Source organism: Variovorax sp. PCZ-1, from assembly GCF_018413605.1.
GTDB lineage: Bacteria > Pseudomonadota > Gammaproteobacteria > Burkholderiales > Burkholderiaceae_C > JANMDU01.
Genome location: NZ_JAHCDN010000002.1, coordinates 171,548 through 228,594 on the forward strand (window position 1 = coordinate 171,548; position 57,047 = coordinate 228,594).

Genomic DNA, 57,047 nt, shown 5'->3' on the forward strand with positions numbered 1-57,047 from the left:
AGTGCCGCAGTTTGCCCCCAGGGCAGTCGCTCATCAGGGGCAATCACGCCACCTGAGGCTAAGGTATCGGAAGATCTTTCTGTCCAGTCAAACATGCCCATGTGAAGACTCCTGTGCTTGTATGGCAAACCGCCTTTGTTGTGTGTCCAAACGCATCCTAGTTGATGCGGGCATGGCTGTAAATACCGATTGCCGTGCGCTGATGTGTGGTTTACAAACCGTATCAAGTTTTGTTCAGGAATTGCCATGAAGCTCATCCCACGCCGTCTCCCCCTCAAAATGCTTGCCATGGGTGCATTGCTTGCTCAGCCAGCAGCTCAATTGGCCTGGGCACAGGCCAAGCCATCGGCTGTACGCCGCATTGTTTTGGGGCAATCTGTACCGCTCACGGGCGCTGCCGATCAGATTGGTGCGGCTTACAGCAATGGCGCCAAGCTGTTTTTCAGCAGTTTCAATGAGCGGAAAAACAATCCAGGCTACACCTTCGAGCAAAAAATCTTGGACGATAGCTACGATGCTGCCAAAGCCGCCGCCAACACCAAGCAGCTGATGACCGACAAAGTCGATGCCTTGTTTGGTTATGTGGGCACAGCAAGCAGTGATGCGGCTGCAGCAGCGGCCAAAGCCAGTGAAACAGTATTTTTTGCGCCATATGCAGGCTCGGATGCTTTGCGCGCCAAAGAGCAAACACATGTGTTTCATGTGCGTCCCAGTTTGTCCGATGAAGCTTTTCGTATCGTGCGGCATTGCCAAACGCTTTCGCAAACACGAATCGCTGTGTTGTCAGAAGACGATGCCATGGGGCGCGCCGGCTTGGCAGCAGTCACACAGGCTTTGGCAGAAGCAAAAATGCAGCCACTGGTCGCTTCGGCCTCGGTGCCAGTCAATAGCGACAAGGTGCAGGCTGCAGTGGCCAGCATCATGAAGGCGCAGCCGCAAGTGGTGATCCAGGTGGCCTTGTTCAACACCACGGCCGCTTTCATTCGCCAGATGCGTAAGGCCGGGTATGCAGGCGCGTTCATGAATTTTTCAGTGGTCGGGCTGGATCCACTGTTTGCTGCCCTGGGCAAAGAAATTGGGGGCGTGGTGATCTCGCAAGTCGTGCCATCACCGCGCAGCGTCACGATACCGATCGTCAAGGAATATCTGGCAGCGATAGAAACCTCTGACCAAACCGCTTCGTATGAAAGCTTGGAAGGCTTCATCGCAGCGAAGACTTTTGCGGAGGCCGTGCGCCGCGCTGGTAAGGGCTTTGACTCTGCCAGTCTGCAGAAAACGCTGGCGGGTATGACGGATTACGACGTCGGCGGCTTTCGTGTGAACCTGCGCGCGGGTGTGCGTGATGCTGCGCGCACGATTGATCTGGTCACCGTCACTTCGGATGGGCGCGTGTTGCGCTAGTGGAGTAATTGCGCCACAGCATTTGCCTGCTGGGTTGCAGCGCCCTGCGAAGCTGATAACCATTTGGCGCCGGCCAGTTGAAGCGTTTGGCGTTGGCTTGTGTCTGCCAAGAGTTCAGCCGCTTTTAGTAAGCCAGACGCCATATCGGGCACGCGCACTGCGGCGCCCGCCATCTCAGCTGTATCGCTGGCTTCTTGAAAATTGTAGGTGTGTGGCCCCATGATCACAGGGCAACCTGCAGCAATAGCTTCGATCAGGTTTTGCCCACCCAAGGGCTCGAAGCTGCCGCCGAGCAAGGCAACATCTGCCAAGCTGTAATACATCGCCATTTCGCCCAAACTATCGCCCAGCCAAATATCGGCAGGCTCAGTGCGGTCCTGCCATTGGCTGCGGCGTGAAACGCGCAGGCCTGCTTGCTCGCACAGCTGCTGCACTTCAGAAAAACGCTGCGGATGGCGCGGTACGATCATGTATTGGATGGGTACTGACATTTTGTTTGCTACTAATTCAGTAGCACTTTGCGCAGTCTGTAAGCCGGCAAACCCACGAATTGCCTCTAAAAATTGAGCTTCTTCCCCCTCTCGGCTGCTGGCTAGCATCAGCACTAAGGGGGGGGAGTTTTGCTTGAATTTCTGCCCTGTGCTTTGCAAGCTGAGATCCAGGCTGATATCAAATTTCAAATTGCCCATCACCAACACATCCTTTGCGCCAGCTAGCAGCAGACGATCCGCGTCGTCTTGCGTTTGCGCGAGCACGCGATGGAAGCTGGCGTAGGCAGGTCGAGACAAAGCGCTTAGACGCAGCGCTTTACGCAGAGAGCGAGCATTGAGCCTTGCATTGGCTAACACCATGGGCACGCCAGCTGATTGAGCGGCAGCGCAGAGATTGGGCCACACCTCAGTCTCCATCACGATACCGATGCGCGGCTTGAAATGCGCGATGAAACGCTGCGCGGCTTCTTTGCTGTCCCAAGGCTGCCAGACTTGTAAATCTCCGGTCTGCAGAAGCTTGAGACCTTCTTCGCGCCCTGTGGCCGTGCCATGTGTGAGCAACAGTTTCATGCCAGGAAGCTGCGCTCGCAGCTCGCGCAGCAAAATCGCCGCAGCGCGCGTCTCGCCCAAAGAAACGGCATGAATCCACACCCAGCCTGAAGAGCGCGGTTGTGCATACTCGCCAAATCGCTCCTCGATCCATTGGCCATAGAGCGGCTCTTTTGCTGCGCGGCGCGCAAGGCGCAGGTGAATCAGCGGCTGCAAAGCCCAAGTGAGCAGGCGATAAACGGAAAGCGCGAATGCCTGCATGGAAATAGCAATGGATCAGTGCGCTGAGGCCTGCACCTTAGCATCGGGCTTGGCTGTTTTGAGCAGAGCCATCATGTCATGCTCAATGCGATGCAAGGCTGCCTCGGTATGGCCTTCAAAACGTAGCACCAGCACCGGCGTGGTGTTGGAGGCGCGGATCAGGCCAAAGCCATCTGGCCAATCCACGCGCAGACCATCGATGTCGTTGATTTTTGCAGGCGCTGCAAACTTGGCCTGAGATTGAAGCTGCGCAACGACTCGGTGCGGCTCACCTTCTTGGCAGGCCACATTGAGCTCGGGCGTAGAAAAACTTGTGGGCAGACCATTGAGCACTTTGCTGGCATCAGCGGATGCACTCAGAATTTCTAGTAAACGACAGCCAGCATACGTACCATCGTCAAAGCCAAACCAACGCTCTTTGAAGAAAATATGTCCGCTCATCTCACCGCCCAGGGGCGAGCCGTTTTGCTTCATGCGGGCTTTGATGAGGGAGTGGCCGGTTTTATACATCTCAGCCACGCCGCCTGCTGCTTCAATCGCTGGAGCGAGTCTTTGAGAGCATTTCACATCAAACATGATCGTGCTGCCGGGCACGCGCGAGAGCACGTCTTGAGCGAAGAGCATCATTTGACGATCAGGGTAGATCACCTGCCCGTCTTTGGTGACGACACCCAAACGATCGCCATCGCCATCGAAAGCGAAGCCTAGCTCCGCATCAGTGGTTTGCAAAGTACGAATCAGGTCTTGGAGATTCTCGGGTTTGCTCGGGTCTGGGTGATGGTTGGGGAAATTGCCATCGACTTCGCTGAACAGCTCGATCACTTCACAGCCGAGTTTGCGGAAAATCTCTGGAGCTGTTGCACCTGCAATCCCGTTACCAGAATCCACCACGATTTTCATCGGGCGCTTTAAGTGAATATCGCTTGCAATGCGATCACGATATGGCGCTTCCACATTCACATTGCGCACAGAGCCACCGGCTTGCAATGTCCAGCTTTCGCTCTCCATCATCTGGCGCAGCGCTTGAATCTCGTCACCATAAATCGCACGGCCACCCATCACCATTTTGAAGCCGTTGTAATCTTTCGGGTTGTGGCTGCCAGTGACTTGGATGCCGCTCTCGCACAGCGTATTCGCCGCGAAGTAAAGCAAAGGCGTAGTCACCAAGCCCACATCGATCACTTGCACACCAGCTTCTTGCAATCCGCGGACAAGCGCAGAAGATAAAGCCGGGCCGCTCAAGCGCCCATCTCTTCCAACAGCCACAGCCTTCTGCCCCTCACGCAACGCCATCGTGCCAAAGGCGCGGCCGAGGCCCAATGCGAATTCTTCATTCAGTGCGCTGGGTACGATGCCGCGAATATCGTAGGCTTTGAAGCTGGAGGCGGTGATTTTCATGAATTTTCCCCTGAATTGAAAACGAAAGTTTACATGCTTCTCAGCAGACGCATCTCATTAGCGCCTTGCTCTGCGCCGCTACCGGGCACGCTGCTCCCTGTGCGATCCGTGACCTGCGCAAGCGATGCCGCCAACTGCTCAGGCACGCTATCGCCCAGCCCCAAATGAATACCTTGCGTTAGCGTGATATGCGCCGCTTCAAAGCCTCCAGCGCCCGCGCAGAGGATCGTGCGCGTGGGGGCGCTCTCGTGTGCGAGTACGAGCATGGCTGGCACCACAGCTTCCGGTTTGAACGCCTCGCGCACATCTTCCGGAAACAAAGCCTCCGTCATGCGGGTCGTCGCTGTTGGCGCAAGCGCATTCACATGAATGCCATGCTTGCCGCCCTCAATCGCCAGCGTCTGCATCAAGCCCACTTGCGCCAGCTTTGCCGCGCCATAGTTCGCCTGCCCAAAATTGCCATAGAGCCCGGTGCTGGAAGTCGTCATCACGATGCGGCCATATTTTTGCGCCATCATCTGCGTCCACACCGCCTTGCTGCAATGCGCCGCGCCCATCAGATGCACATCCACCACAAAGCGGAAATCATCCATCTCCATCTTCGCAAACGATTTATCGCGGAGCACGCCCGCGTTGTTCACCAAAATATCCACGCGCCCCCAAGTATTCACGGCTTGCGCCACCATCGCTTCAACGGCGGCAAAATCCGTGACCGATGCGCCATTGGCCAGAGCCTGGCCGCCAGCAGCCACGATCTCATCCACCACCTTTTGAGCAGCAGCAGGCGAACCGCCCGTGCCATCGAGCATGCCGCCCAAATCATTCACCAGCACCTTCGCGCCACGCTTAGCCAGCGCCAGCGCATGCAAGCGCCCCAAGCCGCCGCCCGCGCCCGTAACGATAGCCACGCGGCCGGTGAAATCTAGCGTGTTGGTAATGTTGGGCTCTTGCGTCATTGTTGTTCTTTCTGAGAAGATCGGTTGAAATACAGTTTCTAGCTTGTATTTTATTGCTATTAATTTGATAGCATTCTGCGCAGATTCTATGCCGGCGAATACTCGATTTTCTTTATAAAAATGATCCTTAACGCTTCTCAAACTGCTACTCTTCTGCCCTACGCTGCACTCGCTGAAGAAATAACGCGGATGCTTCAAGAAGGCAGCGCCCAAGTGCCCGAGCGCATCGTGCAAAGCTTACCTGGTGGTGCATCACTTTTTGTGATGCCAGCGACAGACGGGCGCATCGCTATCACCAAGCTCATCAGCTTCACGCCAGCCAATGCAGCGCAAGGCCGTGCCACGATTCAAGGTGATGTGATCGTGTTTGACGTGAAAATCGGCGAGCGCATCGCCATCCTCGATGGTCCCACGATCACTGCTCGCCGCACTGCAGCAGTTTCTTTACTGGCAGCGCAACGCCTAGCCGTCAACACACAAGGCCCGCTGCTGATCGTCGGCGCAGGCGTGCAAGGCCAAGCGCACCTTGAGGCGTTTGCGCAAGGCTTGGGCATCCAAGAAGTCATCATCGCCTCGCGCACACCCGAGAGCAGCGAGCGTCTGGCTGCCTACGCCCGCACGCTCGGCCTGCAAGCCAGCATCACGCAAGAGCCTAATGCCGCGCTCGCACAATGCCCTTTGGTCGTCACCTGCACGCCCGCCAGCGGCATTGTGCTTTCGGCTCAACCGCGAGCCGATGCCTTCATCGCCGCAGTAGGCGCTTTCAAGCCCAACATGATCGAACTTGCGCCTTCGCTTTGCCAATACATTGCCACTGAAGGTCAAATCGTGGTGGACACGAAAGACGCAGCCCACGAAGCCGGCGATTTGATCCAAGCCGGTTTAGATATCGCTCAATTTCCCACGCTAGCGCAAATCGTGCGTAGCGAGGCGAAAGCAAAACGCACAGGCTCAGTCCTCTTCAAAAGCTGCGGCTGGGCAGCCTGGGATTTGGCGGCGGCGAGGCTAGCAGTTGCTGCAAAATAAGCCTTTGCATTACAATTGCAATGCAATCAAAAGGAGCCCAGCATGAGCGCTGCCACATTCCCCGTCGTCCGCACCACAGCCGAAGACCGCGCTTTCGTCGAGTCCGTGCTGCGCCCCAATGAAACGCTTTCCAGCTTCATTCAAGAGAGCATCATGGAGCGTGCAAGAGCTCGCAAAGAAGATGAAGCGTTTTACGCGAGAGCGATGGAAGCATCTAGGCGAATTGATGCTGGCGGTAAAACTTACACCATTGATGAAGTCATGACTTCTCTGCGCGCCATGACGGAGAAGAAAAAACAAGAGCTTGCAGCAAAGGCCGCGTGTGAGAAGAAAGCTGCTTGATGCAGTCTTACACCGTCGCCATTGAGCAAACCGCACTGGAAGACCTAGAACGCCTCTATGCTTTTTTGCTGGATGCTGCGCCAGAGTATGCAGACCAAGCCATGGAGCGCATCTACAAAAGCCTCAAGCTTTTAGAAGTCATACCGCACAGTTGCCGCAAGGCCAGTTTTCAGGACGGCGTGCAACTTCGTGAACTGATCATTGATCAAGGCAGCTCAGGGTACATCGCTTTATTTGAAATCCGGCCAGAGGGCGTTGTGTCAGTTTTGGCGATCAAGCATCAGCGTGAGAGTGACTATCACTAAGTCGTAGTAATAAAATTGGCTGGGTGTATGGTGCAATTTACTAGCTTGCGCTAGTAATTACATTTGATCAGCACGTTTAAGCTCGGCTAAGTGAGCGGTATATCCATCCCGGAATCTTGTGAAGCTATGCCCCCAGCCATACGGATTCTTCAGCCACCGCGGTGCATTCCAGCCCGCCTCGATAAAGTCTGACGCAGTGAAAATAAACTCAAGAGCATCTGTCAAGAATGGCGTGTGCGCTTCAAATTTTGAAAAATCAAAAGTTGCCGATGTTCCATGCACATAGAAATTACGACACTTCACGGCTAGACTGCCTACATATTGGAGTTCAGGAAATTTCTCACCTATTTGAAGCTCCACAATAGCAGCACGATGGGCAACTTTTTTCGGCAAAGATGGTTTACCAAGTCTGCCCAATGTAGAAAGTACGCTATCGCGCTCAGCACTTTTAGGTAGTCGCCGAAAAATATCGCGGCATGCATCATGGGCTTGGACAATATCTTCAGTCAGCGAGTTTGCTGTCGGCACGGCCTCTGGTGGAAGGATATCGAAAGCGTTTGCAGCAGCAACTAATCGGTCAGAATCATAAGTATTGGATTTAGTCAAGCAGTTGAGCATCTGTCCGCGTGCTCGCCTCCAGCCTCCGGAGCGAGCAATCCAAGCGATTAAGACTGTGTTGAATTCCTGACTACATCGAATTGGATCTAAAGGAATATCACCAGGATGCGGAGCAAGTAATTTGTCCTCAATTCCGTTGCCCCATCTGTAACTAGGCACAATTTCTAAGGAAGTCTCAATGTCGTCTAGCACTTCGGTTGTTGTGACAACTATCTCATCGATGCTCTGGCGACGGCCTGCAAAAAATGAAAGAAAACATGCAACTACGTACACTGAGTCGATAGCAGCATCAATTGTGGTGGACACTTTGGGTTCAATAGATACGCGAATTTGATTTTGGATATGTACCCCGGATGTGCCTCCCGAGCTGTACTGCGGATAGTGTTTTACTAGTATTCGACCGACTTCGGTATCTGCTGAAGCAATGAGATTTTTGCCTGTAAAGTATCCGATGATTGGCCAGTCACCAGAGGAAACTGGGCGTAGCTTCCGACGTTCTTGCAGAATAGTATCAATCACAGGCTCTGCGTCAATTAGCGTACCGAAAGCATCAAAATCATAGAAAAGTGTATGCAAATCAGTAGTGCTGAAATGAATCGCTTTCACTGAGTTACCGATCGGCTCAATGTGGCATCGTCCAATGGCTGTGAAGTGTGGAAACACACTAGTTCGATACCTTCTATCCGTGTCGCTGAAACTTATAGTTCCATTACCAGCGCTAAGACAGTTCAGCAAAGTGAGATGCTCCCCGCTAAAGGCTCGCCCTCTAACTACCGAACCTTGGTCTATGTGAGGCAGCCACTTATCTGAGTTCAGATCTAAGCTTGTCTGAGTCCCGTCCAACTTTAATTCTCCGACAACCTGATGATCGTCAGCCATAGCAAATAGGCCTAAATACCGCCTTGGATTTTCCTTGGAGTCATTGTCTATTTTCATGCCAAAAAAGACTTGTGGATAACCGTGAATCCTTACGTATGTGAGACGCTGTTCAAGCTTTCGGCAACGTCACCCCATGCTGTCCTTGGTATTTGCCGCCGCGATCTTTGTAGCTGGTTTCGCAGACTTCATCGCTTTCGAAGAAGAGCACTTGGGCGCAGCCTTCGCCGGCGTAGATTTTGGCGGGGAGGGGCGTGGTGTTGCTGAACTCTAGGGTCACGTAGCCTTCCCATTCGGGCTCGAAGGGGGTGACGTTGACGATGATGCCGCATCTTGCATACGTGCTTTTGCCCAAGCAGATGGTGAGCACGTTGCGGGGGATGCGGAAGTATTCGACCGTGCGCGCTAGGGCGAAGCTGTTGGGGGGGATGATGCAGCTGTCGCCGTGGAAATCGACGAAGCTTTTTTCATCGAAGTTTTTCGGGTCAACGACGGTACTGTGGATGTTGGTGAAGACTTTGAATTCGGGGGCGCAGCGGATGTCGTAGCCGTAGCTGCTGGTGCCGTAGCTGATGAGTTTTTGGCTCACGCCATTGACCTCGCGTGCGCGCACTTGGCCGGGTTCGAAGGGCTCGATCATGCCGTGTTGCTCGGCCATGCGGCGGATCCATTTGTCTGATTTGATGCTCATGATGGGATTCTAGGGGGAGTTTAAAGGCGCTTGATAGAAAGGCTTCGACAAGCTCAGCCCGAACGGAAACTTAAATCACATAGCTGATCAGGGAAAACAGCAGGCTGAGCACGATGGTGGAGCCTAGCGGGATGTTGATATCCCTGCCGCGCATTTTGAAATTGAAATCGCCGGGAAGCCTGCCGAAGCCGAAGCGGCGCAGGAAGGGGGCGAGCCAGCTGAGCAGGAAGAGGGCGAGAACGGTGATGAGGAGCCAGCGCATGGGTTCACACAATCACTATTGAAAGAATAGCACTCTGCGCAGTATCTATGCCGGCGAATGGCCACTTTTGGCATAAAAGTGACTCGATAAGGGGCTCATACTCTGCCGAAGTCATCCGCCAAGCGGGTGATGTCATCCTCACCCAAATAGCTGCCAAGCTGCACTTCCACGATCTCCACGGGCTCTTCGGTGCGGTTGGCCAAGCGGTGAATTTGGCCGAGGGCAATGTCGCAATGCTGGCCAACTTCCAGCTTAATTTCGCGCATGCTGCCATCCGCTTGCCCAAGGGTGACAACGGCCTTACCGCGAACGACAAGCCAATGCTCGGCGCGCTGGGCATGCTTTTGTAGGCTGATTTGTTTGCCAGGATGCACACCGATGCGTTTGACTTTGAGACCAGGTGCTTCGTCGATGGATTCATACCAGCCCCAGGGGCGCTCGGTGCGTTCGACAGTGTGGTTGCGATAAGTCGTGGTGCTCATGGTTGCAGAAAACAAAGTAAAAATTACAGGGTATGGCTGCGATCGCCTTGTGTGAAGCCGATCAGCTCCAAGTCTAAACCCTTGCCAAGTGCCAAAACCTTGAACAGCTCACCCATTTCGTGTTCATTGATCAATTTGGCCATTTGCACGCTTGGAATCTGCGCGAGCAGCTCTGCTTTTGATAGCAATCCGCAGTTGAGTAAGAAACGGCCTTGTGTTGCATAGCCCATCACATCCAGCCCTGCATCTTGCGCGGCGAGGGCTAGAGAAGTGAAGTTCACATGGGCGGTGATGTCTTTCATGCCGACATCGCTGAGCGGATCGGTGCCACTCCTGTGCTGCTGATGCGTCATCACCGTACCCATGTGGCGCTGGGGGTGGTAATACTCGGCTTCAGGAAAGCCGTAATCGATGAAGAAAGCCGCGCCTATTCTCAAATGCTCCGCCAACGTTTTCATCCAGGCTTCTTGCTGGGGGTGAATCTCCGTGAGGTAATCATGGTTTCCAGCAGGCTCAAGAGGCGGGCGCAGGGTGGTGGGGTGGTCTTGCCAGACGAATTGGCCAGATTCTAGGGCGACACCTCGCTCGTGCCATTGCCCTTGGATCCGCGCCAAGAGCTTCACCGGCATCGCATCAAGCACTTCATTGCCAATCACCACGCCTTGCATCTGGGCAGGCAAAGCATCTAGCCATTGCACCTTATCGCCGAGGTGCGTCAAGCGCGCCTGCTGCCGTGCGCGCAGCTCAGATGAAATTTCAATGATGAAATAGTGTTCTAGCCCGCAAGAGATCTGCGCAAGATGCTCGCATATTTGTAGCGCAAGGATGCCGCTGCCTGCACCGAATTCGTAGATGCTGCGCGTTCCTGTAGCTTGTAAAACTTGCGCCGCTTGGGCAGCGATGCATTGGCCAAAAAGGGGCGAGAGCTCGGGCGCGGTGACGAAATCGCTCCCAGCTTCGCTCCCGAGTTTGGGCAAACCGTTGGTGTAATAACCCAAGCCAGGCGTGTAAAGCGCCGCTTGCATGAAATCATCAAAGGGCAGCCAGCCGCCGCGTTGAGCGATAAGCTGGGCGATGTGGGCACTGAGAGCCTCAGATACACTGGAAGATGTTGAGTTCACACCTGAGATTGTCCTGCATCTATGCGTATTTCTTCTGATTCCCGGGTCGTTCTGGTTACCGGCGCGGCCAAGCGCTTAGGCCGCGAGATCGCGCTCGCATGCGCTAAGGCGGGCTGGCGTGTCGCTGTGCATTACCGTGGCTCGGAGGTGGATGCTATTGAAACAGTAGCGCTTTGCGCAGATTCTATGCCGGCCACAACGTTAAATGAAAGCCAGTTTCATTATAAATTCCAAGCAGATTTAAGCGACGAGGCCGCTACACGCGGCCTAGCCGCCCAGGTGATCGCGCACATGGGGCGGCTCGATGCTGTGGTCAACAGCGCAGCACTTTTTGAGCATGATGCCCCCGAGACCTTCAGCTATGCCGCCATGCAAAAGCATTTGGCGAGCAACACAGGGGCGGCCATCTTGCTCGCGCAGGCCTTGCATGCGCATGTGAAAGCGCGTGGTGACAACGGCGTTGTGGTGAATATGCTTGATCAGAAGCTTTGGAACCAAAACCCAGATTTTTTAAGCTACACGCTTTCCAAAGCTGCTTTGGAATCTGCCAACACCATGCTCGCCATGGGCTTGGCGCCGCAAGTGCGCGTGGTGGGCGTGGCGCCTGGCCTCACGCTCACGTCTCATATGCTCGAAGACGATAAATTCCAAGCACTGCACAAACTCTCGCCTCTGGGCCGAAGCTCCACGCCTGAAGATGTGTGCGCTGCCGTGCTGTTTGCGCTCACCAATTCGTCCATCACCGGAACGACGCTGCTGGTCGATGGTGGCCAACACCTGATGAAATTCGACCGCGATTTTTCTTTGATGTAACTATGCCTCATACCAACAGCCCACGCGGCACGCAAATCCTCCAGCTCACCGGCCTGCGCTTCGATGCGAACTTAGGCATTTTGGAGAGCGAAAAAACCAAGCCACAACCCATCCAAGTCGATACCGAGCTCAATCTCGGCACGCAACCACTCACCCCGCAAGACGATGAGATCAACCATGTGCTGGATTACCGCAAAGTGCGCCAAATCATCATTGACGAATGCACCGAGCGGCATATCAATTTGCTGGAAAGCCTGATCGGTAAAGTGGCCAGCCGCTTGATGCAATTGCCCGGCGTGGTGGGTGTGCGTGTGAAGATCGCCAAGCTGGAGATCTTTGATGATTGCGAAGTGGCTATCGCCGTGGAGACGGGACAGTGGTGATGGAGTCCAGCGACAAGTTGGAGATCTCATCACCCAAGATTTGATCCCAATGCTGCGCAAGCACTTCGGTGCTTGCAAACTTGGGGCCACTGACCCAACTGCTTCCACCCTCAAGATAGCGAATGGGCTTGCTGCCCCAGCCCTCGCTATCCGCAATCAAGGCGCGTAAATCCTGATCCAACAGCTCAGGCAGCTGGGCATAGCGTTTGCGTGTGGTGGCGGCGATGCGAAATTTCAGCACCTCAACGCCGGGCTCGCTGGATTCGGGCATCAGGCCGAGGGCGACGATGCGCGCGAGGCGCTGGTTCAGCTCATCGCCCATTTGCACATCATGCATCAAGAGAGCCAACATTTTTCCATCCAGTCGCGCCACCACATCGCTAGCTCTTGTGGCCGCGCGAAGCACACGCACACTGCGCTTGAGCAACTGTTCTAAATGCCGACGGCTATTTTCTGGTGTTTGTATTTCGATGTACGCCACGGCCACATCTTGATGTTGTGAAGATGATTCCGACCAATCGCGTTGAAAGCGATCCTTGAAAGCTTGTGCTGTCGCAAATCCAGTCAGAGGATCGGTGGTGGCTAAGGCGTTACTGCGCTCTATTTGACCGTGACGATGGTGGCCAAACCAGAGCAAACATATCGATAACAAACCCAATTCCAAAGCAAAAGCATACAAAGGCGCGTTGTAGCCAAATTCCGGCAAACCGATGATGCCTAGGGCATTGGCCATGAGGAAAATCACCGAGACGAACAAAGGTAAAAAGGTCAGCGCTGACATCATGGCAAATTTGTTACCGCGCCAGGATGCCATGGCAATCAGACTGCAAGAGAGGAAGGCGCACACGATGATCACAGCTTGAGACAGCAAAATCGCATGTATCCAAAATTCGCGTCCAACACTGGCTAATACCAGTGCGACAAAAACAGCAGAACCGCCAAGCCATTCGCAAAGCCTCGTCAACCATACTTTAGAGGCCGAAGGCATAAACATCAGCTTGCAAAACTGTAGCTGGGCTGCAAAGCCGATCAGTGCGAAACACGTTGCCGCGCTGCTAGGCCACTCACCACCCCAGGGCCAAAGATACTGGAAAGCGAGCCCCGAGTGGCTCAGGCAGGCGAATAAGGAGAAAAAGGCGTAGACAGCGTACCAAACAAACAAGATGTCGCGATGAAAAGCAAACAGCGCCATCGAAAGCACGACTGCAAGAAGCATGAAGCCAAAAGTGAGACCAAGCAAAACATAGTCGCGCTGCAAGTCTTCCACAAGGCCTGCTGCGGACAAAACTCTCATATCAAAGCTTGCCGCGATGCGGTGTGGCACATGCAAATACACCACCATTTGGCCGCCGGGTGAATTTTGCAAATCGCTGATGCTGGGGAGCGAAAAACGCGGAAACTGGCCTGGCAGAGACCACTGCTGAATTGCCAGAGAATCGCCAGAGCGCTGCACTTGCCAGCCTTCCCCTGGTTGTCCGATCGGGGTGTATAGAGCGAGTTGATCGAGGTAGGGCTTTTGGATCTCAAGAACAGAGATAGCAGAAGGCTGTTGCTTGGCCACAGGCTCAGGCGCTCGCAAGCTGATTTTGAGCCAAAGCGATCGGTTCCGAGAAGTGTCTGTGATACGTAACTGGCCGGGCGGCAATTCAACAAACGATTCAGGTGGAAGGGCTTGTATTTGCTCTAGGCGAAGCGAATTGTCCGCATTGCTCAATACGGCGATGCCAGCGATTTGCGCACTTGGATAGGCATCCACCATGCGGTATAGCTTGTCTTGTGACGCAGAGGGCTGAGAAAAGGCCTGTGGCATCAAAAATGCAAAGGCTAGAAGAATCCATGCTCTGATCACGTACCTCGTCGGTTGGGCATAGCGACGCAACAAACTCATAAGCGAAACGTAAAAATGACTGGGTGCACGAAATGAGACAATAGCACAATGCTACTTACAGACTCCTTGCTAACCAAAGGCCAACTCAGCGAAAACGACGCGCTGCGTGACAAATCGCCACGCCAATCGCTTGAAAACAACAAGCTTGAAAAGCGCCTGTGCCGCGAGGTGGGCAAAGCGATTGTGGAATACAACATGATCGAGCAGGGTGACCGCGTGATGGTCTGTCTCTCCGGCGGCAAAGACAGCTACACCATGCTGGATATTTTGCTCAAACTCCAGGCGCGTGCGCCGATTGATTTTGAGATCATTGCGGTGAATCTGGATCAGAAGCAGCCTGGCTTTCCGGAAGATGTGTTGCCGGCCTATCTCAAAGCCAAGGGCGTTGAGTTTCATATCGAAGAGCAGGATACCTATTCCATCGTGATGGACAAAATACCTGAAGGCAAGACGCTGTGCTCACTTTGCAGCCGCCTTCGCCGGGGTATTTTGTATCGCGTGGCCGATGAATTGAAATGCACGAAGATCGCGCTGGGGCATCATCGCGATGACATGTTGCAAACGCTGTTTTTGAACATGTTTTTTGGCGGCAAACTGAAGGGCATGCCACCCAAGCTGCAAAGCGACGATGGCAAACACATCGTGATCCGCCCACTCGCTTATGTGGATGAGCGCGATATCGTGCGCTATTCCGAATGGCAGCAATTTCCAATCATCCCTTGCAACCTCTGCGGCAGCCAAGAAAATCTGCAACGCAAGCAGGTGGGCAATATGCTCAAGGATTGGCAGCGCAAATTCCCAGGGCGACTGGACAACATGCTGCATGCCTTGCAAAACGTTGTGCCATCGCATTTGATGGATGCGAAACTTCATGACTTCAAGAGCCTCAAAGCCAATGGCATCGCCAGCCAAGATGGCGACAAGGGGTTTGACCATGAATCATTTGATGGCAGTGACAACAGCGGCGATGAGGCTTGCGCCAGCCCCGCGATGGATGACGCGGCCGGTCAAGTTATACGCTTCGTTTGAAGGCGGCTTTTTTAAGCCTTTTAGCCACTTTGCCGGCGTATATTCTGCGCGGAGTGCTCTTAATTTGATAGTGATCCTGGCGAGTGTTTTGCTCGCAGGATGCTCTGGTCTGCGCATTGTGGACAGCCAGGTGGCCGCCTACTCCAAGCTTGAAGCCAGGCCTGCGCAAGCCAGTTGGCGTTTCGAGCGCTTGCCTTCGCAGCAGAATTTGCAAGAGCCGCAGGCGATGCGGCAAATCAAGCTGGAGGCCATGGCTGCGCAAGAGTTAGGCAAGTGGGGTTTCAAACCACAGGCCGAGAGCGCAAATGCGGCGGCGAATTTCAGCGTGCAGCTGTCCGCCCGAATTCAACGTTTGGAACGTGGCCCGTTTGACGATCCTTGGCAAGCGCATCCCTTCGGCTGGGGCTTGCCCGGCCGCGACTATGTGGTGACCGGCTCGGGAAGAGTGATCTACACACCCTTCTTACCGCCCATACCGCAGCCTTGGTATGTGCGCGAAGTCAGTCTGATCATTCGCGATACATCAGACAACCGCGTGGTCTATGAAACCAAAGCGCAGCATGAGGGGCGCTGGGCGGATGATGAGGCTGTGCTGCCTGCCATGTTGGCAGCCGCGCTTCAAGGCTTTCCCAAGCCACCCGAAGGCAAGCGCATGGTGAATATTGAGATCCCACGCTGAGCGGTGTTGAGTTTTCCGGCTAGCCCGGATATTTCACCATGACAGCGTCCGACGCGCCCAAAATCGGGATGACTGGTTGCGCGATGCGACAAGCAGAGGGCGCGTGCCCTCTGGGCGAAGCAGCGTGCAGCCAGACGCCCGAGTTTGGGATGCGGCGGATGCTGAGCCATTTTGCAGGGTACACATTGGATTTGAGCAAAAGATTTTGTTTATCGAGATAAAAGCTTCGCAAAATGGCGCTCATGATGAAATATCCGGGCTAAAGTCAGTGCATGACTGAAGCCGTACCTGCCATCACCCGCATCACCGCTATTCGCCATGGCGAAACTGCTTGGAATGTGGACACCCGCATTCAAGGCCAGCTGGATATCAGCTTAAACGACACCGGCTATTGGCAGGCTGAACAAGCGGGCAAGGCGATGGCTTCTGAGAGTGTGGATGCCATCATCAGCAGTGATCTCGCGCGAGCCTACGAGACCGCGCTGGCGATTGCCAAACATCACGGCCTCACAGTGCAGATCGACAACGGCCTGCGTGAGCGTGAATTCGGCAGCTTCCAAGGCAAGACCTTTGCCGAGATTGAGGCGCAGATGCCCGAAGAGGCGCTGCTGTGGCGCAAACGTGTGCCAGATTTTTCACCGGGCGGTGGTGAATCCTTGCTTGCATTTAGAGAGCGTGTGACGCAATGCTTGCGGCGGCTCGTGGCTCAATATGCTGAAAAACACATTGTTGTGGTGAGCCATGGCGGCGTGATGGACATCATTTATCGCGAAGCCACAGGCCTTGAGCTGCAAGCGCCGCGCACTTGGCAACTCGGCAACGCCTCCATTAACCGTGTGCTCTTCAATGGCGAGCATTTCAGCTTAGTGGGATGGAGCGATACGAGTCATTTGAATTCTGGCTTGGATGAGCAGCATGCTTGATTTGGCAAGCTGGGTTGGCCAAAGCGTGAAGGCCATTGACACGCCTGCTCTGGTGATTGATCTGGATGCGATGGAGCGCAATCTCTCGCGCATGCAAGCCTACGCGAACGCGCAAGGCGTAAAGCTGCGCCCACATGCCAAGATGCATAAATCAGCTGAGCTTTCTCAGCTGCAAATGCAAGCGGGCGCGGTGGGCGTGTGTGTGCAAAAAGTATCCGAAGCGGCGGCGCTGGCTGAGCAGGGCGTGGATGATATCTACATCAGCAATGTCGTTACATCACTATCAAAATGTGAGCATCTCGCGCAGATTCTACGACGGCGAGAGGGTCAAAATGCTTTAAAAATGAGGCTTGCAGTGGCTGCGGACAGCTTGCAAGGCATTCGCACATTGGCGCAGGCGCTTACGCGCATCGCGCCCGGCGAGGCGGTGAATGTGTTTGTTGAAATTGATGTTGGCCAAGCGCGCTGCGGCATCGAGCCAGGCGTGGCAGCTGTGCCTTTGGTGCAAGAAATTTCTCGGCATTCAAGTCTGCGCTTTGCCGGTTTGCAGGCTTATCACGGCAGAGCGCAGCATCTGCGCAGCGCAGTTGAAAGACGCGAGGCGATTGCGCAGGTGATTGGGAAAGTGCTGGCTACGAAATCTGCGCTACAGGGTGCAGGCTTTGATGTGCCCCTTGTCACAGGCGCGGGCACAGGCAGCTTCATTCATGAGGCCACAAGCGGCGTGTATGGCGAGCTGCAAGCGGGTTCGTATCTCTTCATGGATGCGGATTACGCCTCGAACGAGCAAGATGCAAGCATGCCACGCTTTGAGCATGCGCTCTTTGTGAAATCGCAAGTGATCAGTCGCCACACCACCTCAAGCGATGATCGCTCCATCGTCGATGCTGGCCACAAAAGCCATGCGATTGATTCTGGCTTGCCCAAAATCTGGGCGGGACACAAGGCCGATTGGCAATTCTTCAATGGTGGTGATGAGCATGGCATTTTGCGTGGCTCTGCTTTGCCTTCTATTGGGGATGTAGTCTGGTTGATTCCCGGCCATTGTGATCCGACGGTGAATTTGCATGATGTGATGGTGGGTGTGCGCGGCGGTTTGCTTTCTGGGCATGTTGAGCGAATCATTGAGGTGACTTCTCGGGGATGCCTGGCCTAAGTCGGCTTGGTTGGCTTGCTTGGGTCTGCGCTTGGGCTATCCCCCTTCGCGACTGTCCTCCGCCGGCTTCGCCGTCTCCCCCTTTATGTCGCTGCGGGAGATAGCCCAATCACAGTCGGCAAGCGCAGACCAGTTTTGTAAAACGCCAATAAACGAAATGCGTAGTTATCTTGAATAGCCAAAAGGCCAAGAGTCTGAGGCGCAGCGCCTCAGACTCGCTGCCGTTCCATCCAAACAAAAATCTTCCGAAAACCAAAACCCCAAGGAAAACACTGCTGCACGCATCAGCACATCTCAAGATAATGCACACATGAGCAAAGTCATCGTCCTAGCCACTCCGGTCTTCTTCCTACTGATCGCCATCGAATATTTTTGGGGCATCGCCAAAGGCCGCAACACCTATCGCTTGCAAGATGCCATCAGCAGTATCGGTTTGGGCATGATGAGCCAATTCACCGCCGTCTTCACGCGCCTGCTGCGTGTGGGCGTGTACACCGCTGTGTATGCGAGCCTCTCACTCGTGCCGCTCGATGCCGCAAAAGAGTTTTGGAACACTTGGTATGGCTGGGTTCTCGCGCTGATTTTTTATGATTTTTGCTACTACTGGCTGCACCGCATGGGGCATGAGAGCGCGATTCTTTGGGCAGCGCATGTGGTGCATCACCAAAGCCAAGATTACAACCTCTCTACTGCGCTGCGGCAGACTTCTAGCGGCGCACTGCTCGGCTGGATTTTCTACATCCCCATGGCGCTCGCTGGCGTGCCGCCTGCGGTGTTTGGCATCGTCGCTCTCATTGATTTGCTCTATCAATTTTGGGTGCACACCGAGCATGTGCCCAAGCTGGGTTGGTTTGACCGCTGGTTTTGCTCGCCCTCGAATCATCGCGTGCATCATGCCGTGAATGATCGTTATGTGGATCGCAACTATGGCGGCATCCTCGTGGTGTGGGATCGCATGTTTGGCAGCTTCAAAGAGGAAGACGAAAAATGCGTTTACGGCACGCGCAGCCCTTTGAAAAGCTGGGATCCACTGTGGGCGAATGCGGAGGTCTATACAGGTTTGTTAAAAGACGCTTGGCATACGCGAAGCTGGGCGGATAAAGTGCGCGTTTTCCTCAAGCCACCGGGTTGGCGGCCTGCGGATGTGGCGGCGAGATTTCCTAAGCCTGCTTTCGATATTGAAAGTGTGCGCAGCAAATACTATGAGCCCACAAGCCGCGCGGCGAATTGGTTTGGTGCTGTCAGCTTCAATCTTCTGCTCGGCGGCGTGGCGGCTTTCCTCTGGGTGGCCGATGGCATGGGCCAGGGCTTGCAGCTCGTCAGCGTAGCTACGCTCTGCGCCATGCTCTGGCTCACCAATGCTGTGCTTCAAGCGCGCTTGCATCCCTGGCTAGGCGTAGCAGGTTGGGCGGCGGCGATTGCCACGGCATCCGCTTGTTTTGCGCAAGCTTCGGGTGGCTCAGCAGCAGACGCTTGGCTTGTCACGCATCGCATCTTCAAACCACTCGGCGTCGGATTTGCTCTTATTTATATAGCGCTCTGCACAGATTTTATGCCGGCGATTGGCCAAAAACGCTCAAAAAATCTTCTTATAGCTGCTCTGGCCTTCTCAATCGCAGGTGACGCATGGCTCATGTTCCCCGGCTTCTTCATCCAAGGCTTGGCGAGTTTCCTCATCGCTCATCTCTTCTACATCGCTCTCTTCAAACAAGGTGTGAGTTGGTTCCCCAGCAAACCCGTGCTCGCCGCATGCTTGGCCTACGGCGTGGCGATGTATGCCTACTTGCTACCCAACTTAAGCACCGGCCTGCAAATCCCCGTCGCTGTTTATGTCTTCATCATCGCCCTCATGGGCGCGCAAGCGGTCGGGCGAGCTATTGAGCTGAAAACAACTTCTTCCAAATGGGTCGCGGTCGGTAGTCTGCTCTTTATGGCTTCCGACTCACTGCTGGCGATCAACAAATTCGTATCGCCGATTCCGCTCAGCCCGTTGTGGATTTTGGGGACTTATTTCGCTGCGCAAATAATCATCGCGCGCCATGCTCTAGGTTCTAGGGCAGATTAAACAAATCGGTCGCAGACTTCGGCGGCACAACGCCCAGATGCCGATAAGCAGCAAGAGTCGCCACGCGCCCGCGCGGGCTGCGTTGTAAGTAGCCTTGTTGAATGAGATAGGGCTCGATCACATCTTCAATTGTGTCTCGCTCTTCGCCGATGCTGGCGGCGATATTGTCTAGGCCTACTGGGCCGCCGTCGAAGCGGTGGATCAGGGCTTCGAGGAGTTTGCGATCCATCACGTCGAAGCCTTGGGGGTCAACGTCGAGCATGGCAAGCGCTTTTGAAGCGATGTCTTGCGTGATCGTGCCGTCGCCTTTCACGTCGGCATAGTCGCGTACGCGGCGCAGGAGGCGGTTGGCGATGCGGGGGGTGCCGCGTGAGCGGCGGGCGATTTCTAGGCCGCCGTCGCCTTGCAGGGGCGCGCCGAGCAGGCTCGCGCTGCGGGTGACGATCTTTGTCAACTCTTCCGTGGTGTAAAACTCCAGACGCGCCACGATGCCGAAGCGATCGCGCAGCGGATTGGTGAGCATGCCTGCGCGCGTGGTCGCGCCCACAAGGGTGAAGGGCTGCAACTCAAGCTTGATCGAGCGCGCGGCTGGGCCTTCGCCGATCATGATGTCGATTTTGTAGTCTTCCAGCGCGGGGTAGAGAATTTCTTCAACCACGGGGCTTAAGCGGTGAATCTCGTCAATGAAGAGCACATCATTTTTCTCAAGATTGGTGAGGAGCGCAGCCAAGTCTTTCGGCTTTTCAAGCACGGGCCCCGAAGTCTGCCGCAGATTCACGCCCAGCTCATGCGCCACGATGTGCGAAAGCGTCGTCTTGCCCAAGCCGGGCGGGCCGAACAGCAACACATGATCCAGCGCCTCGCCGCGCTTCTTCGCCGCACCAATAAAAATCTCCAACTGCTCGCGCACTTTAGCTTGGCCGACATATTCATCCAGCAGTTTGGGGCGCAAGGCGCGCTCAATCGCTTCTTCTTGCGGCGAAGCAGGAGATGCGGAGATGACACGCGGAGGCGGGGCGAAGTTGTCAGTTTGGATCGTCACTTTTTGCGCTCCCTCACGAATGCTATTAGACTTTTTCCAACAGCGCAGCTGATTGCGAATACCACGATAGCTGGGAGAGCTAACATCAAGCCAATGCCAAAAAGGAAGCTCATTGTTTCGTTTTTGACGTAGCCAGAGAGCAAAAGCCCAGCAAGGAGCACAGCAAAAATGCTGATTGCCACAACTATTTCGATACGATTTCTGCGGCGATTTTGCTGTTCTGTGCTTTGAATCCCTGCTATCAGGCATCCATAAGCTATGCCTAGCAAGATGACAGGAAGCCAAAACAGGAGTTTTTCCATTTCAAATTCAGCCTTAAATTACTTTGCTAATGCTTTCAAAGCCAACTTGATTCCCTCACTCACCCCCACATCCTTGGGCAAGGCCTTCAAAGCAAGCGTCGCTTCCTTATCGCTATAGCCTAGTGCAATGAGCGCCTGCAAGATATCACTTTGCGCATCGTTTTGAATCGCAGCGCCTGCGCCAATGTCTGCGCCGAGCTTGCCTTTGAGTTCGAGCAGCAAGCGCTCGGCGGTTTTCTTGCCGATGCCGGGGACTTTGGTGAGGCGCGTGGCTTCTTGCAGGGTGACGGCTTGGGCGAGGTCGGCGACGCTCATGCCGCTCAAGATGCTAAGCGCCGTACGCGGGCCGACGCCGGAGATTTTGACGAGCTGGCGGAAGGTTTCGCGCTCTTGCGCTGTGGCAAAACCGAAGAGGATCTGTGCATCTTCGCGCACGACGAAATGCGTGAGCAGGGCGACTTTTTCGCCGAGGGCGGGCAGGTTGTAGAAGGTGCTCATGGGCACATCGAGCTGGTAGCCCACACCGCTGCAGTCCACCAAAATTTGCGGGGGATTCTTTTCGAGCAAATTGCCTGCGATGCGACCGATCATTCGGCGGGTCTCCTAAAAGCCATAGTGTATTTCTAAACAGTACGTCAATCCTAACACCGATGGCTAGACGCGCCCCATTGCACCACTGGTAAGCCCTGTGGGGGCGTTGCTCTTCCTTGCGCTGCGTCCTCGCGCCTACCCACAGCGCCCGCCAGCGGCACACTGAGGCGCGGCCAACCGTCGGTGTTAGGATCACACGGTGATTCTTCGACATACTTTCACCCCAATCAATAACAAACGCTTGAGCCATTTGTGTGGCCCGAACGACGAGCATCTGCGCCGCTTGGAAGAGGCGCTGAATGTGAACATCGCGCATCGGCATGAAGATTTTCGTGTGAATGGCGCGAAGAAGGATGCTGAGCGCGTGATCGAGCTGCTGCAGGCGGCATATGAGATTGCGAGCAAACCTATTTCGCCCGAGGTGTGGGAGCTGATGGTCTCAGGCAAAGAGCCTAGCTTGGATGGCGAAAGCCCGCTGCTTAATACGCGGCGCGCTGATCTGCGTGCGCGTTCGCCGAATCAAACGCAGTATTTGGCCAACATCGCGGCGCACGATATCAGCTTCGGCATTGGCCCAGCGGGTACGGGAAAGACATATCTTGCCGTGGCCTGCGCGGTGGATGCGCTGGAGCGCAGCGCCGTGCAGCGCATCGTGCTCACGCGGCCTGCGGTGGAGGCGGGGGAGAAGCTGGGCTATCTGCCGGGTGATTTAGCGCAGAAGATTGATCCCTATTTGCGACCCTTGTATGACGCTCTTTACGATTTGATGGGATTTGAGCGGGTGCAAAAAGCTTTTGAACGCCAGCAGCTGGAGATTGCACCGCTGGCCTTCATGCGCGGGCGCACGCTGAACCACAGCTTTGTGATTTTGGATGAGGCGCAAAACACCACGCCTGAGCAGATGAAGATGTTTCTCACGCGCTTGGGTTTCAGCAGCAAAGCCGTGATCACAGGCGATGTGAGCCAGATTGATTTGCCGCAAGGCCAGCTCAGCGGTTTGGTGGATGCGGAGCGCGTGCTCAAAGGCGTGAAAGGCATTGCGATGACGCGCATGACGAGTGCCGATGTGGTGCGGCATCCGCTGGTGGCGCGGATTGTGGATGCGTATGACGCGAAATCAACGCGGAGTAAAGCGTAAGTGTCAGCGTGAAATACTATTAATTCAATAGCACTCTGCGCAGTATCTACGCCGGTAATCGATTGATTTTCTATAAAAAATGCTTGATTTACAGTTTTCAAATGATTTAGGCAGTGCAGCCGAGCGCATGGCTCTCAAACGCCTACTCTCGCGTACGCGTGTGCAGCGCTGGGTGGCGCATGCGCTGGTGAGCGCTCACGAGGCTGATCAAATCACGCTGCGAGTCGTGGGCGATGTGGAAGGCCGTGAGCTCAACCGAAGCTATCGCGGCAAGGCGAAAGACTACGCGACGAATGTGCTGACTTTTGATTACCAGCGCGAGCCGTTTTTGGCGGCTGATATCGTGCTCTGTGCGCCTGTGATTGCGCGCGAGGCAGCGCAGCAAAACAAATCCTTGGAAGAGCATTGGGCGCATTTGATTGTTCACGGCATCTTGCATGCGCAAGGCTATGAGCATGAGACGAATGAGCGAGATGCGCTGGAGATGGAGGCGCTGGAGGTGTTGCTTATGCAATCTCTTGGCTACGCCAACCCATACTAAAGCACAAGCACATGGCACGCCCTAAATCTGCTGATCATCATTTGAAGCGCGACGAGATTCTCGATGCGGCGGCAGCTTGCTTTGCAGAGCTGAGCTATCCTGCTGCGAGCATGCAAGAAGTAGCTGCGCGGCTGGGCACGAGCAAGGCGCGGATTTATCATTACTACGAGAGCAAAGAGGCGCTGCTGTTTGATTTGCTGGATCGCTACACGCAGCGCTTGCTAGCGATCATCGGCGAGACAGAAGCGCAGGCGCAGCGCCGAAAATTGGATGATCGTGCAGCTTTGCATGCGCTGATTGAAGCTTTCTTGATCGAGTATGAAAACTCGGCAGCCAAGCATGTGGCACTGCTGAATGACACGAAGTTTTTGAACGATGCAGTTCATCCCTCGCAGCGCAAGATCATCGTGCAGCGCCAGCGGGATATCGTGAGCGCCTTCACACGCTTCTTGCGCCGTGCCTATCCGCAGCGCTTGAATGATGCGAACCAAACCGCGCTCACCATGATGCTGATGGGCATGATCAATTGGACATTTACTTGGCTTCGCCCCGGCGGCCCGATCAGCTATGCGGATTTTGCGAAGCAAGTGATACAGACGCTGGAGCGCGGATTTCAGGGCTGAGTGGATCGGTTTGAGTAGGCTCTGATACATCTGGGTAGTTTGTATTTTCACATTGCAAATCGCTTCTAAATGATTGAAAACAATCAGTTTTTTTCTTAAATACTGATTAAAATTTCATTCTCAAGAAGTGGCGTAAGCACTTGATTTCATTGAAGTTTTTTTACATCGGGAGATGTGCAAATGCTTTGAATGCTGATACAGTGGTGAAAAGTGCATAAAAGTGGTTTTCAGAGGTATTTTGTCTCTGAGCTTTTTTGTTTTTCATCACTCCATCGGCCTAGAGACATGTTTACCGGCGCTTCAGCACTCAGTTTGGATGCCAAGGGGCGGCTTGCCGTGCCCACGCGGCATCGCGAAGCGCTGCTGGCCGCCTGCGAAGGCAAGCTCATCGTCACGCGCAATCACGAAGGTGGTTTGATGATGTTTCCTTTGAAATCCTGGGAAACCTTCAGCGCAAAAATCGCGCATGTGCCCATGCATTTGCAGTGGATCAAGCGCCTGTACATCGGCCATGCTCAGCCTTGCGAGATGGATGCCACAGGCCGTGTGTTGATCGCCCCTGAATTACGCGCTGCCGCTGAATTGAGCAACGAGGCAGTGATGCTCGGCATGGTGGATTATTTTGAGATTTGGGATCCGGCCAAGCATGCCGCCAAGGAGGCGCTGGATCTGGCTCGCGCGGGCTCATCAGCCAGCGCCGAAGCTTTTAAAGACTTTGTATTTTGACGAGGCATCAGGTGGACACATGGCAACACACCACCGTCTTGTTAAGCGAAGCAGTCGAATCTCTCCTCACTTCACAAGATGGTCACTATGTAGACGCAACCTTCGGGCGCGGTGGCCACACACGCTTATTGCTCTCGCGCCTGAGTGCGCAAGGCAAGGTGACGGCCTTCGACAAAGATCCAGAAGCGATTGCCACCGCGCAAGGCATGCAAGCTCAAGATGCGCGCTTGGCGATTTGCCACGAGAGTTTCACTGGCTTGGCGAATTTGCCAAGCGGCAGTGCGCAAGGGATCTTAATGGATCTAGGCATCAGCAGCCCGCAGATCGACGATCCAGCGCGCGGCTTTTCTTTTCGCAACGACGGCCCACTCGACATGCGTATGGACAGCACGCGCGGCCAAACCGTGGCGCAATGGCTGGAAACGGCTTCGGAAAAAGAGATCGAGGAAGTGATCAAAGGCTATGGTGAAGAACGCTTTGCCCGCCAGATCGCTAAAGCCATTGTGGCCAAGGTTGCTGCAGGCCAAGCGCCGCAGCGCACTTTGCAATTGGCCGAGCTCATCGCCGGCGTGGTGCGCACGCGCGAAGGCGGCCAGCATCCAGCCACGCGCAGCTTCCAAGCCCTACGGATTTTCATCAACCGTGAACTCGATGATTTGCAAATCGCCTTGCAGGAAAGCCTGCGTGTGCTCACACCCGGAGGGCGGCTCGTGGTGATCGCTTTTCACAGCTTGGAAGACCGCATCGTGAAGCAGTTCATTGCGCTGCATTCGAAAGAAGTGGTCGCAAGAGATGATCTGAATTGGATGATCGCCGGCAAGAATACTGCGCAGAGTGCTATGAAATTAGAAGCATTGGGGCGCATCAAGCCGAGTGACGAAGAGGTGGCAGAGAACCCACGCTCGCGTAGCGCGATCATGCGTGTTGCACAAAGGACAAACGCACCATGATGCGATTAAACCTTGTGCTGCTCGTAGCGGTGATTGCCAGTGCGATGTATCTCGTGCAGATACAGTATCAATCGCGCCGTTTGTTTGTCGAAGTGGAAAAAGCGCAGAGCCTCTCACGCAAGTTGGAAACCGAGCGTGAGCGCTTGGAAGTCGACAAGCGCTCACAAGCCACGCCACTGCGCGTTGAGAGACTCGCCAAAGAGCAATTGCAAATGCGCACGGCCACGCCCGCTGTGACGCAATACGTCAAGCTGCCTAAGCTTGATGCCGTCGAAGGAACTAAGCCATGAGCTGGCGCGCCAATCCTTTGAATACGAAGAGCGTGGCTTACTCTGGCAGCGCCAGCCCACTGCTTGCCAGCAAAACGCCGGTATGGCGCAGCAAATTCATTGTGGCCTGCATGGCATTGTCTTTTGTAGGCTTGGCTGGGCGCGCTGCTTATGTGCAGGTCGTGAACAATGATTTCTACATCCGCCAAGGCGAAGTGCGCTTCTCGCGCACGCTGGAGCTGCCTGCGAACCGTGGTCGTATTCTGGATCGCAATGGTTTGATCCTCGCTTCCAGCGTGCCATCGCCCAGCATTTGGGCGATTCCCGAAGACGTGGAGCAAGACAAGGTCAAGCTCGCGCAACTGGCTAAGCTGCTGGAGATGCCGCTTGCTGATTTGAAGGCAAAGCTTGCAGAAGACACCAATTTCGTTTGGCTCAAGCGCCAGATTGATGAAGGTGTCGCGCAGCAAGTGGCCACACTCGGCATCAAGGGCATCTACACTCGCAAAGAATACCGCCGCCAATATCCAGAAGGCGAAGCAGCGGCACATGTGGTGGGCTTCACGAATACCGATGACAAAGGCCAAGAAGGCGTAGAGCTCGCTTTCAACAGCCAGCTGGCCGGCAAGAACGGCACACGCCGCGTGATCAAAGATCGCTTGGGTCGCGTGGTGGAAGATGTGGGCGACACCGTTTCGCCCACAGATGGCAAAGATATTCAGCTCTCCGTGGATAGCAAGGTACAGTTTTTTGCCTACCAAAAATTGCGAGATGCTGTAACGCAACACAAAGCCAAAGCAGGCAGCGTGGTGGTGCTGGATGTGCAAACCGGCGAGGTGCTCGCTCTGGCGAATTACCCGAGCTATGTGCCTGGCAAACGCAGCAATCTCACACCTGCGCAAATGCGCAATCGCGCTGTGACAGATACCTTCGAGCCCGGCTCCACCATGAAGCCCTTCATTGCCGCCCTGGCACTGGAGAAAAAATGGGTGACGCCTGAGACGCAGATTCAAACCGCCCCCGGCAAGATCACGATTGCCGGAGCCACGATCACCGATGCGCATCCCCATGGCGTGCTCACGGTGAACGAAATCATCCAAAAATCGAGCAACGTGGGCACGGTGAAGATGGCCATGCGTGCTGAACCGAAAGAAATGTGGGAGTTTTATTCGCAGGCAGGCTTCGGGCAAAAGCCACAGCTGCCTTTCCCCGGTGTGGTGAGCGGCAAGCTGCGTGCCTACAAAACCTGGCGGCCGATTGAGCAGGCCACGATGAGCTATGGCTATGGCCTCTCCGCTTCGCTCTTTCAGCTCGCACGCTCGTACAGTGTGTTTGCACGCGACGGCGAGCTGATTCCTGTGACGCTGACCAAGACCGATGAAGCCATTGGCGGCGTGCGCATCATGAGCGAGAAAAATGCGCAGGCTGTGCGCAAGATGCTGCAAATGGCCACAGCGCAAGGCGGCACAGCACCACAAGCGCAGACGATTGGTTACTCCGTGGGCGGCAAGACGGGCACAGCGCGCAAGCAAGAAGGCAAAGGCTATGCGGATAAAAAGTATCGCGCATGGTTCGTTGGCCTCGCACCGATTGACAAGCCACGCATCGTGGTGGCGGTGATGGTGGATGAGCCGAGCAATGGCAAGTTTTATGGTGGTGAAGTCGCGGCTCCCGTGTTCTCTGAAACCGTAGCGCAAACTTTGCGCATGCTGGGTGTGCAACCCGATATGGCCATCAAGCCACAAATCGTGATTGCTGCGGAAGAGGAGTCGTTTTGATGATGCGACTCGAAACGGTGGATCAGGCGGCGCAGTGGCTTAAAAGTCATGTGGGCGCTGGCGCGCTGCACACAGATAGCCGCTGCATCAAGCCGGGCGATGCCTTCATCGCATGGCCGGGCGCGGCGACGGATGGTCGCCAGTATGTGGTTACTTCACTTGAGGCAGGAGCATCTTGCTGTTTAGTGGAGTCTGATGGTGTGCAGGCTTATGGTTTTGAAGATGCTCGTATTGCACAAGTGAGTGGATTGAAAGCAGCCAGCGGCTTGATCGCTGCGGCTTATTACGAGCAACCGAGCAAAGCGTTGGATGTGCTCGCGGTCACTGGCACGAACGGCAAAACATCCAGCGCTTGGTGGATCGCACAGTCGCTGAATACACTACGAAAAAATGAGCGCTCAGCGCAGTATTCTTGCGGTCTGATTGGCACTTTGGGTATTGGCACACCGGGAAACATGGTTTCTACGGGTTTGACGACGCCCGATCCTGTGATGCTCCAAGCTGAGCTGGCACGCTTGCGTGATGCAGGTGCGAGCGCTTGCGCGATGGAAGCTTCGAGCATCGGCATCGCCGAGCATCGCATGGCTGGCGTGCAGGTGAAAGTGGCTGCTTTCACGAATTTCACCCAAGACCATTTGGACTATCACGGCAACATGGAAGACTACTGGCTCGCCAAGCGCGCGCTGTTTGATATGCCCGGTTTGGAAACTGCTGTGATCAATGTGGATGATCCAAAAGGCGATGAACTGATGGCTTATTGCAAATCGCGCGGCCTGAATGTGATCAGTACCTCGCAGATCCGCACGGATGCAACGCTTTGCGGCAGCACCCCAGAGCATCGAGCCACAGGCATGGCCTTTGACGTGATGCACTTAGGGCAAAAGCAAAGCGTGAGTTGCCCGGTTGTGGGTGATTTCAATGCAGCGAATATGCTGGGCGTGATTGGCGCTTTGCTTAGCTTAGGCGTTGGCCTCACCGCAGCTTGCCATGCTGTCTCGCGTTGCACGGCCGTGCCGGGGCGCATGGAGCTGATCGTGCTAGATGATCAGCCCTTGATGGTGGTGGATTACGCGCACACACCTGATGCGCTTGCCAAAGCGCTATCTGCCTTGCGTGCGACGGCGCAAGCGCGCGGCGGTAAGCTCTGGTGTGTATTTGGCTGTGGGGGTAATCGTGATCCGCTCAAGCGTCCTTTGATGGCACAAGCTGTACAAAATGGTGCAGATCAAATCATCGTGACGAGTGATAACCCGCGCAAAGAGTCAGCGCAAAGCATTGCAAGCCAAGTGATGGCTGGTTTTTCAGGCGCGTCTTCAAAGATTCAGCAGGAGTTGGATCGCCGGCAAGCCATTCGCTGGGCAGCTAGCCAAGCTCAACAAGAAGATGTGATTTTGATCGCTGGCAAAGGCCATGAAGACTATCAAGAGATTGCTGGCATCAAGCATCCGTTTTCAGACACACAAGAAGCGCGAACTGCACTAGAGCTGCGCACACGAGGAGAAGCTGCATGAGCATGATGAGTTTGCGCCAAGCCGCTGATTTCCTGATCAGCCGTCATATCGCTTGTGCACTGGTGGGAGATGAGAGCGTACAGATCAGCCGTGTGCACACTGATACGCGCACCTTGGCTGCTGGTGATTTGTTTGTTGCTTTGCGTGGCGAGCGTTTTGACGCACATGAGTTTTTACCGCAAGCACGCGCAGCGGGCGCAGCGGCAGCGATTGCCGAGCGTGGCTTGGAAGAATCTGGCTTGCCTGGCTTGATCGTGCCAGATGCGAAGCGCGCTTTGGGCGAATTAGCCGCTGCTTGGCGTGCGCAATTTGATTTGCCATTGATCGCAGTGACGGGCAGCAACGGCAAAACGACAGTCACGCAAATGATTGCAAGTATCTTGAAAGCACTGAGCAAAGAGCACAGTTTCGCAACACAAGGTAATCTGAACAATGACATCGGTGTGCCGCTCACGCTGTTACGCCTGCGAGCAAACCATCAAATTGCCGTGATCGAGCTGGGTATGAATCATCCCGGCGAGATTGCGTATCTCTCGAGTTTGGCTCAGCCCACGGTGGCAGTGGTGAACAACGCGCAGCGCGAGCATCAAGAGTTCATGCACACCGTCGAAGCTGTGGCGGAGGAAAACGGTAGCGTGATCAGTGCTTTGCCTGCCGATGGCGTCGCTGTGTTTCCATCCGATGATGCTTATTCAGCGTTATGGCGCGGCTTGGCCGGTGAGCGCGAGCAAATTTGTTTTTCCAGTGGTGCGATCCCAGCAGATGTCACAGGCCAAGCTGAATGGCTAGAGGCCTCTTGGCGTGTGCGATTGGCTACACCGCTGGGCTCGGCAAGTTGCCAACTGCGTATTGCCGGGCGGCACAACGTGAAGAATGCTTTGGCGGCGAGCGCCGCAGCTTTGGGCGCGGGCGTGCCACTGGCCACCATCGTCGAAGGCTTGGAAACCTTTGAAGCGGTGAAAGGTCGCTCGCGTGCCTTGCGAGTGACTTTGAGCAATAAAACCTACAACCTGATTGACGATACCTACAACGCCAACCCCGACTCTGTACGCGCTGCGATCGATATCTTGGCGGAGCTACCAGCGCCGCATCTTCTGGTGCTGGGCGATATGGGCGAAGTCGGTGATCAAGGGCCGGAGTTTCATGCAGAGATTGGTGAATATGCCGCAGAGCGAGGCATTGAGACGCTGCTGTGCATGGGTGAGTTGATGCGCTATGGTGCAGCGGTTTTTCCAGGCGCACGACATTTTGCTGGGATCGAATCCTTATCAAGCGCGGTGCTGACTGACCTATCACACTACCGCAGCGTACTCGTCAAGGGCTCGCGTTTCATGAAGATGGAGCGCATCGTGCAGGCCATAGAGGCTGCGGCATTCGAACAAAACAGTGATCAACATAACAACAAGGAGACAGCACATGCTGCTTAGTTTGGCTGGCTGGTTGCAAGGCCTATCGCCTGAATTTGGTTTCTTTCGGGTCTTTCAGTATTTGACCTTTCGCGCTGTGATGGCTGCGATGACGGCGCTGCTGATTGGCCTGTTTGCTGGGCCATGGGTCATTCGTTACTTGGCTTCACTCAAGATCGGGCAGCCGATTCGTGAATATGCGATGCAAACGCATTTGGCCAAGAGCGGTACACCCACCATGGGCGGTGTGTTGATTCTGATTTCGATTGCAATTTCAACTTTACTTTGGTTTGATTGGTCCAACCGATTTGTTTGGATTGTGATGATCGTCACCTTGGGCTTTGGTGCCATCGGTTGGGTTGATGACTGGCGAAAAGTGGTGAACAAAGATCCAGAGGGCATGCGCAGCCGAGAAAAATATCTTTGGCAGTCTGTGATTGGTTTGGTAGCAGCGCTGTATCTTGTGTTCAGCATTTCTGAGAGCAATAACTTGCGTGTACTGCAGTTGTTTGTCTCTTGGGTGCAATCCGGTTTTGATGTGAACCTTCCACCTAAGGCTGGCCTGATGGTGCCATTCTTTAAGGAGATCAGCTACCCGCTGGGCGTGTTTGGTTTTGTGATCATGACGTATCTGGTGATTGTCGGATCAAGCAATGCTGTGAATTTGACGGATGGCTTGGATGGTTTGGCCATCATGCCAGTGGTGATGGTGGGTTCGGCGCTGGGTGTGTTTGCCTATGTGACGGGCAGCGCGGTGTATTCCAAATACCTGTTCTTCCCGCATATCCCAGGTGCAGGTGAATTGCTGATTTTCTGCGCAGCGATGGCGGGCGCAGGCTTGGCCTTTTTGTGGTTTAACACACATCCCGCACAGGTGTTCATGGGCGATGTAGGCGCTCTCGCGCTTGGCGGGGCATTGGGCACGATTGCAGTGATCGTGCGCCAAGAAATCGTGTTGGCCATTATGGGTGGTATTTTTGTGGTGGAAGCTCTCTCGGTGATGCTGCAAGTGACTTACTTCAAATACACCAAGAAAAAATACGGCGAAGGTCGTCGCATATTGAAGATGGCGCCACTGCATCATCACTTTGAAAAGTCAGGCTGGAAAGAGACGCAAGTTGTGGTGCGCTTTTGGATCATCACCATGCTACTTTGTCTCGTGGGCTTGTCCACCTTGAAGTTGCGCTAGGAAGTCAAGTGGAGCTACTCAAAGATTTATCCGTATTGATTTTGGGCTTAGGCAGCTCAGGCTTGGCCATGGCGCGTTGGTGTGCTCGGTATGGTGCGCAGGTGCAGGTGGTGGATACGCGTGAGCAGCCGCCTGGGTTAGCCGAGCTGCAAGCGCAATGCCCTCAGGTGCAGTTTCAGGCGGTCTCAAGCTTTTCTGTCGATTTGATAGAAGGCAAAGAGATTCGTGCTGTGTGTCGCAGCCCAGGTTTATCTCCTGCGCAAATTGCTCCTGTTTTGGGAGCTGCTCGCGCAGTAGGTTTGCCGGTGTGGGGCGAGTTGGATCTGTTTTGGATGGGCTTGCAATGTCTCAAAGTTGCATCTCAAGCTGAACCAGAACCGACGGCTGAGGTTCAAGAAACAGAAGTAGAGACAGATGCTGAGGCAGAACCAATTGAGCCACAACAATCATCCTACGAGCCGAAGATATTGGCAATCACAGGTACGAACGGCAAGACAACGGTGACTTCGCTCACCGGACAGCTGGTGGCGCGTTCAGGTAAGACGGTTGCTGTGGCAGGCAATATCGGCCCCACACTGCTCGATACCTTGACGCAGCATATGGATGCGCAGACCTTGCCACAAGTGTGGGTGTTGGAACTTTCCAGCTTCCAGTTGGACGGCGTAACTGGTTTCATGCCAACGATGGGCGTGGTGCTCAACCTCACGCAAGACCATCTCGATTGGCATGGCGATATGGCTGCTTATGGTGCAGCCAAGGCTCGCATCTTCGGTGCACACAGCATCGATGCGCCGCCCATGCTGCTCAATCGTGATGACACGGCTGTTGTAGCTATGCGGCCAGCGCTCATCAAAAACAAACCACAACGCACGGATATCAGCTTTGGCTCTGATTTGCCTCAGCGCCCCGGCGACTACGGCATTGAAACTGTAGGTGGTATGACGTGGCTGGTGAAAGCACTGGAAGCGGATGAGACACAGAAACGCCGCAAAGGCGATGAAGTGGAAATTCATCTGCAACGATTTATGCCAGCAGATGCTCTGCGTATTCGCGGGCGACACAATGCACTCAATGCGCTGGTTGCTTTGGCTTTAGCAAGTGCTGCAGGTTGCAGCCTGTCAGCCATGCTGTATGGCTTACGTGAATATCGCGGTGAGCCGCATCGTGTCGAGCCGGTTTGCATTGTGCGCGATGTGGAGTATTTTGATGACAGCAAAGGTACGAATGTCGGCGCAACTGCTGCCGCATTGAACGGTTTAGGCGCAGAGCGCAAGATCGTGGTGATTCTCGGCGGCGAAGGCAAAGGGCAGGATTTTTCTCCTTTAGTACAGCCCGTTTCCCTGTATGCGCGGGCTGTGATTCTGATTGGCCGAGATGCGCCCTTGATCGAACAAGCCTTGGCCGGTTCTGGCGTACGCATACAAGGTGCAGGCAGTATGGAAGAAGCTGTGAGCCTAGCGGCGCAAATAGCGCATGCAGGCGATGCCGTATTGCTTTCGCCAGCCTGCGCTAGCTTCGACATGTTCAAAGATTACAAGCATCGTGCGGAAGTGTATGTAGATGCCGTGAAGAAACTGGCTGACGATGCTGGTGTGTCGATCCTGGAGGGCGCATGAGCGAAGCAGCGGCTCTTGGCTGGCTCCAACGTCTCAAGCGTGGCTTGGGTGGCTTGGGCTCGGCAGCATCCGATGTATTACCTGTACGTACCAGCATTGGCGGCACACCACGCAGTGCGGCGAGTGTGATGGGCGTGGATAAGCCTTTGGTTTGGGTGATCGTGAGTTTGTTGATTTGGGGCTTGATCATGGTGTATTCCGCCTCGATTGCTTTGCCTGATAACCCGCGTTTTGCAAAGTATTCGCACGCACATTTTTTAATGCGACATGTGTTCTCGCTTGTGATTGCAGTCAGCGTGGCTTTACTTGCGTTTCAGATTCCCGTGCAGACGTGGGAAAAAGTTGCGCCCTGGTTGTTTGTGGCGTCTTTGCTGCTTTTGATCGCTGTGTTGATTCCGGGTATTGGCAAGGTGATCAATGGCGCGCGCCGTTGGATTTCTTTGGGCTTCATGAATTTCCAGCCGTCTGAGTTGGCGAAGTTTGCCGTGTTGCTTTATGCGGCGGATTACATGGTGCGCAAGATGGAAGTGAAAGAGCGTTTCTTCCGCGCAGTGTTGCCCATGGCAGTTGCTATTGGTGTGGTGGGTTTGCTGCTTTTGGCTGAGCCAGACATGGGGGCATTCATGGTGATCGCCGTGATCGCTATGGGGATTTTGTTTCTTGGTGGTGTGAACGCACGCATGTTCTTTCTGATTGCTGCCGTGGTGGTGCTCGCTTTCGTGATGATGGTGTGGTTTTCCGATTGGCGGCGTGAGCGGATTTTTGCGTACCTCAATCCCTGGGATGAAAAACATGCACTGGGTAAAGGCTACCAACTCTCCCACGCGCTGATTGCGATTGGGCGCGGTGAGATCTTTGGTGTAGGTTTGGGTGGCAGCGTAGAGAAGCTGCATTGGCTGCCTGAGGCCCACACAGATTTCTTGCTAGCGGTGATCGGCGAGGAATTCGGTCTGATCGGTGTCGTTGCCATCATTGGTCTGTTCTTCTGGTTGACACGCCGCATCATGCATATTGGCCGACAGGCGATCGCATTGGATCGTGTGTTCGCAGGTCTTGTTGCGCAAGGCGTGGGCATTTGGATTGGCTTCCAAGCGTTTATCAACATGGGTGTGAACCTGGGCGCTCTGCCGACCAAAGGTTTGACGCTACCCCTCATGAGTTATGGCGGATCGGCGATTTTGATGAATTTGATTGCTCTGGCTGTTGTGTTAAGAATCGATTACGAGAACAAAGAACTGATGCGTGGAGGTCGCGCATGAAGACGGCTCTCGTGATGGCAGGCGGTACAGGTGGACACATCTTTCCAGGCTTGGCAGTCGCTGAAGCTTTGCGTGAGAAAGGCTGGAAGGTGCATTGGCTGGGCGGGCCAGACAGCATGGAATCTCGCCTTGTGCCGCCGCGTGGCTTTAGCTTTGAGCAGATTGATTTTTCTGGTGTGCGCGGCAAAGGTTTGGTGACCTTGGCCTTGCTGCCTCTGCGTTTGCTCAAGGCGTTTTGGCAAAGTATTGGCGTGGTGCGCCGAGTGAAACCGGATGTGGTGGTGGGCTTGGGTGGCTACATCACTTTTCCGGCGGGCATGATGGCTGTGTTGTTGGGCAAGCCTTTGATCTTGCACGAGCAAAATTCTGTAGCGGGTATGGCCAATAAGGTGCTCGCTGAAGTGGCGGATCGTGTGTTCACGACTTTCCCTGGCGTGTTCAAGAAGGGCGAGTGGATCGGTAATCCTTTGCGCAAAGAATTTCTGGAGCAAGCGCCACCAGAGCAACGCTTTGCAAACAGGATGGGGCCGATGAAGTTGCTCGTTGTGGGTGGCAGTTTGGGCGCGAAGGCTTTGAATGAAGTGATCCCTCAAGCTTTGGCCAAGATTCCTGAGTCCGAGCGCCCACAGGTGATTCACCAAGGTGGTGAAAAGCAGATTGATGCGCTGCGCACCAATTACGCTACCGCTGGCGTGCAAGCTGAGCTCATGCCTTTTATTGTGGATACGGCTCAGGCTTTTGCAGATGCAGATTTAGTGATTTGTCGTGCTGGCGCATCCACGGTGAGCGAAATCGCTGCAGTTGGCGCAGCAGCAGTGTTTGTGCCTTTCCCCTTTGCTGTGGACGATCACCAAACCACGAATGCCAAATTTTTGAGCGATCAAGGTGCAGCAGTTCTCGTACCGCAGCCTGAGTTGACGGTAGATCGCATCGTGCAATTACTATCAAAAGATGAGCATTCCGCGCAGGTTCTGTACCGCCAAAAGGCCTATTCTTTACGAAAAATCGATGCCACAGAGAAGGTGGTGCAGGCTTGTGAAGCTTTAGGAAAAAAATAATATGAAACACGCAATTCGACACATCCACTTTGTAGGTATTGGTGGTGCGGGCATGAGCGGCATTGCCGAAGTCCTACAAAATCTCGGCTACAAAATCTCTGGCTCGGATTTGAGTGATGGCGCAGTATTGCAGCGGTTGAAGGCTTTGGGCATTCACACTGCAGTTGGCCATACCGCTGCCAATATTGCAGATGCGGATTGCATCGTCACATCCACAGCTGTCAAAGAAGACAACCCGGAAGTGATTGCTGCACGCGAGAAGCGCATTCCCATCGTGCCGCGTGCCGTGATGCTGGCTGAGCTGATGCGTATGAAGCAAGGTATTGCGATTGCTGGCACGCATGGCAAGACGACGACGACTTCTCTGGTGGCCAGCGTACTGGCAGAAGCCGGGCTGGACCCCACCTTTGTGATCGGCGGCAGGCTCAACAGTGCAGGCGCAAACGCCAAGCTCGGCTCTGGTCAATTCATCGTGGTGGAAGCCGATGAATCGGATGCTTCGTTTTTGAATCTGCTGCCCGTGATGGCAACCATCACCAATATCGATGCCGATCACATGGACACTTACGGCCAGAGCCTGGATAAGCTCAAAGCCGCATTCGTGGATTTCCTGCATCGCATGCCGTTTTATGGCGCAGCAGTTTTGTGCTCAGACGATCCCGGTGTGCAAAGTATTTTGAGCCAAGTGGCTCGCCCGATCACGACCTATGGACTCAACGAAGGTGCTCAAGTACGAGCGATCAATGTGCAGCCAGCCCATGGGCAAATGCAATTTACAGTACAGCGCCGCAATGGCGTGACGATGCCTGATCTGGCGATCACGCTCAATCTGCCCGGCGATCACAATGTGCGCAATGCCTTGGCTGCGATCGCGATTGCCACCGAGTTAGATGTCCCTGACGCAGCGATTCAGAAGGCTCTTGCAGACTTTAAAGGTGTGGGGCGGCGCTTTCAGAGCTATGGCGATGTGGCGGTGAAGCCCGAAAACGGCGGTGGTAGCTTCAGGGTGATCGACGATTACGGCCACCACCCTGTGGAGATGGCTGCTACGTTGGCTGCAGCGCGTGGCGCATTCCCAGGTCAGCGCATCTTGCTGGCTTTCCAGCCGCATCGCTACAGCCGCACGCGCGATTGCTTTGAAGATTTTGTGAAAGTGCTTGGGGATGCCGATTTGGTGTTGCTCAGCGAAGTGTATGCCGCCGGCGAGGCACCGATTGTTGCTGCGGATGGGCGAGCCTTGGCGCGCGCATTGCGTGTAGCGGGCAAGGTGGAACCAGTATTTGTCGACGATATTGAGGCGATGCCACAGGCTGTGTGGGATGCCGCACGACATGGCGATGTTGTGATTTGTATGGGCGCTGGGTCAATTGGCGCAGTACCCGGCAAACTGGCTGCTACGTAAATAATAGCAAAAACACCACAGAAATACCCATGAAAATGCAAAATGCTACGAAATTAGGAGCAAATTGCGTAATAATCGTCGTGAATGGCACTTTAAAAAGATGAGCAAATTCGGAAAAGTCGCAGTGTTGTTCGGGGGCTCCTCCTCAGAGAGAGAAGTCTCGCTCATGTCCGGCAAGGGCGTGTTGGCGGCTTTGACTTCGCGCGGTATCGACGCGCATGCTTTCGATCCTGCTGAGCGGGATCTCGCTGAGCTCAAAAAAGAAGGTTTCGCGCGCTGTTTTATCGCTTTGCATGGCCGTCATGGTGAAGATGGCACAGTGCAGGGTGCTCTTGAATTGCTGGGCATTCCCTACACCGGCTCAGGCGTGATGGCCTCCAGCGTAGCGATTGACAAAATCATGACCAAGCGCATTTGGCGCTTTGAAGGTTTGCCTACGCCGGATTGGCGCATGGTGCGCAGCGGCTCTGAAACTGCTCAGGCACTCAAAGAGCTGGGCAGTCCCATGATCGTGAAGCCTGCGCGTGAGGGATCGACCATCGGTTTGGCAAAAGTGACTGAAATGAGCCAGTGCGATGCAGCTTATGCATTGGCTGCCAAGCATGATGATTTGGTGTTGTGTGAGCAGTTTATTTCGGGCGATGAAGTGACTTGCCCAGTGCTTGGCACGGGTACTGAAGCGCGTGCTCTCCCGGTGATCCGCATTGTTGCGCCTGATGGCAATTACGACTATCACAACAAGTACTTTGGTGAAGAGACAAAATATCTTGTGCCTTGCGGATTGCCCAAAGGCGAGGAAGAGGTGATACAGGCGCTTGTGCTCAAGGCCTATCGCAGCTTAGGCTGCCGAGGCTGGGCGCGCGCTGATGTGATGATTGATGCCAAAACGCGTAAGCCTTATTTGCTGGAAATCAACACGTCTCCGGGCATGACGAGTCATTCGCTGGTGCCAATGTCTGCACGTGCTGCAGGTATCAGTTATGAGCAGCTTTGCGAAGATGTGCTTTCCACGGCCACGCTGGATGGGGCGCGCACATGAGTATGGCCACAAACATGTCATCCAACTGGTCATCCATGAGCGCACCTGAAATCGCTGCGCCGATGGATGTGCGCCTGATGAACATCGCCGCTCTCATGCTGGGTGCCGCAGCCTGTGTAGTGAGTTTGGGGCTTGCGGTGCGCTGGGCGCTGGCGCAGCCGATGTTTGCGATTTCGAAAATTGTGGTGGAAGGCGATACCTCACATCACAACGCGATCACGCTCAAAGCGAATGTGGGTGGTCGTATCAGCGGCAATTTCTTCACGCTGGATTTGGCGCAGGCGCGCGGTGTGTTTGAGGCAGTGCCTTGGGTGCGCAAGGCTACGGTACGCCGCGAGTTTCCCAATCGTTTACGGGTGACTCTGGAAGAGCATCGCAGCAGTGGCTTTTGGGGTGCTGACAGTGAATCGCGCATGGTTAATCACTTGGGAGAAGTGTTTGAAGCCAATGCAGGTGATACAGAGGCCGAGGAGCTGCCGCGCTTTGTGGGTGCAGAGGGCGCTTCCAAGGAAGTGTTGACCATGTATCAGCAGCTGTCCAAGTCGTTTCAACCGATGGACGCTGTGATTGAGCAGCTGGAGCTCACTGGACGTAACGGCTGGCGTTTGCAATTGGACAGCGGTACGCAAATGGAGCTAGGACGTGGCAGCCCAGCGGAAGTGATGGCGCGTGTGGATAAGTTTTTGGCAACGCACAAGCAAGTGCTGGCCTCGTATCAGCGCTCTGGCTTGGATCGCGTGGAATCGGTGGATTTGCGCAACGGCGAAGGCTATGCCATCCGCTTGAGTGGTGTCTCCACATTGGCTGCAGCGGCAGTCGAGAAGAAATAAGAGGCAAAGATGGCAAAAGAATACAAAGATCTCGTTGTGGGTTTGGATATCGGTACATCCAAGGTGATGGCCGTGGTGGCTGAGGTGTTGGCTGGCGGTGAGTTAAAACTTGCTGGCTTGGGTGTTGCGCCTGGGAATGGTTTGAAGCGTGGTGTGGTGGTGAATATCGATGCCACGGTGCAAAGCATTCAGCAGGCGCTCAAAGAAGCCGAGTTGATGGCCGATTGCAAGATCAGCCGCGTGTACACCGGTATCACAGGCAGCCACATTCGCGGCATCAATTCGAGCGGCATGGTGGCGGTGAAAGACCGTGAAGTGTCTTCTGCCGATGTGGCGCGCGTAGTGGAGACGGCCAAGGCCATCAACATCTCCACCGATCAGCGCTTGCTCTTGGTTGAGCCGCAAGAATTTGTGATTGATGGGCAAGACGTGCGCGAACCCATTGGCATGAGCGGCATTCGTTTAGAAGCCAAAATTCACTTGGTGACGGGTGCTCAGAGTGCTGCTGAAAACATCATCAAATGCGTGCGTCGCTGCGGTTTGGAAGTTGAGCAACTGATGCTCAACCCACATGCTTCAAGTAAAGCTGTTCTCACCGAAGATGAAAAAGATCTGGGTGTGGCCATGGTCGATATCGGTGCAGGTACGACCGATGTGGCGATCTTCACAGGTGGCGCGATTCGTCACACTGCCGTGATTCCGATTGCAGGCGATTTGATCACGAGCGACATCGCGATGGCATTGCGTACACCAACGAAAGACGCTGAAGAGATCAAGGTCGAAAGTGGCTGCGCCAAGCAATTGCTGGCTGATCCCCAGGCTCAGGTGGAAGTGCCTGGCTTGGGTGATCGTGGACCGCGTATGCTGGGCAAGCAAGCACTCGCTGGCGTGATTGAGCCGCGTGTGGAAGAGATTTATCAGCTCGTGCTGCAGGTGATTCGTGAATCGGGCTATGAAGAAGTCTTGTCTTCAGGCATCGTGATTACCGGCGGTAGCTCGGTCATGCCTGGGATGCTGGAGCTGGGTGAAGATATTTTCTTGAAGCCTGTGCGCCGGGGTCTGCCGCAATACAGCGCGGCCTTGGCAGATATGGTGTCACAGCCGCGCGCAGCTACGGTGATGGGCTTGCTTGAAGAAGCGCGGATGGCTCGCATGCGAGGCTACAAGGTAGCGCAAAAAAGCGGCTCGGTATCTACCGCCTTCTCTCGCTTTAAAGATTTTGTGGTGGGGAATTTTTAAAGATGTTCCGCAAACTTTATCTCAAGGGCGCCAGCCCACCACGCCTGCCTGGTGCAGGCCCCGGCTGGGTCGCCTGCACCAAACCAACACATATATTGATTAACACAGCACTGAAGGAGATTGAACATGGGCATTGAAATGATTGAAGTCGAAGAATTCAACCAAGGTACACAGATCAAAGTGATCGGCGTCGGTGGTGGTGGCGGTAATGCCGTGGAACACATGATCTCTTGCGGCGTGCAGGGCGTGGAGTTTGTTGCGGCTAACACTGATGCGCAAGCTCTGGCTCGCAGCGCGGCGCACAAGACGATTCAGCTCGGAACATCTGGCCTAGGCGCTGGCAGTAAGCCAGACAAAGGCCGCGATTGTGCTCACAGCGCAGAAGATGAAATCCGTAGTGCAATTGATGGCGCGCACATGCTCTTCATCACAGCTGGCATGGGCGGCGGCACAGGTACAGGCGCTGCACCTGTGATCGCCAAGGTCGCGCGTGAGATGGGTATTCTCACCGTGGGTGTGGTCACCAAACCTTTTGAGTTTGAAGGCGCGCGTCGCATGACCAATGCGGATGCAGGTTTGTCTGAACTCGAAGCCAATGTCGATTCACTCATCGTGGTACTCAACGAGAAATTGCTCGAGGTGCTGGGCGATGATGTGTCGCAAGACGAGGCGTTTGCTCATGCCAATGATGTGCTCAAGAATGCCGTGGGCGGCATTGCTGAGATCATCAATGTGCCTGGCCATGTGAACGTGGACTTTGAAGATGTGCGCACCGTGATGGGTGAGCCCGGTAAAGCCATGATGGGCACGGCCGCAGCCAATGGCCCAGATCGTGCACGTATCGCTGCAGAGCAAGCTGTGGCTTGTCCATTGCTCGAAGGCATCGATCTTTCCGGTGCAAAAGGTGTGTTGGTGTTGATCACGGCTGCAAAGGGCTCGTTGAAACTTTCTGAATCCAAGCTGGCAATGAACACGATTCGCGCTTACGCATCGCCCGATGCGCATGTGATCTACGGCACCGCCTATGACGACAACTTGGGTGACAACATCCGTGTGACCGTGGTTGCAACGGGCTTGTCGCGCCAAGGTGCTCGCCGCACTGCGCCTCCGATGCAAGTGGTGCGCACGGGCACAGACGATGCTTTCGGCGCGCCCATGATTCCGACGGTGAATCATGTGGTCGGGCAAACCCCTGTGGCTGGCGCTGGCATAGGCGCTGCTCAGCCGAGTGGTTATGGTGGTGTGGATATCCCCAGTGTTTGGCGCACCAATCGCACGCAAGCCACGGCTAAGGTGGATGCTTTGTCTGCAGGCGGCATGGACGATTTGGAGATTCCAGCCTTTCTTCGCAAGCAAGCTGACTGATTCGCCGCTGTAAAGTGCACAGGGCGCGGAGGGGAAACCCTTCGCGCCTTAGTGCTTTTTGTCTAATAGAATTGACTCGTGTTGTTACAAAGAACCATTAAATCTCTCGTAAAAGCCACTGGTGTGGGTGTGCATGGCGGGCAGCGTGTTGAGTTGAGCCTGCGGCCTGCAGAGGCGGATACGGGAATCGTGTTCCGCCGAGTGGACTTGCCTGAGCCTGTCGATATCCCAGTCAGCAGCATGTCGGTCACGGACACGCGTATGGCTACCAGCATCAGTGCACCCGCCCAACCTCAGGCACGCGTCCAAACCATTGAACATTTGCTATCTGCCTGCTCTGGATTGGGCATCGATAACCTATATATAGACATCACAGCAGAAGAAGTGCCGATTTTGGATGGCTCATCTGCATCATTCGTTTTTCTATTGCAAAGCGCGGGTGTGGTGACGCAGCAGTTGCCCAAAAGATTTGTGCGTGTGCTGAAAGAGGTGGAAGTCAGGCAAGGCGAAGGCGAGAATACCAAGTGGGCGCGCTTGTCGCCGTTTGAAGGCTTCAAGCTAAGCTTTGAAATCGAGTTTGGCCATCCAGCGGTGGATGCTACTGGCCAAGCTGTTGAGTTCGATCTTTCAATCGGCAACTATGCTAGAGATATTGCTCGTGCGCGCACGTTCGGCTTCACCAAAGATGTGGAAACACTGCGCGCCAAAGGCCTTGGTTTAGGCGGTGGCCTAGATAACGCCATCGTGATGGACGACTACAAGGTACTCAACGCCGGCGGCCTGCGCTATGACGATGAATTCGTCAAGCACAAAATCCTAGATGCGATGGGCGATTTATATTGCCTTGGAAAACCACTGCTTGCGGCTTATTCTGCGTTTCGTTCCGGGCATGCGATGAATAACTTGCTCTTGCGAGAATTACTTTCTCAGCCTGATGCCTATGAAATCGTCAGCTTTGATGATGAACGCCGCGCTCCTCTTGGCTTTTCGCAGATGCTTCCCGCATGGTAGGGCAATCAGTGTCTCAGCCTCCTAAGACGACACAGCCCAAGCCTGCCGCAGTGCCAGTCTCGGCTGCATCTGCGCCGCAAGCTCGCTTGATTCTGCAAGACCCTTTAGCTTTTGAGCAAGCGACCCAGCCCAGTTTGCGCAGCAGTTCGGAGCTGAGTATCGAGCCCGGCTCAGCTGGTATGGAGCGTGAAAAAGCGCGTGATTTGTGGGAGAGCCTCAGCCTTGATCCCGAGGTGGCGCAGGAAAGGCAATCTGAACGCAAGCGTTTGTTGCTTCGCGCCGATAACTTGGCTCGCGAGTCAGCAGCAGCTAAAGCACAAGCGATTGAACTGCAGGCGCAACTTGCCAAGGCCCACGATGAGCGCTTGAACCATCCTTTGGTTTATGCTGGCGCTGCAGGCTTGATAGGCATGGGCGCACTATGGTTTCTGGAGCGTCGTAAGCGCATGGCTCTGCAAGAGCGAGAGCTTGAGATGTTGGCGCAGCAAAGTCCAGATTTGACGAGCGATGTGCCTGCTGATTTGGCGGTGGGTCGCTCTATCGATGACGCGCATACTTATTTACCGCAGCAGGGCTCGACGTTTTCCTTAGAAGATTCACCGGATCTCGCCGATGATTTTGCTACCGACCTGGCTGGCCTGCCCGAATCCAAGGCACCTTCTGTTTCCAAGGCTACAGAGCCATCGATTGCACCTGTGCCTACGCTGAAAACAGAGGTGCAAATACAGCCGGCATCTCGAGCGCAATTGCCTCAGCAGGCGCCTGGTGCCGAACCACTCGTACATCAAAAAGCTCCTGCAGCTTCAACACCTGACTGGGCACAACCCAAAAGCGATGCGGTATATGCTGAGGATGGCTTGCAAGACATGTCTTGGCAAAAGCCAGAGCGTAGCTTGCTCTCGATGTCAAAACAAGTCTTGGGCAATATGCTGCGCCGTCGATCACAGCGCGATGTCTTGGTCAGCGGGTCGTCGTCACATATACCTACTGAGATCCAAAGCTCCACAAGCTACAGCACGGGAACGCCTTCCACGGTGATTCATGAGCGCATAGACGATGCGACTCAGATGCTCTACGACGAGCAGGCGCAAGAAGCCTTTGAACAAGAATTACTGGCTCAGCAACTCAGCGCTGGATTGAATGCGGGATACAACCCGGATCAAGCCAATATCGATCTGCTTTCGCAAACACGCGTGACACCGCAGCGCGGCGAAAGCGCCATGGAGCATTTGCTGGAGCTGCGTACGGCGGTCAATGGTCTGTGCGCGCTGAACAGACCCGAAGGTGCGGCTAAGCTGCTAGAAGAGTATGTGGCCACAGATCCTGCGACCTGTGCTTGGGCATATCTTGAGTACATGCAGATCTGCGAGCAGATTGGCTGGCGCGAAGAATTCGAGTTAATGCGTAAACGCTATCGCCAGCAGTTCAATCGCATGGCACCTTATTGGCATGAACCCAACAGTAACGTACTTGGATTAGATGGCTATGCGAGAGCGGCCGGAGAGCTGTGCACAGCGTGGTCTCAGGGTGTTTCCCATTCACAACAAACTCTTGCCTCTTGGCTTGTGGGGCCATTGTTGGGGCGTAAGCTTGTGCAGCTTCCTGCCTATCACGATCTCTTTGATCTTTATGAAATGCTGGAGTTCGTGGCGCTGATGACTGAACAGCCTTCCGATGGCGTTTTGTCTGATGAGTTACCGCTTGCGGCCAAAGTGATGAATGGAGATCTGGATGCGAATGCTGTCGTTACCAGAGAAGCACAAGTGGTAGATATTGAACAAGACTTTGTGCCTACGGTGAGCTTGCTTGATTTGGATTATGAATTCTCAAGTGATGTCACACTGGAAGAAAGCGAAGTGCGGCAGGCTGAAAAAGCTGTCACGATTGTGAAGACGGGTAATTTTTCTGTGGATTTCAATGTGGCAGGCACACAACTCGGTGCGCTGTCCTCTCTGCCGGCTGAGCTGGCGAAAAAGTAGGCTGCATGTACGTTTTGTTTGAAGAGGGTGGCAAATTTCTCGCCGCTCGAGTTTTGTCGCAAGCTGAATCAAGCTTGCAAGCCGAGATGGATTCCGGCAAGCGGGTAAAACTGAAATCGGCGCAAGTCTTGCTGCAATTTGAGCAACCTGCACCTGCAGCACTGTTGCAGCAAGCAGCCGATCTTGCAGCTACGATGGACGTGAATCTGGCATGGGAATTCGCAAGCGAAGAAGAATTCGGTTTTGCGGAGTTGGCAGCTGAGTATTTCAGTGCCAAGCCGAGCACGGTGGAATCAGCGGCCAGCTTGATGTGTTTGTTCAATGCACCGCATTACTTTCGGCGAGCGGGCAAAGGGCGATTCAAGAAAGCCAGCGCGGAGATCGTGCAACAGGCTTTAGCAGCTATTGAAAAGAAAAAACAAATCGTGGCGCAAATCAGCGCCTGGGCGCAAGATTTGGCAGCCAAGCAATGCCCGGAGCCGATTCGCCAACAGCTTTACAAAATTCTATTCAAACCCGATAAGAACGCACCTGAATACAAAGCTGTGGTCGAGGCTTCGCGCAACACACAAACCGCGCCTCTGGCCTTGTTGATGAATGCGGGTGCGATTGGCTCAGCTTATGAATTTCATTGGCAACGCTTTGCTTTCGAGCATTTCCCCAAGGGCACGCAGTTTCCTGATCTCAAAGCACCTGCGATCACTGACGAGTTGCCGCTGGCTCATGTCCAGGCCTTCTCGATTGACGACAGCCAAACCACCGAGATCGATGATGCGTTGAGTGTGCAAGGTTTGGGCTCGGGCGTGATCACATTGGGTGTTCACATCGCTGCGCCTGCATTGGCAGTTCAGCCTGGCAGTGCATTGGATAAAGTCGCACGTGATCGCTACTCCACGGTTTACATGCCTGGCCACAAGATCACCATGCTGCCTGATTCAGTAGTGCAGCACTACACCTTGGCTGAGGGGCAAGATTGCCCAGCGCTTTCACTTTATGTGCAAATCGACGAAGCCTCGCTGGAGATCAAGAGCAGCGAAACACGGCTTGAGCGTGTGCATATTGCGCACAACTTGCGACACGATCAATTGGATAGCCTGGTCAGTGAAGATTGGTTGTTAGGAAAAGATACTTCAGCTGAAAATTTAAGTGAAAATGGCCATTCGCCGGCATATACACTGCGCGAGCAGCTATCATTTTTATACCGCTTAGCGACTCATTTGAAAGCGCAGCGCGAGCAGGTGCGTGGAAAACCTGAGACATTCAATCGCCCAGATTACAACTTCAGAGTTGCCGTGCAGGGTGACGCACCGCAAGGCGATGAGCCGGTAGATATCAGCGTGCGCAGACGCGGAGCGCCACTGGATTTGATGGTGGCTGAATGCATGATTTTGGCCAACAGCACATGGGGGCTGTGGCTTGCGCAATTCAGCGTGCCAGGTATTTACCGCTCACAGGCCAGCCTCGCGCCCGGCGTGAAGGTACGTATGGGTACGAAGGCGCTGCCGCATGCGGGCATTGGTGTGAAGGCCTATGCGTGGAGCACATCGCCGCTGCGCCGCTATACCGATTTGGTCAATCAATGGCAACTGATTGCTTGTGTGCGCAATGGCACGACGGCTGCACTCGTTGCACCCTTCAAACCCAAAGATGCTGAGCTTTTTGGCATTGTGAGTGGCTTTGATGCAGCCTATACCGCATACAACGCCTTTCAAAACGGTATGGAACGCTACTGGACGATGCGTTATGTGCAGCAGCGAGGCATCACAGAACTCACTGCGACCGTCATGAAAGACGGCTTGGTACGTGCAGAAGATATACCGCTGGTGATGCATGTGGCGAGCGCTGCCAGCTTGCCACGCGGTGCACGGGTGAAAGTGCGCATGGGCGAGATGGATTTACTGATGCTGGAAGTCAGTGCCAGCTTCATCGAGCGCTTGGATGTGGCTGTCGCCGAGCTTGCCGGCGATGAAGAAGACGATGAACCGAGTGTGGGTGTGCATCTGGCGATGGATGTGAATGAGGACAATTCTGAGAAAGCACCAGATTCCCCCGCTTGATCAGACCCGCAATGCTATAGATAATGTAGTGCAATGAACTTCTTTCGCAATATGAGCACCCTTGGTATCGCACTCACGATCTCCGTGATCGTGCATGCGGGGCTGCTCACGGTGCGCTTTGTCGATCCTGAACGCTTCAATCGTGTATTTCAGGACACGCCGCTCGAAGTGATTTTGGTGAATGCCAAATCGAATGAAAAGCCAGATTTGGCCAAAGCGATTGCACAGGCCTCGCTGGCAGGCGGTGGTGATTTAGAAACAGGCCGTGCGACCACACCCTTGCCTATTTCTTCGCTTACCAGCTTGGGCGATGCGAATGAAGATATGCAGCGCAAGCTCGAAGCGATGCAAGAGCAACAAATGCTGATGCTCACCACGATCAAGCAGCAATTGGCCGCCCTACCGCCGCCTGACCCTAAGCTGAGTTCGCAAAACACAGAAGCGCAAGCGCAGGAGCAGCGCCGCAAACAACTTCTGCAGTTATTGGCCGAAATTGAAAAACGTATCAACGAGCAAAACGCACGCCCGAAAAAGCGATACATCAGCCCAGCCACGCGCGAGGAGGTGTATGCGATTTACTACGATAGCTTGCGAAGAAAAATTGAAGACCGTGGTACGCAGAATTTCCCTGAGGCTGCAGGCAACAAGCTCTATGGTGAGCTCACGATGATTGTGACTGTTAACCATGATGGACGTGTGTTGGATACTGAAGTGGTAGAAAGTTCGGGTATCACCGCGCTGGATCGCCGTGCGCAAAGCATTGCCAAGGCTGCAGGCCCTTTCGGGAAATTCACCGACGAAATGCGCCGCCGTGCTGATCAAATCGTTGTCGTCTCGCGGTTTAAGTTCACGCGAGAAGAGACGCTGGAAACCAAACTCACTTCACGCTAACTATGCTGCGTATTTTTGGGCGATGGTTGATGCTGGTTGTGATTGCGGGACTTGCCTTGCAATTGTTTTTTGTACTGCGTGTGATCAGCATGCGGTGGATTGATCCGCAATCCACTGCGTTTGAGCGCTCCGAGATGTGGCAGCTTGCAGCGCAGTCTGATAAGGCGTTTGTCTGGAAGCAAGAGTGGCTGCCGTACAGCCAAATTTCAGACAACATCAAACGAGCCGTGATTGCCAGTGAAGATGGTGATTTTTCTTATCATGATGGCGTGGAGTGGGACGCGATTGAGAAGGCATGGCAGCGCAATACCAAGGCAGAGCAACAGGCTGAGCGGCGCAGCAAACGCACTGGCAAAGTCATCGCACCGAAGATTGTGGGCGGTTCGACGATCACTCAACAATTAGCAAAAAACTTATTTCTATCGGGCGAGCGCACATTTTTGCGCAAAGGGCAGGAGTTTGTGATCACCTTTGCTCTCGAAGCATTTGTGCCGAAACAGCGGATTTTGGAGATTTATCTCAATTCTGTGGAGCTGGGTACAGGGGTGTTTGGTGTGGAGGCTGCTTCTCAGCATTACTATCGCAAGAGCGCTTCTAGGTTGTCAGCCTATGAGGCTGCAAGGTTGGCCGTGATGTTGCCTCGGCCGAAGTTTTTTGAGAGGGTGCCGAATTCTGGCTATCTCTCTTCGCGAGCGCAGACGATTGTGGCGCGAATGGGTGATGCTGAGTTGCCTTAAAAACTCGTCGAAATGAGCACTTTGCCGGCATAGAATCTGCGCAGAGTGCTATTAAATTTGTAGTCGCCCAGCATAGCCTGTCATCTCAAGATAGCCGCGTCCCACAAGCTTGCCCTGCGCATCCTGCAGATCGGCCAAGCCTTCCCAATAAACTGTGCCAGTGGAGCTGCGGCTGTCGAGTTCTTGGGCGTTCATCAGCGCGCGAACGGAATACACGCCACGTGAAGTGATCACTTGCCATTGCACGGGGTAGCGGCCAGCACTGCTGGGGCTTTGCCAAATATCGCCTGCTTTGAATTGCACATCGCTAGGTTTGAAGATGGTGGTGGCAGAGGCATCTCGGAAGCTACCGCCTGCCCAAAGCGCGGAGCCATCTTTTCTTCGTAGCTGGAAAGCGGTGAGGCTGCTGCCGTCGAACAGGTTCATGCCGATCCAATCCCAGCCTATTGCTTCTGGGTGCAGGATTTCTTCACTCCATTCGTGATCGAGCCAGGCGATGCCTTGTTGTAGTGTGGTTTGTTGGCCAGCGTGTGTGATGTGGCCTGTGGCGCTGAGTTGAGGTTGACTGTAGTAATAGCTGGCTTGTTTCTCTTCAGGGCCTTTGCGCGAGAGACCTTGATAGCCTTGGAGCAGGAGCGGCTGCTTGGGTATGAATTGCAGGTCGAAGTTGAAATCTTTGGCTTGGATGAGGCTGGTGTAAGCGCCATCTGCACTGCGTTTCAAAGTCCAATCCCGCAGCTTCACATCCGCGGTTTGTTCGCTGGCTTGTGCGATGCCGAAGCCAGCGCGGGCAATGCGTTGGTCGTGCCAGTGCTTTTGCGCGTTGATATCGGTGAGCGCGGCGTGAGCGAAGAGCAGTTGCTTGGCGGCGAAGCGTGAATTGAGCGACTGTGCCGCGTCGATGCGCGAACGAAAGAATGTGATTTGGAAACCTAGTAAGCGCGGTTGGGTGGGCGTACCTGCGTCAAAGTAGCCAGTGAGATACCACCACTCGGTGCGCAGCTCGGGATGCGAGCCGTGATCACGGGGAAAACTCAAAGTCTTCTGAGGCAATGCAAGTACATCGCGCCAAGCCAGCAGGGCAGGAGCCAGCAATGCTGAGCGGCGCAGCATCACCAATCCTCCTTCACAGCGAGTACAGCCTCTCGCGAAGCGGCTGCGCGGCCTGCGAGCCAGGCGGTGATCGTGCCAGCGAGCATGACAGCTGCACCGAGGGTGACTAAACGTGACCAAGGAATGCTCATGTCCATCGTCCAGCGGAAACTCTGAGGATTGACAACGTGAATGAGCACGAGGGAAACAAGCAGGCCGAGCACACAGCCCGCGATGGCGCCAATTGCCGTCCAAGCCGCACCTTCAAGTGCGACAACGCGAAGAATTTGTGAGCGTGTGAGCCCAAGATGCGCAAGCAGACCAAATTCTTTGCGCCGCGAAAGCACTTGCGCAGAGAAGCTGGTGGCAATACCGAAGAGACCAATCGCAATCGCTACAGCTTGCAGCCAATAAGTCACAGCGAAACTGCGGTCAAACATCTTGAGCGAGATGCTGCGGATCTCAGCACTGCTGGCGAATTCCACCAAATTGGCAAGCTGTGCATCTTGGCTATAAATTTGGCGTATCTTCGCTTGCAGTGCAGTCTCATCACTGCCTGCTTTGGGCCAAATTGCTAAGTCATTGATGCGCGCATCGCCTGAGAGCTGCTGATACTGCGCTTGATCCATCACGACAGAGCCAAACTGCCGCACGTAATCGCGCCACACACCGGCGACATAGAAAGTTGATACTTGCGTATTTGCTATAGATTCAGTAGCACTTTGCGCAGTATCTATGCCGGCTACAAGCCATTTTTGATCATAAATCTGCCCTGGAGCAGCTTGATGCAGCTGCAGCATCGCCTCGCTCACGAACAGAGGAATCGCATTCGCAACAGGGGGTGGAAAGACTTCGCCCACCAGCGGCAGCTCTTTGGCCGCATCTTGCAGGGACAAGGGGCGAGCGATGAGTTGCACATCGGGTAGCGCTGTACCCACATTCAGATTGCGCAAACGCAGCCCTTGCACGCGCTCCACTTCTGGCAGGGCAGATAAACGCTGCAGCATCTCAGGCGGGAAATACAATCCCTGCGCGGTTTGTGTAGAGGAGGTGAGCCGCGCATACAGCGGCGCGGGGAGCATGGTATCGAGCCAGGTGCTTACCGAGACGCGGAAGCTGCTGACCATCACTGTGAGCGCCACGCCGAGGCTGAGCGCTGCCACCACACCACTGACGGCGACGACTGCCACCTCACGCATGCGCCGCGCACGCTCCACCGCGAGCAGGGCTAAGGCATGCGAAGCCACGTAAGGCGATAGCCTGTCGTAGAGCAAACTCACGGCCCAAGGCAGCAAGCCCATGCCGCCCACGAGCAGCATGCCGACGGCGAGGTAAGCTGCAATTGGCATGCCAAACAGCGGTGGAGCCCAGGATAATATTGCGCCAAGTGCTATTAAAAACAGAGCTAACCAAGGCTTGCGCTGCTTTGTGTGTGCAGTACCTAAGCCCTTCAGGGTTTGCGCCAGCGGCAAGCTTTGTGCAGCGCGTGCTGGCCACCATGCGCCTGCCAAGGCTGCCAGCCAGCCAAGTGCGGCATATATCAGCGCGGCGATCCAACTCCATTGCAAAGGCGGCGTGGCTCTGGAGAAATAGCCGCCACCTAAATCACCACCGAGCGCTTTCAAGCCTAACGCAGCCAGCCCCGCACCCAGCGCGATGCCTAAAGCGGCACCCACGAAGCCGAGCAAGCTCGCTTCAATCAAGACGAGTTGCAAGCGCTGCCGCGCCGTCAAGCCCAGCACGCCGAGCAAAGCCAATTGCTGCCCACGCTTGGCGATAGCCAGTGTGTGCACGGAATACACCAAAAACGCGCCAGTGAACAGCGCCACCAAGGCCAGCACGGTCATGTTCACCCGGTAGGCGCGAGAGAGTTGATCGCTTCGCTCGTTGGCATCACTTGGCTTGGTCAGCAGTAAACCCTCTGGCAATTGAAGAGCAGCCAGCGTGGCGCCTGGGCGCAAACGCAGATCAATTGTGCTGAGCTGCCCGTTCAGTCCAAACGCATCTTGCATTGCGCCCAAATCCATCACGATGATCGGCGCGCCAGGTGCCCCTATGCTGCCTGCCACATCCAAAGTTTCGATGCGATTGCCATTGACGACTCGAAGCTCGTTACTTCCAAAGGCTTGCAGCGCAGCAGCATTCAGAAATGCTTGGCGGGGCGCAAAAACTGCAAAGCGCTCTGATGCCTCCTTGGGGCGTGGCATCAGAGCGGGAGAGATGCTTGCAACAGACAGCGCATCCACACCAATCACGCGCACACTTCGCTTCTTGCCCTGCATATCGATGGCATAAGTAGACAACTCTAATGCCGGACTCGCCAGCTCGACGCTCTCTTGCGCTGCGATTTTTTCTAGGGCTGTTTCATCAAAATTCCCCGCGCCGCGCACGCTCGCATCGGGCTGGCCTTGCACTGATTGCAGTGCCGAAGAAAATTCGGAGAGCGCACTCGCATTGATCAAGTGCACAGAAAAAGCCAGAGCTACGCCGAGCGCGATGCTCGCCAACGCCGCCGCATAGCGCCAAGGATGCTGGCGCAGCTCTTGCCAGGAGAAACTGCGCAACAGCTCAAGCATGCGCTATACCCAGTGTGACATCTTGTTTGACGCCTTGCGCTGTGAGATGCAGCACGCGGTCTGCGCGCTCAGCTGCGGTTTGTGAATGCGTAACGAGGATGAGGGCTGCGCCGCTGGCCTTGGTTTGTGCGATCAGAGCATCCATGACTTTTTCTGCCGTGCTGGGATCGAGATTGCCTGTGGGCTCGTCCGCGAGTACGAGCGCTGGCGCATGCACGAGGGCGCGGGCGATGGCCACGCGCTGCAGCTGGCCGCCGGAGAGTTGTTGGGGCAGACGAGCACCTAAGCCTTCTAGGCCGACAGCTTGCAGCATCGCATTGACACGCGGTGTGATCTGCGCTGGTTTTGATCCAAGCAAGAGTAAGGGCAAGCCGATGTTTTGCGCCACATCGAGATGCGGCAACACATGAAAAGCTTGGAAGACGAAGCCCACAGATTTGCGGCGCCACATGGCGAGTTGTTCATCGTTCATAGCGCCCAAGTCTTCGCCTTGCACATGAAGAGAGCCTTCGCTCCAATGATCCAAGCCGGCCATGCAGTTGAGCAAGGTGGATTTGCCCACGCCTGAATCGCCCACGATGGCGACGAATTCACCAGGATTCACAGAAAAGCTCACACCTGAGAAAACGGCTGTCTCGCCATAGCGTTTGGCCAGGCCTTCGATGTTGACGATGCTGCCGCTCACTTTTTGGTGTCCGCCTTATTGTCAGTCTTCAGTTCAGGATTCAAGGCTTGACCAGAGGCTCGTTTGGCTTCAATTTCTTGCACGGTTTTTTCTAAAGCAACAAAGCGCGCACTCGTGGCAGGGTGGCTGGCGATCATGCCGCGTTGGCTGATGCCGGCGGGGTTGGCCGCTGCCATACGCCGCCAAAATTTGGGTGCATCTTTGATCTCGATGCCTGCTCTTGCTAAAACATACAAGCCCACATAATCGGCCTCAGCTTCAAAGGCGGGGCTGTAAGACAGCGCGATCGCTGCGCCCAACGCGCCTTGCGTGGGGACACCTCTGCTTGCGGCGATGATCTCGGCGATCGTGCCCAGCACATTGTTGCGCTGGCTGGCTTCGATGTGCCCCATGAAATTATGGGCGAGCTCATGGCCGATCACGATGGCCAGCTCGTTGTCGTTGGCAAAGCGCAGCATGCCGCGAAAGATGGCGATGGCTTTGCCATCGGCATAGGCGTTGAGCGATTCTTGCATCACGAGGAAGGCTGGAAAATCGCAGGCTTTGATGGGTGTGACACTGGCTGTCGCCGTTTGCACGCCGCTGGCGGCTTGGCGTGAATAGACCGTGACGATTGGATCAGGCTTCTTGAGCCACTCTTGCGCGCGTTTGCCGAGCTCTGCGGGCGCTTCTTTGGTGTTGGGAATCACGAAGCCATTCACGCTGATGATGCGATCTCCGCGCTTCAGACCTGCCAGATCAGCCGGTGAGCCGGGGATCACGTGCAGCAGGCCCAGCTCGTTGCCCGAGATGCCGAGGTATTTGGTGACCACGGGCTCATAGTCTTTGCCATAAGCACCTGCGCTGGTAAACGTCGCGCCTGTGTCAAAGCGGGTTTTGTCTTTGCACAACTCGGTAGCGTTGAGCAAAATCGGTTGCGCCACGCGCTTGATGCGCAGCTCGTCTTCTAAGAAGCCTTCAAAGGCCAGCTCGCGCTGCAGCATGGCTTCGGCTTCTTCCGCTTTTTTGTCGATCTCCACGGGCCGAGTGGTCGTACCTGCGCATGCGGCGAGTAGGGCAGATAGCAGCAGAGTGAAAAAGATCTTCATAGCCAAGACTCTATCAACACCAGAGCATCCTGCACTGCTGTGGGGCTGTCTGCGGCGATGACGTGTTTGTTAAATGCCGGTGGCTGCATGGCGCGCTGCCAAGTAATTTGCCGCTTGGCGAGCTGGCGCGTGGCGGCGATGCCTTTTTCTTTGAATTCAGCCTCGCTAGATAAGCCATCGAGCATGTCCCAAGTTTGTCGATAGCCCACGCAGCGCATGGAGGGCAAATCCAAATGCAGATCAGCTCGCGCCTTGAGCTGGCGCACCTCTTGCACCAAACCGGCTTGCAGCATCTGCTCAAAGCGCTGCGAGATGCGCTCGTGTAGCCACGCGCGGCTCGTCGGCTGCAAGCTGATGATCGGTGTATTTGCTATTGAATCAATAGCACTTTGCGCAGATTCTATGCCGGCAAATTGCCGATTTTGATCATTTTTTTGATGATAAAACGAGAGCGGCTGACCACTGGCGCGATACACCTCCAGCGCCCGCTGAATACGCTGTGAATCATTCGGCGAGAGGCGTGCTGCGGTGATGGCATCTACCAAAGCAAGCTGCGCGTGCATAGCTGGCCAGCCAAGTCTTGCTGCTTCTTCATCAATCTGAGCGCGAATCTCAGGCGTGGCTGCTGGCATCGCGTCCATGCCTTCGATCAGGGCTTTGAAATACAGCATCGTGCCGCCCACGAGCAAAGCGAGTTTGCCGCGAGCGTTGATTTCCGCGATCAAGCGCGTAGCGTCTTGTACAAACTGGGCAGCGCTGTAACTCTGTGTTGGATCAAGAATATCAATCAAATGATGCGGTACGAGAGCCTGCTCTTCGCGCGAAGGCTTGGCTGTGCCGATGTCCATCCCGCGATAGACCAGCGCAGAATCCACACTGATGATTTCGCAGGGAATGTCTTGTGCCACCTGCATTGATAGTGCCGATTTACCGCTGGCGGTAGGACCTGCAATACAAATGGCTTTAGGTTTTGCTGAGCTTGCCATACCGCTGCACCAAAACCCAGGCCACCGCCACGATCAGCAGCCCCCAAAAGACAATGCCCCATACCATCGGGCGCACGGTGCCATCCATCGTCTGGCCCAGCACGAAGCCGGTAGCAAAAGCGCTGAGCATCATCAAAAAGCCAGCCATCGCTGAGGCCGCGCCTGCTGCCTGCGGAAACGCTGCCGCACTACCCGATTGCCCAGCAGGTTGATGAAAGCCATGGCCGATCATGAAGACGAATTGACACACAGCCAATGCAATAACGCTGCCAGGAGCGATGAACAGCACCGTGCTATACATCAGGCAGGCCAAAAGCGTGATCCAGCCTCCGATCCAGAGCATGTGCTGCACACCATGCCGAGCTAGCACGCGTCTGCTGAGAAATGTGCCCAGCACGTAAAAAGCAGACATACCCACCATCACAGCGCTGTACACCCATTGCCCCGCTGCCAGCACCTGCAAATACACAAACGACGAGGTCGCCAAAAAAATAAACAAGCCGCAATAGGAAGTGAGGGCGAGGAGGGCATACGTCCAGAATTGAGGGTGCGCCAAAATACCACGCCAAGTGCTGATCAGGATGGCAGGTTGCAAGGCCGCAGAATTACGCCGCTGATTGGTTTCTTCAAATTTCAAGAGAGTGAGCGCCAATGTGGCAGCGCCATACACCGCCAGTGCCAACAAGGCAAAGCGCCAGCCGAAGTAGGTATTGATCAAGCTGCCAATTGGCACACTGAGCACGGCAATCACACCCAGCCCAGACAAGCCTTTGCTCATCAGGCGAGCCGCCTCTTCAGGCGCATACAAGTCACGCCCCATCGCACGCGCGCACATCACGACCGCGCCCATAGCCGCCCCTTGGCAAGAGCGCCAGAGGATCAATGCTTCCACATTCGCCACCAAAGCGCTTCCTACGCTGGCGAGCACATACAGCACCAAACCAATGATCAATACCGGCTTGCGGCCGTATTTATCGGAGACGGGCCCCCAGATCAATTGCGAGATGCCAAAACTGAGCAGCAAAGCAGACAAGGTGAGCTGCGCCTGCGGCATCGAAGCGCCCAGCGCAGCGGTCATGCTGGGCAATGCAGGCAAATACAGATCGGTGGTGATGGGCTGGAGGCCGAGAAAGAGACTGGTGAACCAGACGATGAGCGCGGCGGGCATCTGAGATTGAGGGACAGTTTTAGAGTGCAAGCTTAGAGTTTAACGTCAACCCCCGTGGGCGGAGTTCGTTACACTGCTGGCCTGCTGTTATTTTCGAGAGAGAGGGAAACATGAAATTCAACACCGTTATTTATGCCGCTGCATTGGCCGTCACTGGTCTTTGCTCAAGCGCCATCGCACAAGCCACTGCCCAACCCAAAGCCGAAGTCACGCTGTATTTTCAGCATTACTGGCCACAAACTTCGCTTACGGTGAAAGAACTCGTCACGCCATGGTGCGAGAAAGTCTCTAGCGAAAGTCAAGGCCGAATGAAATGCGTCACGCTTCCCGCAATGAGCGGTGGCGGCACGCCTGCGCAATTGGTCGATCGCGTGAAAGAGGGCGTGGATGATCTCGTGCTCACCGTGCTCGGCTACACCCCTGGGCGCTTCCCGCGCATGGAAGTGTTTGAGTTGCCTTTCATGACACGTAATGCAGAAGCCGCCTCCAAAGCCGCTTGGGAATTCATGAACAAGCATGCGATGCAAGAGTTCACTGGCATGAAAGTGCTGGGCATGTGGGTGCATGACGAAGGTCAGATTCACACCAAAGACAAAGCCATTCGCACGCTCGAAGATTTCAAAGGCATGAAGATGCGCGCCCCTTCAAGAGAGACAGCCAAGCTCTTACAAGCTCTGGGTGGCCAAGCCGTAGGCATGCCGATCACTGGGGTGACAGAAGCCATCACCAAAGGCACGATCGACGGCACGATGGTGCCCTGGGATGCTGCTACATCCTTCCGTATTCACGAAGCGGCCAATATCCACACCGAAACGCCAGAGGGCAGCCCGGCGCTTTATACGATTTCGCTGATGTTTGCGATGAATGAGAAAAAATACAACTCGCTCAGCCCGGAACTCAAAGCCGTGATTGACCGCAACTCTGGCGCGCAGCTCTCCGCTCGCATGGGAAAAATGTGGGACGACAGTGCTGCGCCCGCGCGCGCCAAAGCCAAAGCCGCTGGCAATCAGTTCTACACCTTGCCTGCGCCAGAAGTGGCTCGCTGGGTAGAGGCGGCCAAACCAGTGCAAGCCGGTTGGATGATTGACATGCATAAACGCGGCATTGATGGGCGTTTGATGTTTGATGAAGCGAAGGCGATGTTGGCTAAATACGAAGCGCCCACATCTAGCAAAGCCGCGACCAAGG

At 54.8% G+C, this 57,047-nt stretch carries 55 protein-coding genes (2 of these 55 running past the window's edge); 35 read left to right on the forward strand and 20 right to left on the reverse strand.

Annotated features, from left to right (window positions below; genetic code table 11):
* Nucleotides 1-101: the 5' portion of a solute carrier family 23 protein gene (locus tag KIH26_RS10920; protein WP_213445146.1), read on the reverse strand. Its footprint begins 1,189 nt before the window's first position; the window shows 101 of its 1,290 coding nt (coding positions 1-101); its start codon is at nt 99-101; its stop codon lies beyond the left edge, outside the window.
* 145 nt (nt 102-246) lie between these two features.
* On the opposite strand from KIH26_RS10920, the gene KIH26_RS10925 reads away from it, so the two are divergent.
* On the forward strand, nt 247-1,401 hold the full coding sequence (locus tag KIH26_RS10925) for an ABC transporter substrate-binding protein (protein ID WP_213445148.1): 1,155 nt from the start codon (nt 247-249) through the stop codon (nt 1,399-1,401).
* On the opposite strand, the gene KIH26_RS10930 is transcribed toward KIH26_RS10925, so the two are convergent.
* The 3 genes from KIH26_RS10930 to KIH26_RS10940 are packed head-to-tail and all read right to left on the reverse strand — an operon-like array spanning nt 1,398 to nt 5,056.
* Nucleotides 1,398-2,702 carry a 3-deoxy-D-manno-octulosonic acid transferase gene (locus tag KIH26_RS10930; protein ID WP_213445150.1) on the reverse strand — a complete coding sequence of 435 codons (1,305 nt, stop codon included), beginning with the start codon at nt 2,700-2,702 and terminating at the stop codon, nt 1,398-1,400. The two genes, KIH26_RS10925 and KIH26_RS10930, sit on opposite strands and share 4 nt — an antisense overlap.
* A 15-nt stretch (nt 2,703-2,717) precedes the next feature.
* Complete coding sequence (locus tag KIH26_RS10935) at nt 2,718-4,100, reverse strand: phosphomannomutase/phosphoglucomutase (protein WP_213445152.1); 1,383 nt, start codon at nt 4,098-4,100, stop codon at nt 2,718-2,720.
* Nucleotides 4,101-4,129: 29 nt separating this feature from the next.
* Nucleotides 4,130-5,056, reverse strand: a complete 927-nt coding sequence (locus KIH26_RS10940) for an SDR family NAD(P)-dependent oxidoreductase (protein WP_213445153.1) — start codon at nt 5,054-5,056, stop codon at nt 4,130-4,132.
* Between the two features lie 120 nt (nt 5,057-5,176).
* Between KIH26_RS10940 and KIH26_RS10945 the strand changes: the two genes are divergently transcribed.
* Genes KIH26_RS10945 through KIH26_RS10955 form a run of 3 tightly spaced genes read left to right on the forward strand, consistent with a single transcriptional unit; the run spans nt 5,177 to nt 6,729 of the window.
* Nucleotides 5,177-6,082, forward strand: coding sequence for a delta(1)-pyrroline-2-carboxylate reductase family protein (locus KIH26_RS10945; RefSeq protein WP_213445155.1), 906 nt, complete (start codon nt 5,177-5,179; stop codon nt 6,080-6,082).
* A 42-nt stretch (nt 6,083-6,124) separates the two neighbouring features.
* Complete coding sequence (locus tag KIH26_RS10950) at nt 6,125-6,424, forward strand: hypothetical protein (RefSeq protein WP_213445157.1); 300 nt, start codon at nt 6,125-6,127, stop codon at nt 6,422-6,424.
* Complete coding sequence (locus KIH26_RS10955) at nt 6,424-6,729, forward strand: type II toxin-antitoxin system RelE/ParE family toxin (RefSeq protein ID WP_213445159.1); 306 nt, start codon at nt 6,424-6,426, stop codon at nt 6,727-6,729. The genes KIH26_RS10950 and KIH26_RS10955 overlap by 1 nt, the downstream gene beginning before the upstream one ends.
* A 57-nt stretch (nt 6,730-6,786) precedes the next feature.
* On the opposite strand, the gene KIH26_RS10960 is transcribed toward KIH26_RS10955, so the two are convergent.
* The 5 genes from KIH26_RS10960 to KIH26_RS10980 form a co-directional block, all read right to left on the reverse strand.
* Entirely contained in the window at nt 6,787-8,283 is a 1,497-nt protein-coding gene (locus KIH26_RS10960) for an ApeA N-terminal domain 1-containing protein (protein ID WP_283770148.1), read from the reverse strand.
* 52 nt (nt 8,284-8,335) lie between these two features.
* A complete protein-coding gene (gene dcd, locus KIH26_RS10965; protein ID WP_213445162.1) occupies nt 8,336-8,914 on the reverse strand; it encodes a dCTP deaminase in 579 nt (192 codons plus the stop codon).
* Nucleotides 8,915-8,984: 70 nt separating this feature from the next.
* Nucleotides 8,985-9,176: a DUF2905 domain-containing protein gene (locus KIH26_RS10970; RefSeq protein ID WP_213445164.1), complete on the reverse strand. Its 192-nt coding sequence runs from the start codon at nt 9,174-9,176 to the stop codon at nt 8,985-8,987.
* Nucleotides 9,177-9,271: 95 nt separating this feature from the next.
* A complete protein-coding gene (locus tag KIH26_RS10975) occupies nt 9,272-9,658 on the reverse strand; it encodes a phosphomannose isomerase type II C-terminal cupin domain (protein WP_213445166.1) in 387 nt (128 codons plus the stop codon).
* Nucleotides 9,659-9,681: 23 nt separating this feature from the next.
* Nucleotides 9,682-10,788, reverse strand: a complete 1,107-nt coding sequence (locus KIH26_RS10980) for a class I SAM-dependent methyltransferase (protein ID WP_503005199.1) — start codon at nt 10,786-10,788, stop codon at nt 9,682-9,684.
* A gap of 12 nt (nt 10,789-10,800) precedes the next feature.
* On the opposite strand from KIH26_RS10980, the gene KIH26_RS10985 reads away from it, so the two are divergent.
* Together KIH26_RS10985 and KIH26_RS10990 are read left to right on the forward strand one after the other, a co-directional pair.
* Complete coding sequence (locus tag KIH26_RS10985; RefSeq protein WP_213445168.1) at nt 10,801-11,592, forward strand: SDR family oxidoreductase; 792 nt, start codon at nt 10,801-10,803, stop codon at nt 11,590-11,592.
* Nucleotides 11,593-11,594: 2 nt separating this feature from the next.
* Complete coding sequence (locus KIH26_RS10990; protein WP_213445170.1) at nt 11,595-11,975, forward strand: dihydroneopterin aldolase; 381 nt, start codon at nt 11,595-11,597, stop codon at nt 11,973-11,975.
* Here KIH26_RS10990 and KIH26_RS10995 read toward each other — a convergent pair.
* A complete protein-coding gene (locus KIH26_RS10995; protein ID WP_213445178.1) occupies nt 11,947-13,785 on the reverse strand; it encodes a sensor domain-containing diguanylate cyclase in 1,839 nt (612 codons plus the stop codon). The genes KIH26_RS10990 and KIH26_RS10995 overlap by 29 nt on opposite strands.
* Before the next feature lie 180 nt (nt 13,786-13,965).
* Here KIH26_RS10995 and ttcA point away from each other — a divergent pair, with 180 nt between their 5' ends.
* Nucleotides 13,966-14,892, forward strand: a complete 927-nt coding sequence (ttcA, locus tag KIH26_RS11000; RefSeq protein ID WP_503005200.1) for a tRNA 2-thiocytidine(32) synthetase TtcA — start codon at nt 13,966-13,968, stop codon at nt 14,890-14,892.
* Nucleotides 14,893-14,962: 70 nt separating this feature from the next.
* Entirely contained in the window at nt 14,963-15,571 is a 609-nt protein-coding gene (locus KIH26_RS11005; RefSeq protein ID WP_213445182.1) for a DUF4136 domain-containing protein, read from the forward strand.
* A 19-nt stretch (nt 15,572-15,590) separates the two neighbouring features.
* On the opposite strand, the gene KIH26_RS11010 is transcribed toward KIH26_RS11005, so the two are convergent.
* Entirely contained in the window at nt 15,591-15,815 is a 225-nt protein-coding gene (locus KIH26_RS11010) for a hypothetical protein (protein ID WP_213445183.1), read from the reverse strand.
* 28 nt (nt 15,816-15,843) lie between these two features.
* Between KIH26_RS11010 and KIH26_RS11015 the strand changes: the two genes are divergently transcribed.
* From KIH26_RS11015 to KIH26_RS11025, 3 genes are all read left to right on the forward strand, one after another.
* On the forward strand, nt 15,844-16,494 hold the full coding sequence (locus tag KIH26_RS11015) for a histidine phosphatase family protein (RefSeq protein ID WP_213445185.1): 651 nt from the start codon (nt 15,844-15,846) through the stop codon (nt 16,492-16,494).
* Nucleotides 16,487-17,650: a DSD1 family PLP-dependent enzyme gene (locus KIH26_RS11020; protein WP_349627868.1), complete on the forward strand. Its 1,164-nt coding sequence runs from the start codon at nt 16,487-16,489 to the stop codon at nt 17,648-17,650. The genes KIH26_RS11015 and KIH26_RS11020 overlap by 8 nt, the downstream gene beginning before the upstream one ends.
* A gap of 310 nt (nt 17,651-17,960) precedes the next feature.
* Nucleotides 17,961-19,715: a lysoplasmalogenase family protein gene (locus KIH26_RS11025; RefSeq protein WP_213445189.1), complete on the forward strand. Its 1,755-nt coding sequence runs from the start codon at nt 17,961-17,963 to the stop codon at nt 19,713-19,715.
* Here the strand turns inward: KIH26_RS11025 and ruvB are convergent.
* The 3 genes from ruvB to ruvA are packed head-to-tail and all read right to left on the reverse strand — an operon-like array spanning nt 19,702 to nt 21,650.
* Nucleotides 19,702-20,757 (reverse strand): Holliday junction branch migration DNA helicase RuvB, encoded by a 1,056-nt coding sequence (gene ruvB / locus KIH26_RS11030; RefSeq protein WP_213445191.1) that lies wholly within the window; start codon nt 20,755-20,757, stop codon nt 19,702-19,704. The two genes, KIH26_RS11025 and ruvB, sit on opposite strands and share 14 nt — an antisense overlap.
* On the reverse strand, nt 20,754-21,059 hold the full coding sequence (locus KIH26_RS11035) for a hypothetical protein (protein WP_213445193.1): 306 nt from the start codon (nt 21,057-21,059) through the stop codon (nt 20,754-20,756). Before KIH26_RS11035 ends, ruvB begins: the two co-directional genes overlap by 4 nt.
* An 18-nt stretch (nt 21,060-21,077) precedes the next feature.
* Entirely contained in the window at nt 21,078-21,650 is a 573-nt protein-coding gene (ruvA, locus tag KIH26_RS11040) for a Holliday junction branch migration protein RuvA (RefSeq protein WP_213445195.1), read from the reverse strand.
* A gap of 199 nt (nt 21,651-21,849) precedes the next feature.
* Here ruvA and KIH26_RS11045 point away from each other — a divergent pair, with 199 nt between their 5' ends.
* The 23 genes from KIH26_RS11045 (at nt 21,850) to mtgA (ending at nt 48,264) form a co-directional block, all read left to right on the forward strand.
* Nucleotides 21,850-22,788: a PhoH family protein gene (locus tag KIH26_RS11045; protein WP_213445197.1), complete on the forward strand. Its 939-nt coding sequence runs from the start codon at nt 21,850-21,852 to the stop codon at nt 22,786-22,788.
* A 79-nt stretch (nt 22,789-22,867) separates the two neighbouring features.
* The gene (ybeY, locus tag KIH26_RS11050; RefSeq protein ID WP_213445203.1) at nt 22,868-23,329 is read left to right on the forward strand and encodes an rRNA maturation RNase YbeY; all 462 of its coding nucleotides are present in this window, start codon (nt 22,868-22,870) and stop codon (nt 23,327-23,329) included.
* Between the two features lie 11 nt (nt 23,330-23,340).
* Complete coding sequence (locus tag KIH26_RS11055; RefSeq protein WP_213445205.1) at nt 23,341-23,952, forward strand: TetR/AcrR family transcriptional regulator; 612 nt, start codon at nt 23,341-23,343, stop codon at nt 23,950-23,952.
* A gap of 285 nt (nt 23,953-24,237) precedes the next feature.
* A complete protein-coding gene (gene mraZ, locus KIH26_RS11060) occupies nt 24,238-24,678 on the forward strand; it encodes a division/cell wall cluster transcriptional repressor MraZ (protein ID WP_213445207.1) in 441 nt (146 codons plus the stop codon).
* Nucleotides 24,679-24,689: 11 nt separating this feature from the next.
* Nucleotides 24,690-25,628, forward strand: a complete 939-nt coding sequence (gene rsmH / locus KIH26_RS11065) for a 16S rRNA (cytosine(1402)-N(4))-methyltransferase RsmH (RefSeq protein WP_213445209.1) — start codon at nt 24,690-24,692, stop codon at nt 25,626-25,628.
* On the forward strand, nt 25,625-25,918 hold the full coding sequence (gene ftsL, locus KIH26_RS11070) for a cell division protein FtsL (protein WP_213445211.1): 294 nt from the start codon (nt 25,625-25,627) through the stop codon (nt 25,916-25,918). The genes rsmH and ftsL overlap by 4 nt, the downstream gene beginning before the upstream one ends.
* Nucleotides 25,915-27,675, forward strand: coding sequence for a peptidoglycan D,D-transpeptidase FtsI family protein (locus KIH26_RS11075; RefSeq protein ID WP_213445213.1), 1,761 nt, complete (start codon nt 25,915-25,917; stop codon nt 27,673-27,675). Before ftsL ends, KIH26_RS11075 begins: the two co-directional genes overlap by 4 nt.
* Nucleotides 27,675-29,186 carry a UDP-N-acetylmuramoyl-L-alanyl-D-glutamate--2,6-diaminopimelate ligase gene (locus tag KIH26_RS11080; RefSeq protein ID WP_213445214.1) on the forward strand — a complete coding sequence of 504 codons (1,512 nt, stop codon included), beginning with the start codon at nt 27,675-27,677 and terminating at the stop codon, nt 29,184-29,186. The genes KIH26_RS11075 and KIH26_RS11080 overlap by 1 nt, the downstream gene beginning before the upstream one ends.
* A gap of 2 nt (nt 29,187-29,188) precedes the next feature.
* Complete coding sequence (locus KIH26_RS11085) at nt 29,189-30,613, forward strand: UDP-N-acetylmuramoyl-tripeptide--D-alanyl-D-alanine ligase (protein WP_213446005.1); 1,425 nt, start codon at nt 29,189-29,191, stop codon at nt 30,611-30,613.
* Nucleotides 30,603-31,781 (forward strand): phospho-N-acetylmuramoyl-pentapeptide-transferase, encoded by a 1,179-nt coding sequence (gene mraY / locus KIH26_RS11090; protein ID WP_213445216.1) that lies wholly within the window; start codon nt 30,603-30,605, stop codon nt 31,779-31,781. Before KIH26_RS11085 ends, mraY begins: the two co-directional genes overlap by 11 nt.
* A gap of 8 nt (nt 31,782-31,789) precedes the next feature.
* On the forward strand, nt 31,790-33,397 hold the full coding sequence (gene murD / locus KIH26_RS11095; RefSeq protein WP_349627869.1) for a UDP-N-acetylmuramoyl-L-alanine--D-glutamate ligase: 1,608 nt from the start codon (nt 31,790-31,792) through the stop codon (nt 33,395-33,397).
* A complete protein-coding gene (ftsW, locus tag KIH26_RS11100) occupies nt 33,394-34,656 on the forward strand; it encodes a putative lipid II flippase FtsW (protein ID WP_213445218.1) in 1,263 nt (420 codons plus the stop codon). The genes murD and ftsW overlap by 4 nt, the downstream gene beginning before the upstream one ends.
* Nucleotides 34,653-35,714, forward strand: a complete 1,062-nt coding sequence (gene murG / locus KIH26_RS11105; protein WP_213445219.1) for an undecaprenyldiphospho-muramoylpentapeptide beta-N-acetylglucosaminyltransferase — start codon at nt 34,653-34,655, stop codon at nt 35,712-35,714. The genes ftsW and murG overlap by 4 nt, the downstream gene beginning before the upstream one ends.
* Before the next feature lies 1 nt (nt 35,715).
* Nucleotides 35,716-37,116, forward strand: a complete 1,401-nt coding sequence (gene murC, locus KIH26_RS11110; protein WP_213445221.1) for a UDP-N-acetylmuramate--L-alanine ligase — start codon at nt 35,716-35,718, stop codon at nt 37,114-37,116.
* Between the two features lie 100 nt (nt 37,117-37,216).
* A complete protein-coding gene (locus KIH26_RS11115; RefSeq protein ID WP_213445223.1) occupies nt 37,217-38,155 on the forward strand; it encodes a D-alanine--D-alanine ligase in 939 nt (312 codons plus the stop codon).
* 14 nt (nt 38,156-38,169) lie between these two features.
* Nucleotides 38,170-38,985: a cell division protein FtsQ/DivIB gene (locus tag KIH26_RS11120; protein ID WP_249661167.1), complete on the forward strand. Its 816-nt coding sequence runs from the start codon at nt 38,170-38,172 to the stop codon at nt 38,983-38,985.
* 9 nt (nt 38,986-38,994) lie between these two features.
* Entirely contained in the window at nt 38,995-40,224 is a 1,230-nt protein-coding gene (gene ftsA, locus KIH26_RS11125; protein ID WP_213445225.1) for a cell division protein FtsA, read from the forward strand.
* A 126-nt stretch (nt 40,225-40,350) separates the two neighbouring features.
* Nucleotides 40,351-41,589 carry a cell division protein FtsZ gene (gene ftsZ, locus KIH26_RS11130; protein WP_213445227.1) on the forward strand — a complete coding sequence of 413 codons (1,239 nt, stop codon included), beginning with the start codon at nt 40,351-40,353 and terminating at the stop codon, nt 41,587-41,589.
* Nucleotides 41,590-41,667: 78 nt separating this feature from the next.
* Complete coding sequence (gene lpxC, locus KIH26_RS11135; RefSeq protein ID WP_213445229.1) at nt 41,668-42,600, forward strand: UDP-3-O-acyl-N-acetylglucosamine deacetylase; 933 nt, start codon at nt 41,668-41,670, stop codon at nt 42,598-42,600.
* Between the two features lie 8 nt (nt 42,601-42,608).
* On the forward strand, nt 42,609-44,579 hold the full coding sequence (locus tag KIH26_RS11140) for a hypothetical protein (protein ID WP_213445230.1): 1,971 nt from the start codon (nt 42,609-42,611) through the stop codon (nt 44,577-44,579).
* A gap of 5 nt (nt 44,580-44,584) precedes the next feature.
* A complete protein-coding gene (locus KIH26_RS11145) occupies nt 44,585-46,636 on the forward strand; it encodes a ribonuclease catalytic domain-containing protein (RefSeq protein ID WP_213445232.1) in 2,052 nt (683 codons plus the stop codon).
* 33 nt (nt 46,637-46,669) lie between these two features.
* Complete coding sequence (locus tag KIH26_RS11150; RefSeq protein WP_213445234.1) at nt 46,670-47,527, forward strand: energy transducer TonB; 858 nt, start codon at nt 46,670-46,672, stop codon at nt 47,525-47,527.
* A 5-nt stretch (nt 47,528-47,532) separates the two neighbouring features.
* A complete protein-coding gene (mtgA, locus tag KIH26_RS11155; RefSeq protein WP_213446012.1) occupies nt 47,533-48,264 on the forward strand; it encodes a monofunctional biosynthetic peptidoglycan transglycosylase in 732 nt (243 codons plus the stop codon).
* A gap of 51 nt (nt 48,265-48,315) precedes the next feature.
* Here mtgA and KIH26_RS11160 read toward each other — a convergent pair whose 3' ends face one another.
* The 6 genes from KIH26_RS11160 to KIH26_RS11185 are packed head-to-tail and all read right to left on the reverse strand — an operon-like array spanning nt 48,316 to nt 55,859.
* The gene (locus tag KIH26_RS11160; RefSeq protein WP_213445236.1) at nt 48,316-49,377 is read right to left on the reverse strand and encodes a lipocalin-like domain-containing protein; all 1,062 of its coding nucleotides are present in this window, start codon (nt 49,375-49,377) and stop codon (nt 48,316-48,318) included.
* Nucleotides 49,377-51,932: an ABC transporter permease gene (locus KIH26_RS11165; RefSeq protein WP_213445238.1), complete on the reverse strand. Its 2,556-nt coding sequence runs from the start codon at nt 51,930-51,932 to the stop codon at nt 49,377-49,379. The genes KIH26_RS11160 and KIH26_RS11165 overlap by 1 nt, the downstream gene beginning before the upstream one ends.
* Nucleotides 51,925-52,617, reverse strand: a complete 693-nt coding sequence (locus KIH26_RS11170) for an ABC transporter ATP-binding protein (RefSeq protein ID WP_349627870.1) — start codon at nt 52,615-52,617, stop codon at nt 51,925-51,927. The genes KIH26_RS11165 and KIH26_RS11170 overlap by 8 nt, the downstream gene beginning before the upstream one ends.
* Nucleotides 52,614-53,705 carry a M48 family metalloprotease gene (locus KIH26_RS11175; RefSeq protein ID WP_213445240.1) on the reverse strand — a complete coding sequence of 364 codons (1,092 nt, stop codon included), beginning with the start codon at nt 53,703-53,705 and terminating at the stop codon, nt 52,614-52,616. The genes KIH26_RS11170 and KIH26_RS11175 overlap by 4 nt, the downstream gene beginning before the upstream one ends.
* The gene (gene miaA / locus KIH26_RS11180; RefSeq protein WP_213445242.1) at nt 53,702-54,691 is read right to left on the reverse strand and encodes a tRNA (adenosine(37)-N6)-dimethylallyltransferase MiaA; all 990 of its coding nucleotides are present in this window, start codon (nt 54,689-54,691) and stop codon (nt 53,702-53,704) included. Before miaA ends, KIH26_RS11175 begins: the two co-directional genes overlap by 4 nt.
* Nucleotides 54,669-55,859: a Bcr/CflA family efflux MFS transporter gene (locus tag KIH26_RS11185; RefSeq protein WP_213445244.1), complete on the reverse strand. Its 1,191-nt coding sequence runs from the start codon at nt 55,857-55,859 to the stop codon at nt 54,669-54,671. Before KIH26_RS11185 ends, miaA begins: the two co-directional genes overlap by 23 nt.
* A gap of 110 nt (nt 55,860-55,969) precedes the next feature.
* Between KIH26_RS11185 and KIH26_RS11190 the strand changes: the two genes are divergently transcribed.
* Nucleotides 55,970-57,047, forward strand: partial view of a TRAP transporter substrate-binding protein gene (locus KIH26_RS11190; protein ID WP_213445245.1) — the 5' portion only. It continues 44 nt past the right edge of the window; the window shows 1,078 of its 1,122 coding nt (coding positions 1-1,078); it begins with the start codon at nt 55,970-55,972; its stop codon lies beyond the right edge, outside the window.

Coding starts and splice junctions, on each gene's coding strand:
- ftsZ (WP_213445227.1), top strand. CDS start 40,351: ATGGGCATTGAAATGATTGAAGTCGAAGAATTCAACCAAGGTACACAG.
- KIH26_RS11120 (WP_249661167.1), top strand. CDS start 38,170: ATGTCATCCAACTGGTCATCCATGAGCGCACCTGAAATCGCTGCGCCG.
- KIH26_RS10975 (WP_213445166.1), bottom strand. CDS start 9,658: ATGAGCACCACGACTTATCGCAACCACACTGTCGAACGCACCGAGCGC.
- KIH26_RS11025 (WP_213445189.1), top strand. CDS start 17,961: ATGAGCAAAGTCATCGTCCTAGCCACTCCGGTCTTCTTCCTACTGATC.
- ftsA (WP_213445225.1), top strand. CDS start 38,995: ATGGCAAAAGAATACAAAGATCTCGTTGTGGGTTTGGATATCGGTACA.
- KIH26_RS11075 (WP_213445213.1), top strand. CDS start 25,915: ATGAGCTGGCGCGCCAATCCTTTGAATACGAAGAGCGTGGCTTACTCT.
- KIH26_RS11035 (WP_213445193.1), bottom strand. CDS start 21,059: ATGGAAAAACTCCTGTTTTGGCTTCCTGTCATCTTGCTAGGCATAGCT.
- KIH26_RS10950 (WP_213445157.1), top strand. CDS start 6,125: ATGAGCGCTGCCACATTCCCCGTCGTCCGCACCACAGCCGAAGACCGC.
- KIH26_RS10960 (WP_283770148.1), bottom strand. CDS start 8,283: ATGAAAATAGACAATGACTCCAAGGAAAATCCAAGGCGGTATTTAGGC.
- KIH26_RS10955 (WP_213445159.1), top strand. CDS start 6,424: ATGCAGTCTTACACCGTCGCCATTGAGCAAACCGCACTGGAAGACCTA.
- KIH26_RS11150 (WP_213445234.1), top strand. CDS start 46,670: ATGAACTTCTTTCGCAATATGAGCACCCTTGGTATCGCACTCACGATC.
- KIH26_RS10930 (WP_213445150.1), bottom strand. CDS start 2,702: ATGCAGGCATTCGCGCTTTCCGTTTATCGCCTGCTCACTTGGGCTTTG.
- KIH26_RS10985 (WP_213445168.1), top strand. CDS start 10,801: ATGCGTATTTCTTCTGATTCCCGGGTCGTTCTGGTTACCGGCGCGGCC.
- KIH26_RS11165 (WP_213445238.1), bottom strand. CDS start 51,932: ATGCTTGAGCTGTTGCGCAGTTTCTCCTGGCAAGAGCTGCGCCAGCAT.
- KIH26_RS11160 (WP_213445236.1), bottom strand. CDS start 49,377: ATGCTGCGCCGCTCAGCATTGCTGGCTCCTGCCCTGCTGGCTTGGCGC.
- mraY (WP_213445216.1), top strand. CDS start 30,603: ATGCTGCTTAGTTTGGCTGGCTGGTTGCAAGGCCTATCGCCTGAATTT.
- ruvA (WP_213445195.1), bottom strand. CDS start 21,650: ATGATCGGTCGCATCGCAGGCAATTTGCTCGAAAAGAATCCCCCGCAA.
- dcd (WP_213445162.1), bottom strand. CDS start 8,914: ATGAGCATCAAATCAGACAAATGGATCCGCCGCATGGCCGAGCAACAC.
- KIH26_RS11055 (WP_213445205.1), top strand. CDS start 23,341: ATGGCACGCCCTAAATCTGCTGATCATCATTTGAAGCGCGACGAGATT.
- KIH26_RS10945 (WP_213445155.1), top strand. CDS start 5,177: ATGATCCTTAACGCTTCTCAAACTGCTACTCTTCTGCCCTACGCTGCA.
- KIH26_RS10995 (WP_213445178.1), bottom strand. CDS start 13,785: ATGCCACAGGCCTTTTCTCAGCCCTCTGCGTCACAAGACAAGCTATAC.
- KIH26_RS11085 (WP_213446005.1), top strand. CDS start 29,189: ATGATGAGTTTGCGCCAAGCCGCTGATTTCCTGATCAGCCGTCATATC.
- ftsL (WP_213445211.1), top strand. CDS start 25,625: ATGATGCGATTAAACCTTGTGCTGCTCGTAGCGGTGATTGCCAGTGCG.
- KIH26_RS10935 (WP_213445152.1), bottom strand. CDS start 4,100: ATGAAAATCACCGCCTCCAGCTTCAAAGCCTACGATATTCGCGGCATC.
- KIH26_RS10990 (WP_213445170.1), top strand. CDS start 11,595: ATGCCTCATACCAACAGCCCACGCGGCACGCAAATCCTCCAGCTCACC.
- KIH26_RS11115 (WP_213445223.1), top strand. CDS start 37,217: ATGAGCAAATTCGGAAAAGTCGCAGTGTTGTTCGGGGGCTCCTCCTCA.
- KIH26_RS11145 (WP_213445232.1), top strand. CDS start 44,585: ATGTACGTTTTGTTTGAAGAGGGTGGCAAATTTCTCGCCGCTCGAGTT.
- KIH26_RS11015 (WP_213445185.1), top strand. CDS start 15,844: ATGACTGAAGCCGTACCTGCCATCACCCGCATCACCGCTATTCGCCAT.
- KIH26_RS11020 (WP_349627868.1), top strand. CDS start 16,487: ATGCTTGATTTGGCAAGCTGGGTTGGCCAAAGCGTGAAGGCCATTGAC.
- KIH26_RS11185 (WP_213445244.1), bottom strand. CDS start 55,859: ATGCCCGCCGCGCTCATCGTCTGGTTCACCAGTCTCTTTCTCGGCCTC.
- ftsW (WP_213445218.1), top strand. CDS start 33,394: ATGAGCGAAGCAGCGGCTCTTGGCTGGCTCCAACGTCTCAAGCGTGGC.
- mraZ (WP_213445207.1), top strand. CDS start 24,238: ATGTTTACCGGCGCTTCAGCACTCAGTTTGGATGCCAAGGGGCGGCTT.
- KIH26_RS11010 (WP_213445183.1), bottom strand. CDS start 15,815: ATGAGCGCCATTTTGCGAAGCTTTTATCTCGATAAACAAAATCTTTTG.
- KIH26_RS10925 (WP_213445148.1), top strand. CDS start 247: ATGAAGCTCATCCCACGCCGTCTCCCCCTCAAAATGCTTGCCATGGGT.
- murG (WP_213445219.1), top strand. CDS start 34,653: ATGAAGACGGCTCTCGTGATGGCAGGCGGTACAGGTGGACACATCTTT.
- miaA (WP_213445242.1), bottom strand. CDS start 54,691: ATGGCAAGCTCAGCAAAACCTAAAGCCATTTGTATTGCAGGTCCTACC.
- KIH26_RS11175 (WP_213445240.1), bottom strand. CDS start 53,705: ATGAAGATCTTTTTCACTCTGCTGCTATCTGCCCTACTCGCCGCATGC.
- KIH26_RS11080 (WP_213445214.1), top strand. CDS start 27,675: ATGATGCGACTCGAAACGGTGGATCAGGCGGCGCAGTGGCTTAAAAGT.
- murC (WP_213445221.1), top strand. CDS start 35,716: ATGAAACACGCAATTCGACACATCCACTTTGTAGGTATTGGTGGTGCG.
- KIH26_RS10970 (WP_213445164.1), bottom strand. CDS start 9,176: ATGCGCTGGCTCCTCATCACCGTTCTCGCCCTCTTCCTGCTCAGCTGG.
- KIH26_RS10940 (WP_213445153.1), bottom strand. CDS start 5,056: ATGACGCAAGAGCCCAACATTACCAACACGCTAGATTTCACCGGCCGC.
- ybeY (WP_213445203.1), top strand. CDS start 22,868: ATGCTTGATTTACAGTTTTCAAATGATTTAGGCAGTGCAGCCGAGCGC.